Origin of the sequence: Geminicoccus sp., assembly GCF_036263595.1 — a bacterium.
Taxonomy (GTDB): Bacteria; Pseudomonadota; Alphaproteobacteria; order Geminicoccales; family Geminicoccaceae; genus Geminicoccus.
Window position 1 is genome coordinate 1 of the sequence record NZ_DATAGQ010000052.1, and the last position, 57,671, is coordinate 57,671.

52 protein-coding genes and 3 pseudogenes (1 of these 55 running past the window's edge) are annotated in these 57,671 nt (G+C 65.2%); 28 read left to right on the forward strand and 27 right to left on the reverse strand.

Translation table 11 applies throughout. From position 1 onward, the window contains the following. The 5 genes from ribB to glyA form a co-directional block, all read right to left on the reverse strand. Positions 1-1,109: 3,4-dihydroxy-2-butanone-4-phosphate synthase (gene ribB, locus VHL31_RS04180; RefSeq protein WP_329659952.1), on the reverse strand; the 1,109-nt coding region annotated here is incomplete at its 3' end. Then, positions 1,109-1,696: a riboflavin synthase gene (locus tag VHL31_RS04185; RefSeq protein WP_329659953.1), complete on the reverse strand. Its 588-nt coding sequence runs from the start codon at positions 1,694-1,696 to the stop codon at positions 1,109-1,111. The genes ribB and VHL31_RS04185, both read right to left, overlap by 1 nt. A 10-nt stretch (positions 1,697-1,706) precedes the next feature. Beyond that, positions 1,707-2,828 carry a bifunctional diaminohydroxyphosphoribosylaminopyrimidine deaminase/5-amino-6-(5-phosphoribosylamino)uracil reductase RibD gene (gene ribD / locus VHL31_RS04190; RefSeq protein ID WP_329659954.1) on the reverse strand — a complete coding sequence of 374 codons (1,122 nt, stop codon included), beginning with the start codon at positions 2,826-2,828 and terminating at the stop codon, positions 1,707-1,709. A gap of 3 nt (positions 2,829-2,831) precedes the next feature. Beyond that, positions 2,832-3,290 carry a transcriptional regulator NrdR gene (gene nrdR / locus VHL31_RS04195; RefSeq protein ID WP_329659955.1) on the reverse strand — a complete coding sequence of 153 codons (459 nt, stop codon included), beginning with the start codon at positions 3,288-3,290 and terminating at the stop codon, positions 2,832-2,834. Between the two features lie 129 nt (positions 3,291-3,419). After that, a complete protein-coding gene (glyA, locus tag VHL31_RS04200; protein WP_349262357.1) occupies positions 3,420-4,706 on the reverse strand; it encodes a serine hydroxymethyltransferase in 1,287 nt (428 codons plus the stop codon). A gap of 258 nt (positions 4,707-4,964) precedes the next feature. On the opposite strand from glyA, the gene VHL31_RS04205 reads away from it, so the two are divergent. The 5 genes from VHL31_RS04205 (at position 4,965) to VHL31_RS04225 (ending at position 10,739) form a co-directional block, all read left to right on the forward strand. Beyond that, positions 4,965-5,966 carry an LLM class flavin-dependent oxidoreductase gene (locus VHL31_RS04205; RefSeq protein WP_329659957.1) on the forward strand — a complete coding sequence of 334 codons (1,002 nt, stop codon included), beginning with the start codon at positions 4,965-4,967 and terminating at the stop codon, positions 5,964-5,966. Next, positions 5,963-6,676: a sulfite oxidase-like oxidoreductase gene (locus VHL31_RS04210; protein WP_329659958.1), complete on the forward strand. Its 714-nt coding sequence runs from the start codon at positions 5,963-5,965 to the stop codon at positions 6,674-6,676. Before VHL31_RS04205 ends, VHL31_RS04210 begins: the two co-directional genes overlap by 4 nt. 151 nt (positions 6,677-6,827) lie before the next feature. Further along, positions 6,828-7,562, forward strand: a complete 735-nt coding sequence (otsB, locus tag VHL31_RS04215; protein WP_329659959.1) for a trehalose-phosphatase — start codon at positions 6,828-6,830, stop codon at positions 7,560-7,562. Positions 7,563-7,569: 7 nt separating this feature from the next. Further along, positions 7,570-9,354 carry a glycoside hydrolase family 15 protein gene (locus VHL31_RS04220; protein ID WP_329659960.1) on the forward strand — a complete coding sequence of 595 codons (1,785 nt, stop codon included), beginning with the start codon at positions 7,570-7,572 and terminating at the stop codon, positions 9,352-9,354. After that, positions 9,339-10,739, forward strand: a complete 1,401-nt coding sequence (locus tag VHL31_RS04225; protein WP_329659961.1) for an alpha,alpha-trehalose-phosphate synthase (UDP-forming) — start codon at positions 9,339-9,341, stop codon at positions 10,737-10,739. The genes VHL31_RS04220 and VHL31_RS04225 overlap by 16 nt, the downstream gene beginning before the upstream one ends. 114 nt (positions 10,740-10,853) lie before the next feature. Here VHL31_RS04225 and VHL31_RS04230 read toward each other — a convergent pair. Beyond that, positions 10,854-11,129 (reverse strand): annotated as a pseudogene (locus tag VHL31_RS04230) (integrase core domain-containing protein); the annotation flags it as partial. 145 nt (positions 11,130-11,274) lie between these two features. Here VHL31_RS04230 and VHL31_RS04235 point away from each other — a divergent pair. Further along, a pseudogene (locus VHL31_RS04235) lies at positions 11,275-12,614 on the forward strand (IS110 family transposase). A 240-nt stretch (positions 12,615-12,854) separates the two neighbouring features. Here VHL31_RS04235 and VHL31_RS04240 read toward each other — a convergent pair. Further along, a pseudogene (locus tag VHL31_RS04240) lies at positions 12,855-13,612 on the reverse strand (IS3 family transposase); the annotation flags it as partial. 73 nt (positions 13,613-13,685) lie between these two features. Here VHL31_RS04240 and VHL31_RS04245 point away from each other — a divergent pair. Both VHL31_RS04245 and VHL31_RS04250 read left to right on the forward strand, forming a co-directional pair. Further along, on the forward strand, positions 13,686-13,883 hold the full coding sequence (locus VHL31_RS04245) for a hypothetical protein (protein WP_329659962.1): 198 nt from the start codon (positions 13,686-13,688) through the stop codon (positions 13,881-13,883). Positions 13,884-13,926: 43 nt separating this feature from the next. Next, positions 13,927-14,100, forward strand: coding sequence for a hypothetical protein (locus VHL31_RS04250; RefSeq protein ID WP_329659963.1), 174 nt, complete (start codon positions 13,927-13,929; stop codon positions 14,098-14,100). A 384-nt stretch (positions 14,101-14,484) separates the two neighbouring features. Here VHL31_RS04250 and VHL31_RS04255 read toward each other — a convergent pair whose 3' ends face one another. The 12 genes from VHL31_RS04255 to purD form a co-directional block, all read right to left on the reverse strand. Continuing rightward, a complete protein-coding gene (locus tag VHL31_RS04255; RefSeq protein ID WP_329659964.1) occupies positions 14,485-15,384 on the reverse strand; it encodes a dihydrodipicolinate synthase family protein in 900 nt (299 codons plus the stop codon). A 28-nt stretch (positions 15,385-15,412) separates the two neighbouring features. Further along, positions 15,413-16,516 carry a cis-3-hydroxy-L-proline dehydratase gene (locus VHL31_RS04260; protein ID WP_329659965.1) on the reverse strand — a complete coding sequence of 368 codons (1,104 nt, stop codon included), beginning with the start codon at positions 16,514-16,516 and terminating at the stop codon, positions 15,413-15,415. Further along, positions 16,513-17,175 carry a GntR family transcriptional regulator gene (locus VHL31_RS04265; RefSeq protein WP_329659966.1) on the reverse strand — a complete coding sequence of 221 codons (663 nt, stop codon included), beginning with the start codon at positions 17,173-17,175 and terminating at the stop codon, positions 16,513-16,515. The genes VHL31_RS04260 and VHL31_RS04265 overlap by 4 nt, the downstream gene beginning before the upstream one ends. A gap of 419 nt (positions 17,176-17,594) precedes the next feature. Then, a complete protein-coding gene (locus VHL31_RS04270; RefSeq protein WP_329659967.1) occupies positions 17,595-18,824 on the reverse strand; it encodes an adenylate/guanylate cyclase domain-containing protein in 1,230 nt (409 codons plus the stop codon). Between the two features lie 180 nt (positions 18,825-19,004). After that, the gene (locus VHL31_RS04275; protein ID WP_329659968.1) at positions 19,005-19,979 is read right to left on the reverse strand and encodes an ABC transporter permease; all 975 of its coding nucleotides are present in this window, start codon (positions 19,977-19,979) and stop codon (positions 19,005-19,007) included. Continuing rightward, on the reverse strand, positions 19,976-21,085 hold the full coding sequence (locus VHL31_RS04280) for an ABC transporter permease (protein ID WP_329659969.1): 1,110 nt from the start codon (positions 21,083-21,085) through the stop codon (positions 19,976-19,978). Before VHL31_RS04280 ends, VHL31_RS04275 begins: the two co-directional genes overlap by 4 nt. Next, positions 21,085-22,620, reverse strand: coding sequence for an ABC transporter ATP-binding protein (locus tag VHL31_RS04285; protein WP_329659970.1), 1,536 nt, complete (start codon positions 22,618-22,620; stop codon positions 21,085-21,087). Before VHL31_RS04285 ends, VHL31_RS04280 begins: the two co-directional genes overlap by 1 nt. Before the next feature lie 36 nt (positions 22,621-22,656). Beyond that, entirely contained in the window at positions 22,657-23,643 is a 987-nt protein-coding gene (locus VHL31_RS04290; protein ID WP_329659971.1) for a BMP family ABC transporter substrate-binding protein, read from the reverse strand. Between the two features lie 100 nt (positions 23,644-23,743). Continuing rightward, positions 23,744-24,235: a hypothetical protein gene (locus VHL31_RS04295; protein WP_329659972.1), complete on the reverse strand. Its 492-nt coding sequence runs from the start codon at positions 24,233-24,235 to the stop codon at positions 23,744-23,746. A gap of 18 nt (positions 24,236-24,253) precedes the next feature. Beyond that, positions 24,254-25,210 (reverse strand): L-threonylcarbamoyladenylate synthase, encoded by a 957-nt coding sequence (locus VHL31_RS04300; protein WP_329659973.1) that lies wholly within the window; start codon positions 25,208-25,210, stop codon positions 24,254-24,256. Next, complete coding sequence (locus VHL31_RS04305; protein WP_329659974.1) at positions 25,207-25,779, reverse strand: biotin transporter BioY; 573 nt, start codon at positions 25,777-25,779, stop codon at positions 25,207-25,209. The genes VHL31_RS04300 and VHL31_RS04305 overlap by 4 nt, the downstream gene beginning before the upstream one ends. A 63-nt stretch (positions 25,780-25,842) precedes the next feature. Then, positions 25,843-27,123 carry a phosphoribosylamine--glycine ligase gene (gene purD / locus VHL31_RS04310; RefSeq protein WP_329659975.1) on the reverse strand — a complete coding sequence of 427 codons (1,281 nt, stop codon included), beginning with the start codon at positions 27,121-27,123 and terminating at the stop codon, positions 25,843-25,845. 354 nt (positions 27,124-27,477) lie between these two features. Between purD and argC the strand changes: the two genes are divergently transcribed. The 14 genes from argC to phoB all read left to right on the forward strand — a co-directional run bounded on the left by argC (position 27,478) and on the right by phoB (position 43,612). Further along, positions 27,478-28,524, forward strand: coding sequence for an N-acetyl-gamma-glutamyl-phosphate reductase (gene argC, locus VHL31_RS04315; RefSeq protein WP_329659976.1), 1,047 nt, complete (start codon positions 27,478-27,480; stop codon positions 28,522-28,524). Then, positions 28,521-29,750, forward strand: a complete 1,230-nt coding sequence (locus VHL31_RS04320; protein WP_329659977.1) for a threonine ammonia-lyase — start codon at positions 28,521-28,523, stop codon at positions 29,748-29,750. The genes argC and VHL31_RS04320 overlap by 4 nt, the downstream gene beginning before the upstream one ends. Before the next feature lie 77 nt (positions 29,751-29,827). Then, positions 29,828-30,412: a hypothetical protein gene (locus tag VHL31_RS04325; protein ID WP_329659978.1), complete on the forward strand. Its 585-nt coding sequence runs from the start codon at positions 29,828-29,830 to the stop codon at positions 30,410-30,412. A gap of 254 nt (positions 30,413-30,666) precedes the next feature. Next, positions 30,667-31,878: a purine-nucleoside phosphorylase gene (locus tag VHL31_RS04330; RefSeq protein WP_329659979.1), complete on the forward strand. Its 1,212-nt coding sequence runs from the start codon at positions 30,667-30,669 to the stop codon at positions 31,876-31,878. Beyond that, positions 31,875-32,678 carry a deoxyribose-phosphate aldolase gene (gene deoC, locus VHL31_RS04335; RefSeq protein ID WP_329659980.1) on the forward strand — a complete coding sequence of 268 codons (804 nt, stop codon included), beginning with the start codon at positions 31,875-31,877 and terminating at the stop codon, positions 32,676-32,678. Before VHL31_RS04330 ends, deoC begins: the two co-directional genes overlap by 4 nt. Next, positions 32,678-33,976, forward strand: coding sequence for a thymidine phosphorylase (deoA, locus tag VHL31_RS04340; RefSeq protein ID WP_329659981.1), 1,299 nt, complete (start codon positions 32,678-32,680; stop codon positions 33,974-33,976). Before deoC ends, deoA begins: the two co-directional genes overlap by 1 nt. A 122-nt stretch (positions 33,977-34,098) precedes the next feature. After that, the gene (locus VHL31_RS04345) at positions 34,099-36,042 is read left to right on the forward strand and encodes an acetoacetate--CoA ligase (RefSeq protein WP_329659982.1); all 1,944 of its coding nucleotides are present in this window, start codon (positions 34,099-34,101) and stop codon (positions 36,040-36,042) included. After that, positions 36,039-37,430 (forward strand): sensor histidine kinase, encoded by a 1,392-nt coding sequence (locus tag VHL31_RS04350; protein ID WP_329659983.1) that lies wholly within the window; start codon positions 36,039-36,041, stop codon positions 37,428-37,430. The genes VHL31_RS04345 and VHL31_RS04350 overlap by 4 nt, the downstream gene beginning before the upstream one ends. Before the next feature lie 95 nt (positions 37,431-37,525). After that, positions 37,526-38,554: a PstS family phosphate ABC transporter substrate-binding protein gene (locus VHL31_RS04355; RefSeq protein ID WP_414653634.1), complete on the forward strand. Its 1,029-nt coding sequence runs from the start codon at positions 37,526-37,528 to the stop codon at positions 38,552-38,554. 108 nt (positions 38,555-38,662) lie between these two features. Continuing rightward, entirely contained in the window at positions 38,663-40,036 is a 1,374-nt protein-coding gene (gene pstC / locus VHL31_RS04360; protein WP_329659985.1) for a phosphate ABC transporter permease subunit PstC, read from the forward strand. Further along, on the forward strand, positions 40,029-41,357 hold the full coding sequence (pstA, locus tag VHL31_RS04365; protein ID WP_329659986.1) for a phosphate ABC transporter permease PstA: 1,329 nt from the start codon (positions 40,029-40,031) through the stop codon (positions 41,355-41,357). The genes pstC and pstA overlap by 8 nt, the downstream gene beginning before the upstream one ends. A gap of 44 nt (positions 41,358-41,401) precedes the next feature. Continuing rightward, a complete protein-coding gene (pstB, locus tag VHL31_RS04370) occupies positions 41,402-42,178 on the forward strand; it encodes a phosphate ABC transporter ATP-binding protein PstB (protein ID WP_329660006.1) in 777 nt (258 codons plus the stop codon). Positions 42,179-42,197: 19 nt separating this feature from the next. Beyond that, the gene (gene phoU / locus VHL31_RS04375; RefSeq protein ID WP_329659987.1) at positions 42,198-42,887 is read left to right on the forward strand and encodes a phosphate signaling complex protein PhoU; all 690 of its coding nucleotides are present in this window, start codon (positions 42,198-42,200) and stop codon (positions 42,885-42,887) included. A 2-nt stretch (positions 42,888-42,889) separates the two neighbouring features. After that, on the forward strand, positions 42,890-43,612 hold the full coding sequence (gene phoB, locus VHL31_RS04380) for a phosphate regulon transcriptional regulator PhoB (protein WP_329659988.1): 723 nt from the start codon (positions 42,890-42,892) through the stop codon (positions 43,610-43,612). A 30-nt stretch (positions 43,613-43,642) separates the two neighbouring features. Here phoB and flgH read toward each other — a convergent pair whose 3' ends face one another. The 7 genes from flgH to VHL31_RS04415 all read right to left on the reverse strand — a co-directional run bounded on the left by flgH (position 43,643) and on the right by VHL31_RS04415 (position 50,976). Beyond that, entirely contained in the window at positions 43,643-44,440 is a 798-nt protein-coding gene (gene flgH, locus VHL31_RS04385; RefSeq protein WP_329659989.1) for a flagellar basal body L-ring protein FlgH, read from the reverse strand. 2 nt (positions 44,441-44,442) lie between these two features. Continuing rightward, positions 44,443-45,195 (reverse strand): flagellar basal body P-ring formation chaperone FlgA, encoded by a 753-nt coding sequence (gene flgA / locus VHL31_RS04390; protein WP_329659990.1) that lies wholly within the window; start codon positions 45,193-45,195, stop codon positions 44,443-44,445. An 11-nt stretch (positions 45,196-45,206) separates the two neighbouring features. Then, complete coding sequence (gene flgG / locus VHL31_RS04395) at positions 45,207-45,995, reverse strand: flagellar basal-body rod protein FlgG (RefSeq protein WP_329659991.1); 789 nt, start codon at positions 45,993-45,995, stop codon at positions 45,207-45,209. 45 nt (positions 45,996-46,040) lie between these two features. Next, entirely contained in the window at positions 46,041-46,757 is a 717-nt protein-coding gene (locus tag VHL31_RS04400) for a flagellar hook-basal body complex protein (protein WP_329659992.1), read from the reverse strand. Between the two features lie 664 nt (positions 46,758-47,421). Next, positions 47,422-48,774: a phosphoglucosamine mutase gene (gene glmM / locus VHL31_RS04405; protein ID WP_329659993.1), complete on the reverse strand. Its 1,353-nt coding sequence runs from the start codon at positions 48,772-48,774 to the stop codon at positions 47,422-47,424. A 469-nt stretch (positions 48,775-49,243) separates the two neighbouring features. After that, complete coding sequence (locus VHL31_RS04410; RefSeq protein ID WP_329659994.1) at positions 49,244-49,939, reverse strand: RlmE family RNA methyltransferase; 696 nt, start codon at positions 49,937-49,939, stop codon at positions 49,244-49,246. Beyond that, positions 49,936-50,976, reverse strand: coding sequence for a Ppx/GppA phosphatase family protein (locus VHL31_RS04415; protein WP_329659995.1), 1,041 nt, complete (start codon positions 50,974-50,976; stop codon positions 49,936-49,938). The genes VHL31_RS04410 and VHL31_RS04415 overlap by 4 nt, the downstream gene beginning before the upstream one ends. Positions 50,977-51,165: 189 nt before the next feature. Between VHL31_RS04415 and VHL31_RS04420 the strand changes: the two genes are divergently transcribed. Both VHL31_RS04420 and VHL31_RS04425 read left to right on the forward strand, forming a co-directional pair. Beyond that, positions 51,166-51,726 (forward strand): hypothetical protein, encoded by a 561-nt coding sequence (locus VHL31_RS04420; RefSeq protein WP_329659996.1) that lies wholly within the window; start codon positions 51,166-51,168, stop codon positions 51,724-51,726. A 135-nt stretch (positions 51,727-51,861) separates the two neighbouring features. Then, the gene (locus VHL31_RS04425) at positions 51,862-53,967 is read left to right on the forward strand and encodes a sodium-translocating pyrophosphatase (protein WP_329659997.1); all 2,106 of its coding nucleotides are present in this window, start codon (positions 51,862-51,864) and stop codon (positions 53,965-53,967) included. A gap of 87 nt (positions 53,968-54,054) precedes the next feature. Here the strand turns inward: VHL31_RS04425 and VHL31_RS04430 are convergent, their stop codons facing one another. Continuing rightward, positions 54,055-54,549 (reverse strand): outer membrane protein assembly factor BamE, encoded by a 495-nt coding sequence (locus VHL31_RS04430; protein WP_329659998.1) that lies wholly within the window; start codon positions 54,547-54,549, stop codon positions 54,055-54,057. A gap of 72 nt (positions 54,550-54,621) precedes the next feature. Between VHL31_RS04430 and VHL31_RS04435 the strand changes: the two genes are divergently transcribed. The 4 genes from VHL31_RS04435 to VHL31_RS04450 form a co-directional block, all read left to right on the forward strand. Next, entirely contained in the window at positions 54,622-55,185 is a 564-nt protein-coding gene (locus VHL31_RS04435; protein ID WP_329659999.1) for a ubiquinol-cytochrome C chaperone family protein, read from the forward strand. A 163-nt stretch (positions 55,186-55,348) separates the two neighbouring features. Continuing rightward, positions 55,349-55,864, forward strand: coding sequence for a DUF177 domain-containing protein (locus VHL31_RS04440; protein ID WP_329660000.1), 516 nt, complete (start codon positions 55,349-55,351; stop codon positions 55,862-55,864). Then, a complete protein-coding gene (gene plsX, locus VHL31_RS04445) occupies positions 55,861-56,901 on the forward strand; it encodes a phosphate acyltransferase PlsX (RefSeq protein ID WP_329660001.1) in 1,041 nt (346 codons plus the stop codon). The genes VHL31_RS04440 and plsX overlap by 4 nt, the downstream gene beginning before the upstream one ends. Before the next feature lie 11 nt (positions 56,902-56,912). Then, positions 56,913-57,671: the 5' portion of a beta-ketoacyl-ACP synthase III gene (locus VHL31_RS04450; protein ID WP_329660002.1), read on the forward strand. Its footprint extends 210 nt past the window's final position; 759 of the gene's 969 nt are visible here — the first part of the coding sequence; it begins with the start codon at positions 56,913-56,915; the stop codon falls past the right edge of the window.

The following is a 57,671-nucleotide window of genomic DNA, read 5'->3' on the forward strand; positions in this document are numbered from 1 at the left end:
CGCGTCTCGACGACGCGCAAACCCCAACCATCCAATGCGATAATCGACCTGCCTGTATTGGAAAGGAGCACCATGTCCTGCACGCCCAGGTCGACCAGGATCTGTGCGCCGATCCCGTAGACACGAAGGTCGCCGGGCGGGCGTGCCTTCTGGCCCAGGCTGACCAGCACCCGCTCCGAAATCGCGTTCGGTGTCGGCTCGCGCAGCAGGACCACCACGCCACGCCCGACGCGCCCGATCTGCTCCATGGCCCGGTGGAGCTGGTCACCCCGGCCGCTTTCGCCCTCACCCAGGAGGTCCTCCAGCATGTTGACCGAGTGCATGCGGACCAGGACCGGCTCCTGGGTGGTGACGTCTCCCTTCACCAGCGCCACATGTTCCACCATGTCGACCGCTGACTTGTAGACCTGCAGGCGCCACTGCCCGCCATAGCGGCTCTCGAAGCTGGTGGCGACGTCCCGCTCCACCAAGCGATCGTAGCGCAGCCGGTGACTGACCAGATCCGCGATCTTGCCGATCTTCAGGCCGTGAAGCTGAGCGAACGCCACCAGGTCCGGCAGGCGGGCCATCGTGCCATCGTCGTTCATGATCTCGCAGATCACGCCCGCGGGATACAGGCCCGCAAGCCTGGCGATGTCGACCGCCGCCTCCGTGTGCCCGGTGCGAACGAGCACGCCGCCCTCGCGGGCCATCAACGGAAAGATGTGACCTGGAGCCACCAAGTCGTGGCGGGTGGCCTTCGGGTCGATGCAGACCGCGATGGTCCGCGCACGGTCGGCTGCGGAGATCCCTGTCGTGACGCCCTCGCGCGCCTCCACGCTCACGGTGAAGGCGGTGCTGATCCTGGCTTCGTTGCCCTGGGCCATCAGCGGCAGCCCAAGCTCTTCGCAGCGCTTGCGCTGCATGGCGAGGCAGATCAGGCCACGACCGTGCTTGGCCATGAAGTTGACTGCCTCGGCTCCGCAGAACTCCGCGGGGATCACGAGGTCGCCCTCGTTCTCGCGGTCCTCGTCGTCGACCAGGATGAACATCCGGCCGCTGCGGGCGTCCTCGAGGACATCGTCGATCGACGAGAGATAGTCTGCGTAGCTGTGCAGCGGGTCGGCCATCAATGCTGTCCCAACTGACGGGCCACGTAACGGGCCAGCATGTCCGCCTCCAGGTTAACCACGTCGCCGGACTGGCGATCCCCCAACGTGGTGTGGCCCCAGGTGTGGGGAATGATCGTGACGTGAAAGGAGTTGTCCGTCACGCCGTTCACGGTGAGCGAGATGCCGTCGACTGCAATGGAACCCTTGACCGCGACCATGCGGGCTAGGTCGGCCGGCAACGAGAACGTCAGCCGATAGCCGTCGCCCTCAGGCTCGATCGAGCGGATCGTTCCGAGGCCGTCGACATGACCGAAGACCAGATGGCCGCCCAGTTCGTCACCCATGCGCAAGGAGCGCTCGAGGTTGATCCTGGTACCTTGCCTCCAGCGGCTGACCGTGGTCAGCGCCAGCGTCTCCGGGGACGCATGGACGCGCCAGCCGTCCGCGGTGTGCTCGGTCACGGTCAGGCATACCCCGGAATGAGCGATCGAGGCACCGAGCGGCACGCTCGCGGGATCGTAGGAACTCTGGATGAGCAGGTCGCGCCCATCGGTGTCGATCACGTCCACGACCTTGCCGATGTCGGTGATGATGCCGGTGAACATCGGCTTTTCCTCAGTGATGGCCAAGAGCGTCGAGTTCGACCAGCCGGTCGCCGTCGAGCCTGCGCTCCCCGACGATCTGCCAACGGCCCGCATCTTCCAGTCGCCTGACGCCGAAAGGCGCCAGTCCCGCGACACCGTCGCCGCCGATCAGCAGGGGTGCCCGGAAGAAGTAGAGGCGATCGACCAGATGCTCACGCATCAGGCTGGCCGCAAGAACCGCTCCTCCTTCGACCAGCAGTCGCGTGATACCCCGCTCGGCCAGCCGCGCCAAGACAGGCACCAGGGCCACGCCGCCGCTGGCTGCCGCCGGCACCTGCTCGATTCGCACGCCCTGGTTGATCAGCACCCTTGCCTTGGCCCGATCGTGGTCGGGCGCGGTGAACAGCCAGGTCGGGGTCTGCCAGGCGGTCTGCGCCAGCGTGCTCGCCACTGCCAGGCGCAGCCGCGCGTCCAGAACCACCCTGACCGGCGAGCGGTCCTGCAGGCCAGGAAGCCGGCAGGTCAATGCCGGGTCGTCGGCCAGCCCTGTCCCGCTTCCGACCATGATCGCGTCGTGTGTGGCACGCATGCGATGCCCGAAAGAACGTGCATCCGGCCCTGTGATCCACTGGCTGGCGCCGGTCGACGTGGCGATCCTGCCGTCCATGGAGGTGGCGAGTTTCAGCGACACCAGCGGCCTGCCACGGCGAACCTTCGAAAAGAATCCGGCATGATCGCGTTCGGCCTCCCGGCGCAGCACCCCTTCGACCACCTCGATGCCGGCCGCACGAAGCCTTTGGATGCCCCGCCCGGATACACGGGGGTCCGGGTCCGGGCATGCCACCACCACCCGTGTGACGCCGGCCGCGATCAGCGCATCGGCACAAGGCGGAGTCCGGCCCACATGAGCACACGGTTCCAGGCTGACATAGGCAGTGCTGGCGTGCGCTGCCGGGCCGGCGAGCCGGATCGCTTCGGTTTCCGCATGAGGGCGCCCCCCGCTCGCCGTCACCGCGCGCGCGATCATGCGGCCGTGCTTGACGAGCACACAGCCGACCGACGGATTGGGCCAGGTGGCACCTAGCCCATGCGCGGCCAAGTCGATGGCCGTGCGCATCCAGCGCTGATCGATTTCCGGGATCGCAGACGACACGGATCAGTCCGAGGAGCGGTTCAGTTGGCCGATGAAGGTCTGAAAATCCTCCGGTCCCGCGAAGTCGCGGTACACGGAGGCGAACCGCACATACGCCACCGGATCGAGGTCGGCGAGGCTCTCCATCGTCATCTCACCGATGCGCGTGGAAGGGATCTCGGCTTCGCCCGATGCTTCAAGGCGTCGGATGATGCCGGCGACGATCCGGTCGATGCGCTCCTCGTCGATGCCACGCTTGCGTGTCGCGATGCGAATGGAACGGGCGAGCTTCTCGCGGTCGAAGGAGACGCGGCGCCCGTCCTTCTTCACCACTACCAGCTCCCGGAGCTGCACCCGCTCGATCGTCGAGAACCGTGCACCGCAGCCGGGACACGACCGGCGGCGGCGGATGGCGGCACCATCCTCGACAGGGCGACTGTCCTTTACCGAACTGTCCTCGTAACCGCAGAACGGGCAGCGCATCGCTGGATCGCCTCGACGACGTGCACCTGATGCTACCCGACGGCGGGGCCAGGAGCAGGGTCGTGGACAGGGTGGAGCCATATTTCCTGATGGCGGCTGCGCCCCTGCATCAGGAGTTCGCCAGCTAGCTCAGCGGCGATAGATCGGGAAGCGTGCGCACAGTTCCTGCACCTTGCGCCGGGTCGCCTGCTCCACCTGCGCGTCTCCTTCGGGATGACGCGCCAGTCCATCCAGGACGTCGGAGATCAGGTGCCCGATCATCTCGAACTCCAGGGCTCCGAAACCGCGGGTCGTGCCGGCAGGGGTTCCAAGCCGTACGCCGGAGGTAATGGCCGGCTTCTCGGTATCGAACGGGATCCCGTTCTTGTTGCAGGTGATGCCCGCACGCTCGAGCGCCTTTTCCGCCACGTTGCCCTTCACCCCCTTGGGCCGCATGTCCACCAGCATGAGGTGGGTGTCCGTGCCTCCGGATACGACGGCGCAGCCACGAGCCATCATCACCTCCGCCAGTGACCGTGCGTTGTCGACGACCTGCCTGGTGTAGGCCTTGAACGACGGTGTCAGTGCCTCGCCAAATGCCACGGCCTTGCCGGCGACCACGTGCATCAGCGGCCCGCCCTGCGAGCCCGGGAACACCGCGCTGTTGAACTTCTTGGCCAGGGCCTCGTCGTTGGTGAGGATCAGGCCACCGCGCGGGCCGCGCAGGGTCTTGTGCGTGGTCGAGGTGACCACGTGGGCGTGCGGGAAGGGTGATGGATGTGCTCCGCCGGCCACCAATCCTGCGAAGTGGGCCATGTCGACCATCAGGACGGCGCCGACGCTGTCGGCGATCTGCCGGAAGCGGGCGAAGTCGATGATGCGCGGGTAGGCCGAGCCGCCGGTGATAATGAGCTTTGGCCGGCTTTCCTCGGCCAGCTTCTGTACGGCGTCGTAGTCGATCAGGTGGTCGTCCTCGCGCACACCATATGGCACGACCTTGAACCACTTGCCCGAAACGGCGGCCGATGCGCCATGGGTGAGGTGGCCGCCGGCCGCCAGCGACAGCCCCATGATGGTGTCACCCGGCTGCAGCAGGGCGAGAAACACCGCGAAGTTCGCCTGGGCCCCGCTATGAGGTTGCACGTTGGCGAAGCTGCAGCCGAACAGTTCCTTCACCCGGTCGATCGCCAGTTGCTCGACCACGTCGGCAAACTCGCATCCGCCATAATAGCGCTTCCCCGGGTACCCTTCCGCGTACTTGTTGGTCAGCACCGAGCCCTGCGCGTCGAGCACCGCCTGGGAAACGATGTTCTCCGAGGCGATCAGCTCGATCTGGTCCTGCTGACGATGCAGCTCGTTCTGGATCGCAGCGAACAATGCCGGGTCAGCCTGTTGCAGGCTGGTGCTGAAGAAGCCGTCGTGACGGGCCTTGGACAGGTCGAACGCTGCTGCCATGGGGGAATCCTTTCCGACGGACGGCAGAACTGGATGCAGAGCACGTCGCTGGCGCTTCCAAAAAAGGAAGCCGGGCTGCTTGTCGAGAGGCTGGCGCGCCGCTGGCCCGTCCGCCCCCGGCACGGTCGGTTCAATAGCACGCCTTGACGACCAGCGCATACGTGCTCACCGCCATCCGCGTTGGCGGCAGCGACGTCCGGCCACATATGAGATGGGCTACAGCGAATCGGAGCGCGTCAATTGCCAGCTATCTCCGTCCTCGACCTCGCCCATATTGTGGAGGGGTCCACCGCGGCCGATGCGTTCCGGCACACCCTGGAACTTGCCCGCCACGCGGAAAAGCTCGGCTACAAGCGCTACTGGCTGGCCGAGCACCATAACATGATCGGCATCGCCAGTGCCGCCACCGCCGTCGTGATCGGCTACGTGGCCGGCGGCACCAGCACGATCCGGGTCGGATCTGGCGGTGTCATGCTGCCCAACCACTCGCCCATGGTGATAGCCGAGCAGTTCGGCACGCTGGCTACCCTCTACCCTGGCCGGATCGACCTGGGCCTTGGACGTGCACCGGGCTCGGACATGCGCACCGCCCGCGCACTGCGCCGGGACCCGGAAAGTGCCGACCGGTTTCCGCAGGACGTGCTCGAACTGCAGGCGCTGCTGGGACCCGAGCAGCCGGGGCAATCGATCCGGGCCGTGCCGGGCGTCGAGACCAACGTGCCGCTCTGGATCCTGGGCTCCAGCCTGTTCGGTGCCCAGCTGGCCGCGGCACTCGGGCTGCCGTTTGCGTTCGCCTCGCACTTCGCGCCTGATGCCCTGATGCAGGCCCTCGAGATCTATCGCAGCCGTTTCGAGCCCTCGGCGCAACTCGACCGGCCTCATGCCATGGTCGCTGCCAACGTCGTGGTCGCCCCTACCGACGGTGAGGCCCGCCGCCTGTTCACCAGCATCCAGCAGCAGTTCGCTCACCTGCAGCGCGGCGACCCGGGACGGTTGCGGCCTCCTGTCGACGACATCGACAGCTACTGGTCACGCTTCGAGCGGGCCCGGGCGGAACAGATGCTGGCCTGTTCGTTCGTCGGCAATCCCGATACCGTGCGTGAGGGCTTGTCAGGATTTCTCGATCAGACGCGCGCGGACGAGTTGATCGTCGCCGCGCCGCTCTACGATCATGCTGCACGCCTGCGCTCGTTCGAACTGCTCGCAGGAATCGCCGCCACGTTGCCTGGACCTCCTCGATGAATGACGAACCCGTCGATGACCCCACGCCGCAGCCCCAGGTGCGCGGAAGGCTCGCCGAGACCAAGCAGAAGTGGGCCGAGAGCGGTCGCTTCCTGACCGGGATTGATCATTCGCCCGAAGAGCGGCTGCCGCCGGGTCAGAAGCTGGTGACCAACTGGCCGATCCTGGACCTCGGGACGCGCCCGCAAATCTCCCTGGATCGCTGGGAGCTCAGGATCTTCGGGGCGGTGGAGGAGTCGGTGACCTGGAACTGGCCCACGCTGCTGGAACAACCTCAGGTGAAGTCGGTCTCGGACATCCACTGCGTCACCACTTGGTCGCGCTACGACAATCACTGGGAAGGGGTGTCGACGGCACACATCCTGGCGACCGTCCGGCCGAAGCCCGAAGCACGCTTCGTGCTGCTCCACAGCTATGACGACTATACCACCAACCTGCCATTGGCCGACTTCGCCGCGGAAGATGCGCTGCTGGCCCATAGCTGGGAAGGTAAGCCGCTTCCGATCGAGCATGGTGGCCCCGTGCGCTTGGTCGTGCCGAAGCTTTACTTCTGGAAGAGCGCCAAGTGGATCCGGCGGATCGAATTCGTTCTGGAGGATCGTCGGGGCTTTTGGGAAGACCGAGGTTATCACGACCGAGGCGATCCGTGGAAGGAACAGCGCTATCACGAGGATGACGACGAGGCGGATGGAAGTCCGCGAATTGCATGAATGAGGTTGTTCGAGGGAGCCTCCGCCCGCTTGGGCCGTTTGTACGGCTGTCCAGTGCTAAAAGCCACTCGACGAGGCATTCCGTCTAGCGGCGGCGCGTCGTCAAATCTCTGGTCACAAGCCAAGGCGGTCTTTCCCGATGTCCTCCGACATGCTTCATCAAGACCTGCCTTCGCTTCCCTTGAGCCAGATGGCGCTCTTCCTGGATGTGGACGGGACGCTGCTAGATATTGCTCCGACCCCTTCGGAGGTGGTCGTCGGTGACGGTTTGAAGGAATTGCTGGCGAACCTCTACCGGCAGAACGGCGGGGCCGTGGCCCTGGTGAGTGGCCGGGCGATCGCTGACCTCGATCACTTGTTCGCTCCCCTGCGCCTACCGGCGGCGGGTCAACACGGTGCGGAATGGCGGATCGGCCCGAACGATGCGCCAGAGCGGCTGACGGTTCTGCCCGAACCATTGCGCCAGCAGGCTGTCGCCCTGGCGCAGCGGCATCCAGGCATGCTGGTCGAGGACAAGGGCGGCGCTGTCGCCCTCCATGTCCGGGCCCGGCCGGAACTCACCGAGGAGATCGCGGAAGCCTTGGCCGACATGGTCCGCTTCCACCCTGAATTCGAGGTACTTGGCGGCAAGGCGGTCTTCGAGGTGCGGCGCCGCGGCGTGCACAAGGGTGCGGCGGTGGCGAACCTGCTGGAGCATCCACCCTTCGCCGGCCGGACTCCTGTCTATCTGGGGGACGACACGACGGATCTGGATGCGATCGAGCTGGTGAACGCCCGGCATGGCCATGGGCTGCTGATCGCGCCGTCGGGACCCCTGCGATGCCCGGCCGATGTCCATCGATGGCTCGGCGCACTCCTGGACGACAGGCCCGCTGGATGTGCATAACCGGCGCATGAGCGACCTCGACGTAGCCGTCATCGGGAACGGGACCATCGCGTCGCTGATCGATCGGGATGGCCGCCATGTCTGGACGTGCTGGCCACGTCTGGACGGTGACCCAGTGTTTCACGCCCTGCTCGGCGGGGAGGGCGGCTACTGGGCGATCGAGCCGCACTACCCGGCGACGGTTCGCCGGCGCTACCTGGGCAATACGGCCATCCTCGAAACGGAGATCGAGGATGAGACTGGAGCTGCCATCCGCATCACGGATTTCGCGCCGCGCTCGCACCGCTTCGGCCGCATCTTCCGGCCGGCCATGCTGGTACGCAGGATCGAGCCGATCCGCGGCCGGCTCCGCGCCACCGTGCGCCTTCGCGCGAATGGGCGCTACGGTGCCGAGACGCTGCGCAAGGTTCCGACCAGCAACAGCCTGCGCTTCGTGGGCGAGGATCAGACGATCCGGCTGACCACCGACATGTCGGTGGCCTGCATCGCCGAGGAATTGCCGATCCTCGTTCATGCACCGATCCACATGCTGCTGGGTCCAGACGAATCGGTACCGGCTGCCCCGAGCCAGATGGTCAACGAGCTGCTCGAGGAGACCCTCTTCTATTGGGAGGAATGGTCGCGCTACCTGTCGATCCCATTCGAGTACCAGGAAGTGGTCTTGCGCGCGGCGATCACGCTGAAGCTCTGTGCGTTCGAGGAAACCGGCGCAGTCGTCGCGGCACTCACGACCTCGATCCCGGAAGCACCCGGTAGCCAACGGAACTGGGACTATCGCTTCTGCTGGCTGCGCGACACCTACTTCACGGTCCATGCGCTCAACCGTCTGGGCGCCACGCGGACGATGGAGGACCATCTCCGCTACATCACGACGATAGTGGCACTGTCCGAAGATGGCACGCTGCTGCCGCTTTACCCGGTTCTACCTGGAACCGATCCCGACGAGCGAACGGCACCGGCCCTCACAGGCTATCTCGGCATGGGTCCCGTTCGGATCGGCAATGCCGCTTGGTTCCAGCGCCAGCACGACGTCTACGGAAGCGTGGTCATGGCGGCAGCGCAGATGTTCTACGACCACCGCCTGCCGCGGCGGGGCGACATCGAGCTGTTCCGCCTTCTCGAGCGGTTGGGCGAGCAGGCGGCACGCCTTGCCCTGGAGCCGGATGCCGGCATCTGGGAATATCGCGGCCGCGAGCGCGTCCATACTCACTCAGCACTGATGTGCTGGGTCGCCTGCTCGCGGCTGGCCAAGATCGCCGGCGTGCTGGAATTGACCGAGCGGGGCGACTACTGGCGGATGCATGCAGCATCTATCCGCAGGGCCATCTTAGAACAGGCCTGGGATCCGGAGCGGCGGACTTTTGTCGAGAGCTTCGGCGGCAAAGACCTCGACGCGGCCTTGTTGCTGATGCACGAGGTGGGATTCCTCGCCGCGGATGATCCTCGCTTCATCGGCACAGTGGAGGCGATCGAAAAGGAGCTTCGGCGTGGCAATCACATGTTCCGCTATGCGGCGGCCGATGATTTCGGTGCGCCCGAGAATGCTTTTACCGTATGTACGTTCTGGTTCGTCGATGCGCTCGCTGCCATCGGGCGGAGGGACGAAGCGCGCCAGATCTATGAAGAGTTGATCTCTTGCCGAAATTCGATGGGTATTCTGTCGGAGGACGTCGATCCCGCCACGAGGGAGCTTTGGGGTAATGTTCCCCAGACCTACTCGATGGTCGGCTTGATTGTTTCGGGCATGCGGCTGTCCAAGACCTGGGAGGAAGCATTTTGGCGCGACTCGTGATCGTGTCTAACCGCGTGAGCGTGCCGTCCAGCCGCCGTGTCGAGGCGGGCGGGCTGACCGTTGTGCTGCGTGATGGGCTTCGTCGAGCGGAAGGACTGTGGTTCGGCTGGAGCGGAGAGCTAACTGATCATCCTGGGCCGGCGAAGGTCACGACCCGCGGCAAGATGAGCTATGCCCTGCTCGATCTGAAGTCGGCCGACTACAGGGGCTACTATTTCGGGTTTGCCAACGGATCACTGTGGCCGCTGTTCCACTACCGGCTGGGCCTGATGGAGTGGAAGTCCGAGCATTATCGGGCCTATCGCGCGGTCAACCGCCACTTTGCTGAGGAGCTGATCAAGCTGCTCCGTCCAGGCGACCAAGTCTGGGTGCATGACTACCAGTTGATCCCTCTGGGGGAAGAGCTCCGCAAGCTGGGCTACAAGGGCACGATCGGCTTCTACCTTCATATCCCATTCCCGTCGGGCGATGTGGTCGAAGTACTTCCCGCGCATGCCGAGCTGGGAAAGGCGCTGCTGGCCTACGACCTGATCGGCGTACAGACCGACCGCGATCATCATGCCATGCTCGACTTCCTGGAGCGTTGGGGGGGAGCCAAGCGCGAGGGTGCCGACCTTCGGTATGCCGGGCATGTCATCCGAACGGGTGTTTATCGTGCCGCCATCGACACGGTCGGGTTCGGCAAGGAAGCGGCGACTGCGATCGGCAGCCAGGATGTGCGCAGTCTGGAATCGTCGCTTGGTGGCCGCATGCTGCTGCTGGGGATCGAGCGCCTGGACTACAGCAAGGGTCTGCCGCTGCGCTTTGCCGCCTACGAGCAACTGCTCGCTGGCCATCAGGACTGGCTGCGTAAGGTCATCATGCTGCAGATCGCCCCTGTCAGCCGGGGCGAGCTTGCACAGTACCGCACGCTCCGTTCGGACCTGGAGCGTGCCACGGGCCGCATTGCAGGACGTTTCGCAGCTCCGGACTGGAACCCGATCCGCTACGTCAACCAGCCAGTGCCGCGCAAGGTGGTCTCGGGCTATCTTCGCCTTGCCCAGGTCGGGCTTGTCACGCCGCTGCGCGACGGCATGAACCTCGTCGCCAAGGAGTTCGTCGCTGCTCAGGATCCGGACGATCCGGGCGTTCTGGTCCTGTCACGCTTCGCAGGTGCCTGCGAGGAACTCGGCGAGGGAGCTTTGCTGGTCAATCCATTGGACATCGAGCGCACTGCCGATGCTATGCACGAGGCCTTGAGCATGCCCAAGGACGAGAGGATCGACCGCTGGCAGCGCTGCATGGAGCCGCTTCGTGCCTGGACTGCGCGTACCTGGTACGACGCTTTCGTCCATCGGCTGGACGAGATCAGCGCGGCCAAGGGCAGTTTGCCATCCGCCGCATGAAAGCCGGCCACGACCAGAGGCGACCCTGGACCACCAGCTGTACGATCCCAGCTGAGATGGTTCGGGTCGAACTTGGCGATGGCTGGAAGAGCTTTTCGAGCATCGCGGGGCTGGGGTGGCCTGCCAGAGCACGACCTCAGGTGCCGGCGGGTGGTAGCCGAGTGAGGAGTGCGGGCGGACGGTGTTGTAGTGCCGGCGCCAGCCCTCGATCACGATCCTTGCCTCCTTCAGCGTGGTGAAGATCTCCCCGTTGAGCCGCTCGTCCCGGAGCTTGGCGTCGAAGCTCTCGCAGTAGCCATTCTCCCAGGGGCTGCCGGGCTCGATACAGGCGGTCTTCGCCCCGACCGCCAAGATCCAGCCCCGCACCGCCTTGGCCACGAACTCCGGCCCGTAGCACATCAGGAAGATGGCTTGGCGGTTCTTGCTTGGTGCGTGGAGCCCTGCAGGACGTAGTGCACTGCCGGAGCGGCCATGGCCGGTCAGCAGGTCTCTGGAGTGACGTTGTTCGAAGCCTCATTCCGGAGACGGACCGACCATGACCCATCGCCAGCTTACGCCCATCACAGGCGTTCTCGTAGCCATCGACGTCGCCAAGACCCGCAACGAGGTTCTTATCGAGGTGCCAGGCCAGCCACATCGGCGCCGTTTGACGGTGCTGAACACAAGGCCTGAACACGACCGCCTCGTGGCGCTGCTCACAGGTCTTGGCCAACCTGTCACCTGCGCCTTCGAGGCCACCGGCAACGATCACCGCCCGCTCGCTTGGCGACTGCTCGAAGCCGGCTTTGGGGTACGGCTGATCTCCTTCCTGGCGCTCGCCCGCACCCGCGAGGCCCTGCACAATGGCCCTCGGCGGCCTGCTGGCCGCCGGCATTGCATGCGCGGATCACGCCAACTGCTGTAGCGTGATGGGATAAGAACGACCCGAAGGACGCCCAGGTCATCTTGCACATGCTCAGGATCGGCGCTGTCCAGCGCTATCATGATCCCCTCGCGGCCGGCATCCATGACGTGCAGGAGCTCTCCAAGACCCACGAGGCGGTCTCGAGGGCCAAGACTGACGTGCTCCACCGCATCCTCACTCATTACCTCCCCTTGTACTTCCCCGAGATTGATCGCTTCCGACACAACAGCCGCTCAGACTGGTTCTTTGCCTTCCTCGACCGCTTTCCGACGCCAGGCAGCATCACTGCACTCGGCAAGGAGGCATTCGTTGCGGCGGCTTGGGACGTGGTTGGGCGCAAGGTCGCCAAGGTGGGATTGCTGGGCGACGTCTACGAGACCGCGCGCACCTCGATTGGCCTGCCCATCCCACCCGACGCGCCGGCCGTACGCATGTTTCGCCTCGTTATCGATGAGGCACGCAGCCTGATCCGGCAGCGCAACGCGATCGAGCGGGAGGCTGACGCGCTGCTGGCCTCCAGCACCGACTATCAGCTGCTGCGCCGCATTCTTAGGCTCGGCCCCATCACTGCGCTGACCATCCTGGCCGAGGGCGGAGACCTGCGCCGCTTCGGTCATCACCGGCAGTTCCTGAAGTTTTGCGGGCTGGATCTCTCGACCCAGCAGTCGGGCACCTTTCGTGGCCAGACCAGGCTGTCGAAGTACGGCAATGCGCGTCTGCGCCGCGCTCTGTGGATGGCTGGCCAGGTCACCATCCGGCAAAAGGAGAACAGCTTCCGTGACAAGTTCGAGCGCTACACCTCACGGGACCGGCACAACGCTGACCTCAGGCGCAAAGCGCTGACCGCGATCACCGCCAAGATGGCACGCGTGGTGCACGCCATCATCAAGAGCGGTGGCGATTACCGGCCCTTCATCGAAGGACCGGTGCCAGGTGGGAGAACCCCTCTCAGTCGAGCCGTGAGGGCGTGAGGATCACGACCCTGTAGACAATGCTCGGGTCTCCTGCCTGGATTGGCATCTCGTGTTGAGGACGGTGAGGACCACGACGCATGGTGTGCTCGCTGGATCCCGGGGTTCGCTATGGCCGAGAGCTTTTCCCTCACCCGCAGGAGCCGCCTGGCTCGATATTGACGACCCTCACGCTGCGAGCGCATCCTCGCGGACAGAGACCTGCTGCCCAGTCCGCCATCCTCCTTCGCTACGTAGGACGTTGTCGGACCGGACATAGCCGGACACGCCATGCAGGATGAACAGGTCGGACAGGACGTCGATGACGTCGCTCGAGTTGAGCTTGCGGTCGATCCGGATTGCCAGGCACTCGCGGGTGAACTCGTCGATGACGTTGAGCATCCGGAACCTGCGCCCGTCGTGGGTGCGATCCTCGACAAAGTCGTAGGACCATCATCCGTCAGTAGACGGATAATTCTTTCTTCAGCGGAGCAGCGGCCAGCAGGCCGCTGAGGGACATGGTTGGGATGCTCTGGCCGCAGGCGAAGGCAGGATCCCTCGTTTAGCCAGAGCCGGCCCTTCTTCGGCTGCTTGTGCGGCACTCTCAGCCCATCAACCGGCAGGGTTGAGCCGCGCAGCAGATCGACGATGATCCGACATCCGCAGGATTGGCGTCAGCAGACCGTCGAGGCCCGCCGCCAGATCCGCTCGACACGCTTGACGTTCACCACCCACCCCTGGCCGTGCAGCATCGCCGTGATCCGGCGGTAGCCGTAGCGGCCATACTGGCTGGCGAGCGTGATGATGTCGGCGGTCAATGCCGCCTCGTCCGGACGCGCTCTTAGGATTTTGCGCTGCGTCGAGTGCTTGAGCAACGCTCCCAAGGCTCAACACCTGACAAGCCAGACGCTCGGACACGTCGAACCTGGCCATGACATGCTTGATGTAGCGGCGACGGCGGGCGGGGCTCAGAAGTTTCCCGCGGCAGCCTATTTCAGGATCAGCTCCTCCAGCGTGAGCCTGCCCTTGGGCAATGATTCGGGAGGCCACATCGACGCCTGCGGGGTGCGCCAAGGCCCAGGAAAGCTGTTCATGTTGCTCGCGATCAGCCGTCAGCCGACGGCTGATCCGATCTCCACGGGAAACCGGGCCAGCAGGCCCGGGAGGCGACGGGGCTTCGTCCACGTTGCCTTCCTGGACGCCAGCACCGAAGCCAATGGCGCTGCCTTCCTGCCTGAGGTCGTCGTCATCTTCCCCTGCCAGATCCATACCGTGCTCACCGACCATTGATCGCTAGCAGGCCGTCGACGGTGTGCATGGCCAGGCTGAGCGGATGAACCGGACCAGCAAGGACGCCACCATCAGGTCCTTCCACGATCCGGACCTCGAGGCACTCCAGGTCTACGTCTCGGCGTTCGTCACCGCCTATCACGTCGCGAAGCACCTCAAGGCCTTTGCTGGCGGACACCCTTCCAGGTCGTCTGCGACGCCCGAAAAGGCGGTCTAACCATCATCAAGATCGATCCGCACCACGTCATCTTGGGAGCATACACCCAGTGGGCCGCTCCGATGGCCACCTCAAAACCGCAAGAATGTCCACCACGTCAGCAGACGCGACCGTCTGGGCAATGGTCGCCGCTGGCCACGACCCGATGGAGTCGCCAAACAGCGCCCACCCCAACGCGGTCTTCGGGCGTAGCCACCGGCATCCATGAATGGCCGATGCTACACAGCCGACGGTAGTGTTCGACCCGCCGCGAGGCGATCTCGTCAGTCTTTTGCTGGCCATCCGGCCGGCCACCGCGACGCCACCGCCAAAATCCCGATTGCGCTTCTCTGCATGACCGGTGTCTGGCGAGCGGGCGCTCGCTGTGGCCGCTAGCCGCTCGCCTCATCCGAACGTCGGGCGATGGTCCAGGGCGTGCTTCACCATCGCCTCGACCCAGGCCCTTTCCTCGCCCGCGATCGTCAGCCTTGGGGCGCGAACCATCTCGCTGCCGCGGCCGACCAGATGCTGGACCAGCTTGATGTACTGGACGAGCTTCGGGCTGGTGTCGAGGTGGTACATCGGCGTCGCCCAGCGGTAGAGCGTGCGTGCCTCGGCCCAGCGCCCCTCTTCCATCAGCTTCCAAAGCTGCACGGTCTCAGCGGGAAAGGCGTTCGCAATGCCATGGACGCAGCCGGTCGCACCCAGCAGCCCGCTCTCCAGCATCAGGTCGTCGACGCCGCAGAAGAGGGTGAAGCGATCGCCGGTCAGGTTGACGATGTCCGTCAGACGGCGGACGTCGTCCGAGCTCTCCTTGATGGCCACCAGCGTCTTCTGGTCGGCGAGTTCGGCAAAGGTCTCCGGCTTGATGTCGACGCCGTAGACCATCGGATTGTTGTAGGCGAGGACCGGCAGGTCAGTCGCATTCAGCACCGTGCGGAAGTGCTGGACGTTCTCGCGGGTGTCCGCCTTGTAGATCATGCCGGGCAGCACCATCAGCCCGTCCAGGCCGAGGGCAGCGCAATCTTCGGCGTAGCGGCAGGCATCAGCCGTACGGTTCTCGGCGACCCCGGCAATCACCGGTACCCGGCCCGCGACCAGTTCCTTTGCAGCCTTCAGCACGTCGCGCTTTTCCGAAGCGGACAGCGAACCGTTTTCGCCGACAGTGCCCAGCATGATCAGCCCATGAACACCGCTCTCGAGCAGCCATTCGACATGCTTGGCATTGGCTGCGAAGTCGATGCTCTCGTCGTCCTTGAACAAGGTGGTGACGGCGGGAAACACGCCGCGCCAGTTGATGCTCATCGATCGTCTCCTCGGATGGTCGGCGGAATCAGGCAATGGTGAAAGCGGGCGGACCAAGCTCGTCGCGGCGCGGGGTCACGCCCAGGCCAGGGCCGTCCGGCAAACACATGGTCCCGCCCATGCGTCGCGGTGCCCCGTCGGCGAAGGAGTGGGTGACATAGCCGTTGAAGTCGGTCGCGGCGAAGAGGTTGCGGACAGGCGTACTCGCGGCTGCATGCGCGATGGCAGCGGTCGCTACGTCCCCGCCCCAGCTATCCTCGACGATCATCAGCATGCCGAGCCTTGCGCACAAGTCGCGGACCAGACGGGCCTGGGTCAGGCCGCCAAGCTTGCTGAGTTTGATGTTGACCATGTCCATGGCGCGATCGTGTGCTGCTCGCAGCAGAGGTTCCAGGCCGTCGATGTTCTCGTCCAGCACGAAGGGAAGAGTGGTGCGTGCGCGGATCGACAGGCATTCGTCATAGCTGAGGCAGGGCTGCTCGATGAAGACATCGAGGTCCCGCACCGCGTTCACGACCCGCATCGCGTCGGCGGGCAGCCAACCGGTGTTGGCGTCCGCCACCAGCTTGTCCGAAGGTTCCAGAATCGCGCGGCAGGCTCGGATGCGGCGGATGTCCTCGTCTGGATCACCGCCGACCTTCAGCTGGAACCGCCGGTAGCCGTCGTCGCGATAGCTGCGCAGATTCGCTGCCATCTCTTCGGCAGGGCGCTGGCTGATTGCACGGTAGAGAGGGATCTCCCGACTTGTGATCCCGCCGAGCAGGGTGGCCACGGGCAAGCCTGTGACCTTGCCAAGGATATCCCAGGCGGCCATGTCGAGGCCGGACTTCACGAACGGATGCCCCTTGAGCTGGTCATCCATGACCTGCCAAAGGACTGCGTGTTCACGCGGATCCAGACCGAGGAGATGCGGCCCCAGCTTCTGGATACCGCCGCGGACGCCTTCGGCATAGGCCGGGAGATATACTGGGCCCAGCGGGCAGACCTCGCCCCAGCCAGTGATGCCCTCATCTGTGTCGATTGCCAGCAGCGTGCTGTCAAACACGTCCACAGATTTGCCGCCGGCCCAACGGTAGCTACCCTCGTTCAGCGGAAGCGAGACCTGCCAGACATGGACCGCATTGATCTTCATGACGTGTCGCCTCCTCTGGCGATCCAACCCGTGAGCTCGTCGCGTGTGCGTTCCAGATGCTCACGGAGCACATGGACGGCCCGTTCCCCATCACGATCGCGCACGGCCTCCACAAGCTGTCGGTGCTCGGTGACTGCCCGGGGCGCGATCCCCGCCAAGGCAAGATGAGCGCCCACATAGGCTTCGACGCGTTCGTCGAAACTCTGCGTCAAGGCCATGATGCGAGGCCGTACCGCCGGCAGGTAGAGCTGCTGGTGGAACAGGCGGTTCGCGGCCCCCCAGCCATGTCGGTCGGTTCGATCGAGTGCCGCTTCAAAGGCATCGGCGGCCGCCTCAAGTGTCTGGAGTGCCGGCGCATCGAAGCATGGCACCGCCCGCGCCAATAGATGAGGCTCAAGGAGCAGGCGCAGCTCGAACAGCTCGGTCACCTCCGTGGCCGACAGACCTGAAACGAAGGCACCGCGATGCGGTGCAAACGTCACCCATCCCTCCGCGTCCAGCCGCTGCAGGGCCTCGCGCACAGGGATCCGACTCAACCCGAACATCTCGGCCACGGCTTCCTGACGCAGATGAGCGCCCACAGGCAGTTCCCCTGTCAGGATCCTGCGGCGCAACTCGACTGCAACCTGATCGGCAGCGGTTTGGTGGATGCGCTGCATAACGCTCCTTCTACCAGCGATTATTGGATACATTATCCAATCTGTTGCTGCAAGCTGCTGATTCGGGCTTCCCGGATCGTGCCGTGCCCCATCACAGGGCAGGACCCGCCTCGACGTTACGCCGGCCGACCGTGCGGAGCTTCAGGGATGTAGAGCGATGGTGAGAGGGTCGGCTCGTTATGGGTGGGAGTACCGGCCGATCATGCATCCTCCGGATGCTGTGTGCCCTCTAGCTGGAGTCCGAAGCTGAAGATCATCCTGGCTCACAGCCGATGTTCAAGGGCGCGCGGACCCTGGTCCGGAACACAGGCGGACTGTTCGCGCGGCTCACCGCATAGGATCCACCGTCAGTGCGGGGGCCGCACTTCAGCCCATTTTTTGGGTCAGGATGCCGCGGCTCACGCAGACAGGCTTCTGGTTCAGCTTTCCAGGCGGTAGCCAGCGGGACCGCCATCCAATGTCAGAACCTCGAGTTCCTCGTCGATCCCACGAAGTCGGAAGCAGCCGAGGCTGAGGACCGGCTGCCTGCATCGCGCGGCAAAGGAGGCGGAAAACAGCAGGGACCGGCCCAGGCGTTCGCATAAGCCTTCGATCCGGCTGGCTTCGTTCACCGCACGTCCGATCACGGTGAAGTCGAGCCGCCGGGCCGCTCCAACATTGCCATAGACCACTTCGCCCCGATGCAGCGCGATATCGAGTGCCAGCGCGGGCAAGGCTTCCTTGCGTCGGGCAGCGTTGAGAGCGGCCGTGCGCGCCAGCGTCTCCTGTGCTGCCGCCAGGGCATGAACGCAGGCCTGCTCCCCATCGGGCCCGTCCTCAGGGAAGACGGCCAACAACCCGTCACCCAGGAACTTGAGGACCTCGCCGCCATGGTCGGACAGCGAGCCGCCGATGGCCTCGAGGTACTGGTCGAGCCAGCGCACCACGCATAACGGATCTTCCCGGCTGGCCAGGGCAGTGAAGCCGCGAAGATCCGCGATCAGGATCGCCGCGTCGATCGCACGGCCGGTGCCGCGATGGACTTCCCCCGCCAGCACGCGTTGGGCCGTCATCGGGCCGAGATAGACGCTCAGCAACTCCGATGCGGTCCTGGTCAGGGCGAACCGGCAGGCGGCCAGCCCGATCGTGGGCAGCAGCGCGTCGAGCGCAGCGAGTTCGTGGCCACCAAATCCGCCCAGCCGATCGGTCGCGACGCCGAGCGCCATGCCAGGCAGGGCGGGCGTCGTCGGCCCGCCGAAGCGAACCAACCACATCACGTAATGTGTCGCCCCTTGCTGACGCAGTTCCGCCAGGATCGGGATGACGTCGCAACCCTCGCCACGTTCGAGCTGCCAGCAATGAACCTGCAGGTCGTGGGACAGCATGTAGACGATGGGGCTGCGCCCGTAGGCGGCCTCGTCCTCGTCGGCGGCCATGTAGGGAGTCTCGTCGGTCGCTACATCAGTGCCAGGCCGCCAGACGAAGGAAAGCGCCCGGACAGTAGGATCGATCGCGCGCATGCTCAGGCTGACCCGCCAGAGCGGGATGCCATGACCCAAGAGCTGCTCGCAGGCCTGCGCCAGCAGATCGCGCAGATCGTCATTGGCAACGGCGCCCCGCAGGACCAGGTCGCTTACCTCCATGATCCATGAGGGAACGTCTTTATGCACCGATCGGCCTCACGATTCGGAAGTTGGACGTGGCCGGCACCCAATGAGCCAGCCTCAGGCGCCATGGCCGGCATGCTTGATGCTGCTCAAGTGCCGCCGAGCTCAATCTACCGCGCTACCGCGGCAGCAACCGACACGAATCCTGACCAGCCAGAGCCTTGCCTTACCCGCCGGGGACGTTCAACGATCCTTGGCATAGGGAACGCCGATCGCCTTGGGTGCCACGGCCTTGCCGACGAAACCAGCCAGGAGCAGAACGGTGACGACGTAGGGAATGGCCTGCACAAACTGGCTGGGGATCTGACCGATCCCCGGAATTGCATTGCCCTGGAGGCGGATCTGCAGCGCGTCGGTGAAGGCGAACAGCAGGCATGCCAACATGGTCGGACCCGGCCGCCATTTGCCGAAGATGAGCGCGGCCAGGGCCAGGTATCCCTTGCCGGCGCTCATGTCGCGGAGATAGCCGGCATTCTGCGCGATCGAAAGATAAGCGCCGGCGATGCCGCAGACGGCGCCTGACACCATGAGCGCGCGGTAGCGCATCCAGGGCACGGAGATGCCGGCGGTGTCGACAGCGGCCGGATTCTCGCCGACGGCGCGCAGGCGCAGCCCGAAGCGGGTCTTCCAGACGACCCACCAGGTCAGCGGGACCGCCAGTGCCGCGAGGTAGACGAGGAGATTGTGGCCGGAAATCAGCTCGCCATACAGCCCGCCGACGATCGGTACGCTGCGCATTGCTTCCACGAAGGGCAGGTCAATCGGTGTGAAGCGGGCCTCGTCGGCACTGACCGGAATGCGGCCGGCCTGCTGGAACCAGGCATTGGCCAGCACCGGTCCCAGGCCCGCCACCAGAATGTTCAGGGCCATGCCCGACACGACTTGGTCACCACGATGGGTGATGGTAGCGAATCCGTGCACCAGGGCCAGCCCGGTACCGAACAGCATGGCAGCCAGAAGGCCAGCCCAGGCATTGCCGGACAGCTCGGCCACGGCGGCAGCGGCGAACGCCCCACCCAGCATCTTGCCTTCCAGCGCGATGTTGACCACGCCTGCGCGTTCACTGAACAGGCCGGCCAGTGCGGCCAGCACCAGCGGAGCCGCCAGGCGCAGCGTGCTGTCGAGCAGGAGGAGGGCAGGGATCCACCACTCGCTCATGCCGCCACCATCATGCTGCGGCGGAACAGGCGCTCGAGGGTCGGGCGGAAGAAGTGCTCGAGGGCGCCCGCGAACAGGATCACCAGACCCTGAACCACTACCACCATGTCCTTGGTAATTGCGGGCATGTCGAAGGCCAGTTCCGAGCCACCCTGGTAGAGGGCGCCGAACAGGATGGCGGCCAGGATGATGCCGATCGGATGGTTGCGGCCCATCAGGGCCACTGCGATGCCGACGAAGCCGTAGCCACCGGTGAAGTTCAGGAGGAGCCGATGCTGGCTGCCCATGATCTCGTTCAGGGTGATGAACGAGGCGAGTGCGCCCGACAGCGCCATGGCCATCATCTGCCATTTGGCCGGTGAGATGCCGGCATACACGGCCGCTTGGTCGTTGCGGCCGACCACGCGCAGTTCGAACCCGGCCCTGGTCCTGGTGAGGAACAGCCAGAACAGGAACGCGCAGATCAGCGCCCAGAGGAAGGAGAGGTTGAGCGGGGTCTCAGGCAGCGACAGGCCGAACCGCTCGGCGATCTGCCAGAGCTCGGGTAGCCAGGTGTTCTCGGGAAACATCGCCGACTCGGGAGACGAACTGCCCGGCCGGATCAGCACGTAGACCAGCAGGTAGGTCATGATCGACGCGGCGATGAAGTTGAACATGATGGTGGTGATGACGATATGGCTGCCCCGCCTGGCCTGCAGCCAGCCCGGAACGAAGCCCCACGCCGCGCCGAACAGGGCCGAGCCGATCATTGCCAGCGGCAGCACGAGGAAGAAGGGCAGATCGCCCAGATAGAGGCAGACCAGGGTAAGCCCCAGGCCGCCGATATAGGCTTGGCCCTCCGCGCCGATGTTGAACAGGCCGGCATGGAAGGCGATGGCCACTGCCAGGCCCGTGAACACGAAGTTGGTGGCATAGAACAGTGTCCAGCTCAGCATCTCGGCATTGCCGAATGCACCGCGAACGAGATAGCCGGATGCTTCCAGCGGACTCTCGCCGAGCGCCACCACCACGAGGCCGGCGATCAGGAAGGCGACAGCCAGGTTCAGGAGCGGCAGAAGGCCATAGTCGGCCCAGGCTGGCAGGCGCCGGACGCCCGATGCGGCCATCACGCCGCCTCCTTTCGGATGCCTGCCATGAGTAAGCCGATCTTCTTCTCATCGGCCTGACCGCCAGCGAGTTCACCGGTCATCGTGCCGTCGAACATGACCAGGATCCGATCGGCCAGAGACATGATCTCGTCGAGCTCCACCGAGACCAGCAGGACGGCTTTGCCTGCATCCCGCATCTCGATCAGCCGCCGGTGGATGAACTCGATGGCGCCGATGTCCACGCCCCGGGTCGGCTGGCCAACCACCAGGAGGATCGGGTCGTGCTCGATCTCCCGGGCCAGCACCAGTTTCTGCTGGTTGCCGCCGGAGAAGGCCGTGGCGTCGTAATTGGGGTCTGGCGGACGGACGTCAAAGATTCTCATCCATTCGGCGCAGCGCTCGACCAGCTTGCGACGATCGAGGAACAAGCCATCCGTGCAGTCAGGCCGGTCCTGATAGCCCAGGAAGGCATTTTCCCAGGCGGGAAAGCCGCGGACCAGGCCCATCCGCAGTCGGTCCTCCGGCACGTGGCCAAGTCCTTCTGGCCGGTGGCCGCTTGCGTCGACTGGCCGCCCATCGAGTTCGACAGAACCCGACGCCGCCTTGCGGATGCCAGTGATCGCTTCGAGGAGTTCGGTCTGGCCATTGCCCGCCACGCCGGCAATGCCGAGGATCTCGCCACGCCGGACGTCGAACGAGACTCCCTTGACCCTCTCGACCCCCTGCCGATCGGTCACCACGAGATCGTGCACACGCAAGGCCAGCGTGGTCGGCTTGGCCAGCCCCTTGTCGACCCGCAGGAGCACCTTGCGGCCGACCATCAATTCGGCCAGCTCCTCGCGCGACGTCTGGGCCGTCGGCCGGTGGGCGACCATGGCGCCCTGGCGCATGACGCTGACATGGTCGGTCACCGCCATGATCTCGCGGAGCTTGTGGGTGATCAGGACCACCGTACGCCCTTGTGCCTTCAGGCTGCGCAGGATGCGGAACAGATGGTCAGCCTCCTGCGGCGTCAGCACGCCCGTGGGTTCATCCAGGATCAGGACCTTGGCGCCTCGGTAGAGAGCCTTGAGGATCTCGACCCGCTGCTGCACGCCGACGGGCAGGTCGGCTACGACCGCATCGAGGGGGACGTCCAGCCGGTACTCGCGCTCCAGCCGCAGCACTTCCGCCCGTGCCTTGGCCGCCCCAGCGGCCAGCAGGGGTCCGCCCTCTGCGCCCAGCAGCATGTTCTCCAGCACGGTGAAGGTGTCGATCAGCATGAAGTGCTGGAACACCATCCCGATACAGGCACGGATCGCGTCCTGCGGACCCTGGATCCGCACAGGCTGCCCATCGATCAGGATCTGCCCTGCATCGGCCTGATAATAGCCATAGAGGATATTCATCAGGGTCGACTTGCCGGCACCATTCTCCCCGATGATCCCGTGGACGGTGCCGGTCTGGATGTCCAGGTCGACGGAGCGGTTGGCATGAACCGCGCCGAACCGCTTGTCGACGCCGCGCAGGCTGATGGCTAGCGGCGCCGAGGAAGGCTGCTGGCGCTGGAACATGGTACTCCGGTCGAAGTGCAGGACCGCCGGCTGGGCTTACTGCTGCTTGGAGTAGTAGTCCTGCACGGTGATCTCCCCTGAGATGATCTTGGCCTTGGCCTCGTCGAGCTTGGCTACGACGTCCGGCGTGAGGACCTCCTTGTTGTTCTCGTCCAGCGCATAGCCCACGCCCTCCTCCTTGAGGCCGAGGTTGAGCATGCCTGCCTGCCAAGTCCCAGCCTGTGCTGCCTTGAACGCCTCGTATACCGCTACGTCCACGCGCTTGAGCATCGAGGTCAGCACGTTGCCGGGGTAGAGGTGGTTCTGGTTGCTGTCGACGCCGATCGAGAACTTGTCCTTGTCCTTGGAAGCTTCGAGCACACCCAGCCCTGCCGCACCTGCTGCGGCGTACACGACATCCGCGCCATTGTCGTAGTGGCTGAAGGCAAGTTCCTTCGCACGGGTCGCATCGGTCCAGGCGGCCGGAGTCGTGCCGACATAGTTGGCGGTGAGCTGGACCTGCGGATTGGCCGCCTTGGCTCCCTGCTCATAGCCCCACTCAAAATTGTGAATCAGCGGGATGTCCATGCCGCCCACGAAGCCGATCTTGCCGGTCTTGCTGGTCAGCGCCGCCGCCATGCCGACAAGGTAGCTGCCCTCGTGCTCCTTGAAGAGGATCGACTGGACGTTGGGCTTGTCGACGCTGGCGTCGATGATGGTGAACTTGCCATCCGGGTACTTCGTCGCGATCGCCTCGAGCGAGGTGCCGAAGGCAAAGCCGACGACGACGACGACGCTCGCCCGCCGCGCCATGCGCTCCAGCGCCTGATCGCGCTGGCTTTCGTTGGTCACCTCGAACTCGAGATAGTCGATGCCGGTCTCGGCCTTGAACTTCTCGGCGCCGTTGTAGGCCGCCTCGTTGAACGACTTGTCGAACTTGCCGCCCATGTCGAAGATCAGGGCCGGCTGGAAGTCCTGCGCCTGCGCCGCGACCGACAAGCTGAGCAAGCTCGCTGCTGCGAGAAGAACCGAACGGCGGATCATCGCTGTCTCCCACGTGACAAGATCGGGCGGGTCGACCGCCGCACGCATGACTGGAGCCTAAGCAAGGCGTAGCACTTGGCAAGCGCTGTTCACTGCCGGATCAAGACGACCGGATCCAGCGGCGCGCCAGCAGGACCATGCCATTGCACACGCCGAGCCCAAGGAGCGCCGGAATCAGGTGGGCGAAGGCACCTTCGGCCGGGGCATAGGCGAACGTCCAGGCGATCTTGGTGACGGTCATAAGGTTGAGGACGACGAGGCCCCACAGGAACGACCGCACCCAGAACGCCATCGCCAGTGCCGTCAGCATCAACGGCACGAGCAGGGCCAGTGCCAGCTTGGCAACCGTCCATTCGCCAAGCAGGTAGTCGCGCTCCGCATCCAGCATCGCCTGGACGCCTGGCGAGACTGTCGTCGGAGCTGGAAACCAGAACATGCTGGTTGCCAGGGCCAGGAGCGTGCCCACGATCCCCACCAGACTGCGCTGATAGGCGAAGTAGCAGAACGGCAGCAGGAACAACGGCCGGATGTACCAGCTGAGCAGATTGTGGTGCCTGGCCCAAGCCCACTGCACGACGTCAGCGAGTTCCATCGTTCCACGGCCATGACGTCACCGAGGTGCCGCCGCCCGCTGCAAGCGGTCTCGGATCGCTTCCGCCAAGCCGTCACCAGGGATGGGCATCACCGCGATGCGCGCCGCACCCGAGCGGTCAGCCCGACGCAGCATCGCGAACAAGTTGGCAGCGGCTTCCTGCAGGTCACCGGATGGGCTGAGGTTGAGGGTCACGCAGGCGCCCGCCGGCACGTCGTTGCCGAACGCCAGGAGTGCCTCATCCGCCGACACCGTCAGGGCATCGAGGCGCACCGCTGCCAACGGTGCGTAGTGGGAGGACAGCATCCCAGGTGAAGCGGGACGATCGGGATCCGGACCAGCCTGCCCAAGCTTGCCCAGGACGGCCTCCAACTCGGCTCTTGGCAGACCGCCCGGCCGCAGCATCACCGCGCGATCCGGCCGGGACAGGTCGATCACCGTGCTTTCCAGCCCAACCGGGCATTCGCCGCCATCCAGCACCATGGCGACGGCCGCGCCCAGGTCATCCGCCACGTGCCGGGCAATGGTGGGGCTGATCCGTCCTGACGGATTGGCCGAGGGTGCCACGATTGGCAGGGCCACTTCCGCCAGCAGGGTACGTGCCACCGGATGCGCAGGGACCCTGATCGCGATCGTGTTGAGCCCCGCCGTCGCGTACCGGGAGATCGGAGCATCTGCGCTGGCAGGCAGGACCAGCGTCAGTGGTCCGGGCCAGAACCGTTTGCCCAGCCGGAGGGCGCGCTCGTCGAAGCGTACCAGTGCTGCGGCGGCGGCCACGTCCGGTACATGGACGATCAATGGGTTGTGAGACGGACGGCCCTTGGCCTGGTAGACGCCCCGCACCGCCGCATCGTCCGTTGCGTTGGCGCCCAGGCCATAGACCGTCTCGGTTGGAAACGCGACGAGGCGGCCGGAGCGTAGAAGCTCGGCCGCCTCGCGGATCGAAACTGGGTCCGGTGGGACGATCCGGTTCACGCCTGCCGGCGCAGCCGGAACATGCCGACGCCCACGGCGATCGCAAACAGGATCTTGGCGATCTCGCTGGGGAGGAACGGCAGGACGCCATGCACGATGGCATTGTCAAAGCCAATCAGGACCGAAAGCCAGGCAACACCCACGACGAAGATCGCGAGAATTCCGCCCGTGACCGCCAGGGCCATACGGGCAAGGCCATGGCCGCCCTGGACGATCCAGCCGGCAATCGCGGCGGCGGCGACGAATCCGAGCAGATAGCCACCCGTGGGGCCGACCATATAGGCGAGGCCAATGCCACGCTCCGGCGTTCCCACGAACACTGGCAGGCCGACCGCACCCTCGGCCAGATAGGCCACGACTGTGGCAGCGCCCAGCCGCCACCCATAGGCCATTCCGATCAGCACCACGACGGCCGTCTGCATGGTCATCGGCACCGGCCAGAAAGGCACCTGCACCTTCGCGGATGCATAGAGCAGCAGCGTGCCGAACAGGACCAGCGCCACGTTGCGCAGCATCGGCCGCTCGGTCGGCCAGAGCTTGTCGATGGGAGAGACGAACGTGGTGGACATGACGATTCCCGGACGGCTTGTGGCAGGGCACAAGCTTAGGTCGGTCACACGTGAGCGCAAGTGTCAGGAATGCGCGGCCGCGAGTGCTCGCCAGCCGATGTCCCGGCGGCAGAAGCCATCGGGCCAGTCGATCCGGTCGACCGCCTGATAGGCCCGGTCACGTGCTTCCTGGAGTGACGCACCCAGCCCGGTCACGTTCAGCACGCGCCCGCCATTGGCGAGCAGGCGTTCGCCGTCGCTTACCGTGCCTGCATGAAAGAGAAGCAGGTCGTCGCCTTCCAGCCCTGCCGTACCGCGGATCTCGGTGCCCTTGCGATAGGGGCCCGGGTATCCCTTGGCTGCCAGCACGACGCTCAAGGCATGCGCATCGAACCAGCGCAGATTCATGTGGCCCAGCTGTCCGTCGATGGCGCCCAGGATGAGTTGGCACAGGTCGGTCATCAGGCGGGGCAGGACGACCTGGCACTCGGGATCGCCGAACCGGACATTGTACTCGATCAGCTTCGGCCCATCTGCGGTCAGCATCAGGCCGGCATAAAGGAAGCCCTTGAAGGGCTGCCCCTCCGCCGCCATGCCTCCTAGCGTCGGGCGGATGATCTCCTGCATCACGCGCTCGACCAACTCCGGCGTCAGGATTGGGGCGGGCGAATAGGCGCCCATCCCGCCGGTGTTCGGCCCGGCATCGCCATCGAACGCGCGCTTGTGGTCCTGGGCGGTGCCGATCTCCAGGGCATGGGTGCCATCGCACAAGGCGAAGAGGGATGCTTCCTCGCCCTGGAGGCATTCTTCGATCACCAGCGTTGCACCCGCCTCGCCGAAGCCACCGCTGAACGCATCGTCGACGGCCGCCAGCGCCTCCTCGATGGTGCCCGCCACCACCACGCCCTTGCCCGCGGCCAAACCATCGGCCTTGACTACGATCGGCGCACCTTCCGCCCGCACATAGGTGCGAGCGTCCTCCTCCTGTCCGCGGGTGAACGTCCGGTAGCGGGCGGTCGGGATACCGTGCCGCGTACAAAAATCCTTGGTGAACGCCTTCGAGCTCTCGAGCCGCGCCGCTGCGGCGGACGGACCGAAGGCACGGACTCCAGCCTCCGAAAGGCGGTCGACCAGGCCAAGGGTCAGCGGCAGCTCAGGCCCGACCACGACCAGCCCGACGCCCTCGTCCAGTGCCAGCCGCAGCAGCCCCTCCACATCGTCGACCGGCACCGGCACGCAGCGGGCCACGTTGGCAATACCGGCATTGCCAGGCGCGCATAGCACCTCGCTGACCAGCGGCGAGGCCGCCAGCGACCAGCAGAGCGCGTGCTCGCGCCCGCCGCTGCCGATGACCAGGGTCTTCATGCAGGATTTCCCCTAGAGCCAGTAGATCAGACGATCAGGATCACGATCGCATGGCCGGCCAACAGCCGGTTTGTTCGCACCGAACGGGGACAGCATTGGCAGCTGTCGGCCAGTGGCCGCAAGATGGCCGTGCGCCGCCGCATGCCTAAGTCAGGCCATACGGATGCCGACTGATCCGGCCGCCAGCCGGCTTGCGGCAATAGCGGTGGCACGAGCATGGATAGTGCTTGTCAGGCCGCGGCACCGACAAGGCGCTCTTCGGGCTGGCCGAGCATGCTCCCACCGTTCGCGTCCGCCGCGTTGCAGGCAGGCCGTTCCGGTTCTATCTGCTGCCCGTCGGAAGGAGTGAAGGACATGGCGGCTTCGAAACTGGCGGTGGGGGTGCTGGGCGCGTCGGGCTACACCGGTGCCGAGCTTTTGCGCCTCTTGGGTCAGCATGACGGGCTTCGTGTCGAGGCGCTGACTGGAGACCGGATGGCGGGCAAGGAGATCGCCGAGGTCTTCCCCCACCTGGCTCCCCAGAAGCTGCCGCGCCTGGTCAAGATCGAGGATGTGGACTTCGCCACCCTGGATATCGTGTTCTGCTGCCTTCCGCACGGGACGACCCAGGAAGTGCTGCGCGACCTTCCACACAACGTGAAGATCGTCGATCTGTCCGCAGATTTCCGCCTCTACGATCCGAAGGCGTATCAGCAGGTCTATGGGCACCCCCATAAGGCGATCGAACTCCAGCGTGAGGCCGTCTACGGCTTGACCGAGCACTACCGCGAGAAGGTGAAGTCCACCCGGCTGGTTGCCAATCCCGGTTGCTACACCACGACTAGCGAGCTGCCGTTGATCCCGCTGCTGGCAGAGGAGTTGATCGAGCGGGACCCGATCGTGATCGACGCCAAGTCGGGCGTGTCCGGTGCCGGCCGGTCGGTGCGGGAGAACCTGCTCTTCACCGAGATCGCCGACAGCTTCGCAGCCTATGGCGTCGGCAATCACCGGCATGCCCCCGAAATCGACCAGTGCCTGGGCGACTTCGCCGGTGGCACCGTCAAGGTCAGCTTCACGCCGCACTTGGTACCCATGGTCCGCGGCATTTTTGCTACGACCTATGTGCGGATGAAGCAGGGCGTGCTGGTCCAAGACCTCCAGGAGCGGCTGGAGGAGGCCTACCAGGACGAGCCGTTTGTCCATGTGCTGCCGATGAGGTCGCTGCCGGCGACCAAGCAGGTGCGTGGCTCCAACCACTGCCTGATCGCCGTGCACCCGGATCGGATCGAGGGGCGCGCCATCCTCCTGTCCGTCAGCGACAACCTGATCAAGGGCGCATCCGGACAAGCGCTCCAGAACATGAACGTGATGGTGGGGCTGCCGGAAACGGCGGGCCTTACCATCGGCCCGCTCTTTCCGTGACCGTCACGTTCGACGATGTCCGTGCAGCACAAGGGCGCATCGCCGGTGCGGTCCTCCGAACGCCCTGTCTGCCCTCCCGCACTCTTTCCGAGATCACCGGCGCGCAGGTCCGCCTGAAGTTCGAGAACTTCCAGTATACCGCCTCGTTCAAGGAACGGGGCGCCCTGAACCGGCTCTTGCAGATCAGCGACGCGGAGAGGCGGCAGGGGGTCATCGCCATGTCGGCGGGCAACCATGCCCAGGGCGTAGCCTATCACGCCAGCCGGCTGGGCATCCCGTCAGTCATCGTGATGCCGGCTTTCACTCCGATCGTGAAGGTCGAGAACACCCGCAAGCTGGGGGCTCGGGTCGAGTTGTTCGGGGCCAGCGTCGAGGAGGCCGGCGGCCATGCGCGGGAGATCGCTGCGCGCGAGGGTCTCCTGTTCGTGCATCCGTTCGACGATGCCGAGGTGATCGCCGGCCAGGGCAGCATCGCCTGTGAGATGCTGGACGAGCATCCCGACCTCGAGGTGCTGGTCGTTCCGATCGGGGGCGGTGGGCTGATTGCCGGCATGGCGACGGCGGCCAAGGTCATCGCGCCAGACATCGAGATCATCGGGGTGGAGGCGGCACTCTATCCCTCGGTCTGGCGTCTGCGGCGCAACCTGCCGATCGAGGCGGGTGGTCCGACGATCGCCGAAGGCATTGCCGTCAAGAACCCCGGTGTCCTCACGTTACCGATCATCGAGAGGTTGGTCGACGACGTTGTCCTGGTCGACGAGGCGGCCCTCGAGACGGCCGTCCTGATGCTGCTGGAGATCGAGAAGACCGTGGTGGAAGGTGCGGGAGCCGCTGGATTGGCGGCTCTTCTTTCCCATGCGGACCGGTTCCGCGGCAGGAGGGTCGGCTTGGTGCTTTGCGGCGGCAACATCGACAGTCGCCTTTTGTCCGCCGTGATCCTGCGGGGCCTCGTCCGCACCGAGCGGCTGGTCCGCTTTCGGGTGAGCCTGCCCGACCGGCCCGGCAGCCTCACCCAGGTGACGGCGCTGATCGCCAAGTGCGGGGGCAATGTCGTGGACGTCGGCCACCAGCGCGCGTTTGCCCGCATCTCGGTAATGCAGACCGATGTCGACGTGACGATCGAGACCCGCAATGCAGCCCACGCCGCGCAGATCCGGAACATGCTGGCGGCGGAGGGCTATGCCGTCCGCAGCCTGGACGAAGCTCCATCATCCGGCGGCTTCTGATCCAGGATAGGATCAAAGTCTTTAACAATCTATCAACTCGTGGTAGAACTCCTCTCCAACCTTCTTGGAGTGGTGCGGTGCGTGTCCTGATCCTGGAACAGACGTCCCGCATCCTTTCAGGCCTGCTGCGCGAGCCGGGCGAACGACTGGACCTGCGCGGCATGGCCAGCTTGGCCGAGGCGATGCTGCTGCGGGAACGGCCGGGATGGCAGCCCGACGCGATCCTGGCGGAACTTACCTTGCCCGATGGCGAGGGAGCGGAGATCGTGGATGCCCTGCAGGCCGCTTTTCCGGGCACACCCTTGCTGTTCATCACGGGCGACTGCGGCCAGCTGCGCCGCCAGCTTCATGCGCTCACCGCTCGTCCGATCGGCGTCCAGCGGCAACTGGCCGACGACCGGCGCGAAATCCTGGGCGAGATTGAGGTGGTTGCGCGCCGTGCTGCCGAGCAGGCCGTGAGCCAAGCCGTCGATCGCCTGATGGCACGTCTGGGTCTGCAGGACGAAGACGGCGTCAAAACCGCCGTCCGCTTAGCCAGGGCCTACGAAAATGCCCGCTCTCAGTTCTGGTCCGCCATCACCTCCGGCCTCGCCGGCGGCTTCCTGATCGCCTTGGGACTGGGCCTGATCGCCTTGATCAAGGGCGGCCGGCTGGCTCCCTGATCGAAAGCGTAACCAGCTACTCCGCCTTCTCGGCATAGGCGCGCGTAGACCGCTTGAAGTGCATCCTCGTTCACTCGCCTAGCATCGCTGATACCACTCCGTGTCAGCCTCCTTTCCCAGACCTTGGTGCAACGGCCTCTGTCGCCGGCCGAAATCGTCCGTCGAAGCGGCCGCAGCGTCCTGACCAGACGTATCGGCGTGTGTATGCTTTTGGCCGCGGACGCGAGGGGTCCGCGGCATCCCAGAGGCATAGCTTGAGCGTTCCACTCGATCTCCTGGCCGCAGCCACGGCAGTACGGGCGAATGCGTTCGTCCCCTACTCGCACTTCGCCGTGGCCGCTGCCTTGCGCACCCGATCCGGGCGGATCCATGCCGGCGTGAACGTCGAGAACGTCGCCTATCCGCAGAGCCAGTGCGCGGAGGCTTCGACAATCGGCATCATGGTCGCTGCGGGAGACCGCGAGATCACGGAGTCGCTGGTGCTGGCTGGCGGAGAACGGCTGATCGCCCCTTGCGGCGGCTGCCGGCAGCGACTGGCGGAGTTCGCGACGGACGACACACCGGTCCACCTCTGCCACCCCGATGGCCGCCACCTCCTGACCAGCATGGGCGAACTTCTGCCGCATGCATTCAGCCCCGGCCATCTCAGCGACGATGCCATTGGCCCTGTTTCGAAGACCGCAGCTGGCCGGGTGCGGCTGCGTCTGCCTGAAGCGGCGCCATCGGTTGCAATCGTTCTGGGGTCCGGCCTGGGAAGCCTTGTCGAGGACCTTGAGGACGCCGATGGCTTCGCCTATGCGGATCTGCCTGGCTTCCCCGTCTCGACCGTGCCGGGTCATGCTGGAAGGCTCGTGATCGGCCGCCTGTCGGGCGTGTCCGTAATGTGCTTCCAGGGGCGCGTGCATCTCTACGAAGGCAAGCCTGCAGCCTCGGTTCTGCCGCTGCTGCAGCTGATCCACGATCTCGGCTGCCGGCGCGTGATCCTGACCAATGCGGCGGGTTCACTGAAGCGCGAAGTGCCTGAGGGCGGGATCAGCCTGATCGCCGACCACATCAATTTCCTGGGCACGAGCCCGCTGGTCGGAGGGCCCAACTTCGTCGGGCTCGCCCAGGTCTACGATGCAGGCCTGCGCGACGTATTCCGGCGAAAGGCGGGCGAACTGGGCATGGCACTGCCTGAAGGGGTCTATCTAGCAACACTCGGACCCCAATTCGAGACACCTGCCGAAATACAGGCATTTCGGGCGCTCGGGGCGGACCTGGTCGGAATGAGCACCGTGCCCGAGGCGATCGCAGCGCGCTACTTGGGTCTCCGCGTTGCAGCACTTTCCGCCGTGACCAACCTCGCCGCCGGCATGGCCGAGCACGAGCTTAGTCATGACCACACCTTGTCTACCGCGAAGGTTGCCGGAGAGAAGCTCCGCCGCCTGATCGTCGGCTCGATCCAGGACATAGCCAGCGCATGATCGACAGAAACACCCAAGACCTCCTGGCCCAGGCTGCCGAGGCGTCGCCAACGCCGGAACTGGCCAGGCGGGCCATCCGGCTCGTGGACCTGACGTCGCTGAGCGGCCAGGAAACCGAGGCCGAGATCGACGCCTTGTGTCACAAGGCGGTCGCGAACCACGTGGCAGCGGTCTGCCTTTACCCCGTCTTTCTGCGGCAAGCGCGCCCGCTCCTGGCAGGCAGCGAAGTGCGCCTCGCGGCGGTTGCGAATTTCCCTGACGGGTCCGACGACATTGCGCGGGCAGCCGACGAGGCAGCGGCAGCAGTGGCCGACGGAGCCGACGAGGTCGACGTCGTGGCCCCTGTCAATGCGATCATGGAAGGTGATGTCGGTATCGTCGGCGAGTTGATCGAGGCCGTGCGCGTGGCGATCGGACCGTCAACGACGTTGAAGCTCATTCTGGAGACGGGGATCCTAGCCGATCCAGACCGGATCACCGCCGCGGCCCGTGCGGGGGTCATGGCCGGCGTCAACTTCCTGAAGACCTCGACGGGCAAGGTGCCGGTCGGTGCCACGCCGGAAGCCGCCGCGGTCCTGATGCAGGTCTGCGAGGATGCTGGCCTTCGGGTGGGCTTCAAGGCGTCAGGCGGGATCCGGACGGCCCGTGATGCCGCCCAATATCTGGCGCTGGGCGATGCCATCATGGGGAAAGACCGGATCACCGCCAGAACCTTCCGCTTCGGCGCGTCCTCCCTCCTGGACGATCTGCTGCGCGTCGCGGGCGGCGGATCCTCCGCGGAAGGCGGCAGCGGCTACTGATGCTCCCTCAGGAAGTCATCCGTGCCAAGCGGGACGGCCTCAGACTTTCCGACGAGGCGATCGACGCCTTTGCTCACGGACTCGTCGACGACAGCTGGAGCGAGGGCCAGATCGCGGCGCTGGCAATGGCGATCCTGTTGCGCGGGATGGACCGCCATGAAACCGCACGGCTGACACGCGCCATGGCCGATTCCGGTGATCGGCTTGTCTGGACTGATCTGCCGGGGCCAGTCGTGGACAAGCACTCGACCGGAGGGATTGGCGACAAGGTCAGCCTGATCCTGGCGCCGATCCTTGCAGCCTGCGGTTGCTTCGTGCCGATGCTGTCGGGCCGTGGTCTGGGCCATACCGGCGGCACGCTGGACAAGCTCGATGCTATCCCAGGCTATCGCAGCGCGGCGGCGCTGGAGCAGGTACGTCGGGCGGTACGGGAGGCGGGTTGCGCCATTGTCGGCCAGACCGGCGAACTGGCACCGGCCGACCGGCGCCTCTATGCGATCCGCGACGTGACCGCGACGGTCGAGAGCATCCCACTCGTCACCGCGTCGATCCTCTCCAAGAAGCTGGCGGCCGGACCGGAATGGCTGGTCATGGACGTGAAGGTCGGCTCCGGTGCCTTCATGACCGACTACGACGCCGCCCGCAGTCTCGCGCAGTCGATCGTCGAGGTCGCGAACGAGGCGGGCCTGCCCACGCGAGCGCTCGTGACCGACATGAATATGTGCCTGGGCCACAGCGCGGGCAATGCGCTGGAGGTCATGGAGGCCGTCGACATCCTGCGGGGCAAGAGAACCGCCGACCGGCTGGTCGAACTCAGTCTGGCATTAGCGACAGAACTCCTGGACATGGCCGGGACCGGCCATGGCAGAGCGACGGCCCTGGCCGCCCTGGAAGGTGGGGCTGCCGCCGAACATTTCGCGCGCATGGTGGCCGCATTGGGAGGACCCACCGACCTGATCGACCGGCCACACGCTCATCTGCCCATCGCGCCGGTTGTGCGACCAGTGAGGGCAGGGGAGCGCGGCCACGTCCAGGCAATGGATGCCCGAGCGCTCGGCATCGCGATCATCCACCTTGGTGGCGGACGACGTCACCCCGGCAGCATGATCCGTCATGATGTCGGCCTGACCGATCTCTGCGAGGTCGGCGCTCCCGTCGAGGCCGATACGCTGCTCGGAGTAGTTCATGCGGGGGACGAGGCGGCTGCGGACAGGGCAGTCGCCGACGTGCGGATGGCCTTCAGCATCGGGCCGGACCGTCCGGTCCGGCAGCCGCTGATCGTCGACCGGCTCGCTTGAGGGACAAAGACGACGCTGTGCGGGACCAGGAAAGTGAATGGGATGCCGACAGGTCATAGCGAAGCCGCCCGGCGCCGCGTATCCAGGCACGCGATGTACGGCAAGGGATTGGGAGTCTTTCTATGAGCGCGGTCCTGTTTGCGCCGTCGTCAGAGCGGATCGCGGCCAGCAACTGGACGGCCTTTGCCGCTGGCTGGCGTGAGCGTGAGCCTGGCCTGCCGGATGAACCGCATGCCTTCTGGCGCCACACGGTGGAGCATGCGCCGGCCTTCTGGCAGGAACTGCGCCGTTTCGCGTCGGTGATCGATGAGGGAGAACCCGAGCCTGCCCTGGTGGGCGACCGCATGCCCGGTGCCGCCTGGTTTCCCAACCTCCGCCTGTCCTTCGCGGAGAACCTGCTGCGGCGCGCCGATGACGGGATCGCCCTGATCGGGCACGATGAACGGGGACGTCGTCGCGACGTGACGTTCGCCGAGTTGAACCGGCAGACCGCGGGACTGGCAACATTCTTCGGCACGGTCGGGGTCGAGGTCGGTGATCGCGTAGCCGGGTTGCTGCCCAACGTTCCGGAGGCGATCATCGGGCTGCTTGCCGCGAATGCACGTGGCGCGTTCTGGTCGTCCTGCTCGCCAGACTTCGGCCTGCAGGGGGTGCTGGATCGGTTCGGGCAGATCGAACCGACCGTGCTCTTGACCGTGGATGGCTACCAGTACGGCGGCAAGCGGTTCGACATCCGCAGCAAGCTGGCGGAGATCGTGGCGGCGCTGCCATCGCTGCGAGCCGTCATCGTGGTTCCGTTCCTGGATGAGGCGCCGGACCTGGCGTCCATTCCCTACGCCGTCTCCTACCATGAGGCGATCCAGGATGGACCTGAGCGGCCGGCGTTCCGCCGGCTTCCGTTCGAGCATCCGCTCCTGGTGCTCTACAGCTCCGGCACCACCGGCAAGCCCAAGGCCATCGTCCATGGCCAGGGCGGCACGCTCTTCCAGCACCTCAAGGAACACCTGCTGCACGGCGACCTGAAGCCCGGTGACCGGCTGTTCTACTTCACCACGACCTCATGGATGATGTGGAACTGGCTGGTGAGCGGGCTTGCCGTTGGTGCCACGCTGGTGCTTTGGGAGGGCTCGCCGTTCCATCCAGATGGGAACGTGCTCTGGCGGATCGCCGCCGAGGAGCGCTTCACTCAGTTCGGGACATCTGCGAAATACATCGACGCTTGCAAGAAGGCCGGTGTGCGCCCGGCAGACTTCGATCTGTCGGCGCTCCGCACGCTGTTCTCGACGGGCTCGCCGCTGCTGCCGGAAAGCTTCACCTGGATCTATCAGGCGGTGAAGCAGGACCTGCAGGTGGCCTCGATCTCGGGCGGCACTGACATCGTGTCCTGCTTCGTGCTGGGATACCCGACGCTGCCGGTGCGCACGGGCGAGATCCAGGGGCCGGGGCTAGGCTTGGCGGTCGACGTGTGGAACGATGATGGCCATCCCGTGCGGGGCGAGAAGGGCGAACTGGTCTGCACGAAGCCGTTCCCCTGCATGCCGGTATCGTTCTGGAACGATCCGGACGGGAGCCGCTACCGAGCCGCCTATTTCGAGCGCTTCCCCGGTGTCTGGCATCATGGCGATTATGCCGAGATCACCGAGAGCGGCGGCTTCGTGATCCATGGCCGGTCCGATGCCGTCCTGAACCCGGGAGGCGTGAGGATCGGGACGGCGGAAATCTACCGGCAGGTCGAGCAGGTCGAGGAAGTGCTGGAGGCTATCTGCGTCGGCCAGGACTGGGAGGGCGACGTGCGGGTGGTGCTGTTCGTCAGGCTCCGGCCTGGGATCGTCCTTGACGAGGAACTGCGGGCGCGGATCAGGAAGCAGGTCCGCGACAACGCCACGCCCCGCCACGTGCCAGCGAAGATCGTCCAGGTGGCCGACATACCGCGCACGATGAGCGGCAAGATCACCGAGATTGCGGTGCGCGACATTATCCACGGCCGGACGGTCAAGAACACCGAGGCGCTTGCCAACCCGCGGGCCCTCGACCTGTACCGCGACCTGGACGAGCTGCGCCGTTGACGGAGGAGCCTCTTCTCCTGACGACCAGGGGCACCTGGATCGAAGCAATGGTCTGGAGCCTGCCAGGCATCGTTCCGTCCATCGCCCTCTGGGCAACTGGACTGGCGTCGGCCACGGAAGCTTTCGTTGGCATGCTCGGCGCCCTGGTAATCGCCGGGCTGCTCGCCTGGTGGCGCCATCGCCAGCTCGTCCCCCTTGTCGCCTGGCTCGAACGGTTGCGGATCGGCAGGAGCGTCACCGGTGCCGTGCCCGACAGCTTCCTGTACCGGCAGCTCCCGCATCCCCTGCTGGCGATCGAGCGGGAAACGCAGAATCTTCGTCGCCAGGTCGCTGCGTCCGACCAGCTGCAGCGTGCCCTGGTGGATGCCATCACGGATCCGGTCCTGGTCGTGGATGGCCGTGGCTATGTCCGCCTGGCCAACCCCGCGGCCGAACGCCACTTCGCCGATAAGCTCACCGACCAGCCGCTCGGCCGCTTCCTGCGGGACCCGGCGATCCTGGCGGCCATCGATTCGGCGATTCGGGCCAACGTGTCGTCGACCGTGAGCTTCAGCCCGCCGCTTGACCGGACCCGTCGCTACACCTGCGGCATCCAGCCGATGCTGACGCGGGAGGGCGATGCGGCCGCAGTCTTGTCCTTGCGGGAAACGTCGGAGCAGGTCGCGATCGAACGGATGCGCTCGGACTTCATCGCGAATGCCAGCCATGAATTGCGGACTCCGCTGACCGCTTTGGCGGGTTTCGTCGAGACATTGAAGGGGCCGGCCAAGAACGATCCGGATGCGCAGGCAATGTTCCTCGATACGATGGATGCCGAGGCGTCCCGGATGACCAGGCTGATCGACGACCTGCTGTCCCTGTCCAAGCTGGAAGCCGACGTGCATCGGCCACCTTCCGAGGATGTCGATCTAGCCGACGTGGTGGCGCTGGCGATCAGCGGGCTGGAACCCCAGCTGCGCAAGAACGCGACGGTCGTGGAAGCGCGGATGGAGGATGGACCGCTGCAAGTACGGGGCGATGCCGACCAGCTCCAGCAGCTGGTAGCGAACCTGATCGACAATGCCTCCAAGTATGGACGGCCCGGTGCGCCCGTGGTGGTGGACGTGGCACGTCTCAGCCCTGCCGGCGACGAGGCAGGTCCCCTGTCCGGCCGTACCGCCATTCGCCTGACCGTGATCGACCAGGGCGATGGGATTGCACCTGAGCATCTGCCGCGCCTGACCGAGCGTTTTTATCGGGTCGACAAGAGCCGATCACGCCGGGCCGGCGGAACCGGTCTCGGCCTCGCAATCTCGAAGCACATCATCAGGCGCCATGGCGGGCATCTGAATGTCGAGAGCGACCTCGGCATTGGCTCGAGGTTCAGCGTGTTCATTCCCGCACGCTGAGCGGGCATCGTCATCGAGTTGTCACCAAGACGCCATAAAAGGGGCACCGCGCTGAGCGATCAGTCGGCGCATCGCACGCCACCTATGGAATCCATCTGATGAAGCATCTGGCCTTTGCCGCGGCCGGCCTGGCCCTGGCCGCCTTCGCCACGGACGCGCAAGCCCGCGACCAGATCCGCATTGTCGGCAGCTCGACTGTGTTTCCGTTCTCCACCGCCGTTGCCGAGAACTTCGGTGCGAAGTCCGGCATGAAGACCCCCGTCGTTGAAAGCACCGGCACGGGCGGTGGCATGAAGCTGTTCTGCAGCGGCGTAGGCGAAAGCTTTCCGGACATCACCAACGCATCCCGCCGGATCAAGTCAACGGAGCTCGAGGCCTGTGCCAAGGCCGGTGTCGCCGAGGTGACCGAGGTCCAGATCGGCTTCGACGGGATCGTTCTCGCTTCCGACAAGTCGGCGGAGGACGTCAATCTGACCATCCCGGAGGTCTTCAAGGCGCTTGCCAAGGAGGTTCCGGTCGACGGGAAGATGGCGCCCAATCCCTACACGATGTGGAACGAGATCAACCCCGATCTGCCTGCCGTCAAGATCGAGGTCCTCGGCCCGCCCCCGACTTCCGGCACGCGTGACGCGTTCGTCGAACTGGTCATGGACCATGGCTGTGCCACCTTCCCCGAGATCGAGGCGCTGGAGAAGGACGCGAAGACCGCAGCCTGCCAGACGATCCGTGAGGATGGCGTGTATGTTGAGGCTGGCGAGAACGACAACCTGATCGTGCAGAAGCTCAAGGCCAATCAGAATGCCGTCGGCATCTTCGGCTACAGCTTCCTCGAGCAGAACATGGACAGCCTGAACGGTCACCCGATCGACGGCAACGAGCCGACGTTCGAGAACATCGCCGACGGCAAGTATCCGATCTCTCGCTCGATCTACTTCTACGTCAAGAACGCCCATGTCGGCGTGGTGCCCGGCATCAAGGAGTTCGTCGAGGAGTTCACGAGCGAAGCCGCCTTCGGCGAGGACGGCTACCTGGTCGACAAGGGGCTGATCCCGCTCCCCGAGGAGAAGCGCGAGGCAGTGCGCAGCAGTGCCATGGCGCTGACCCCCGTCAACCTGGGCTCCTGATCGTTCTTGAACCTAGGCGGCCGCGTGCCGCCTGATCCTTGAAGGCCTCAGGAGCTGCAGTCCGCTCCTGAGGCCTGCATTCATGGTCCGCGATCGGGCGGCTGACACATGTATACTCTGGCGATCATTCTCGTGATGGCAGCGGGCGCATTTATGCTCTCGCGCCAGCGGGCATGGGCACTGGCAGGCGGGCGTTCCAGCGCGCTGCACAGCCGTCCCGGCCATTATGGCTGGTACGCTGCCATGCTCTCGGGCGGCCCGGCGATCCTGGTTGTGCTGCTCTGGTTCCTTGTCTCCTCGTCCATCGTCGGCTCGTTCATCGTGGCCGGGCTGCCGGACACGGTCCGTGACCAGGGGCCGGATGCCGTGCAGTTCTTCATGCAGGATGTGCGCCGCATCGCTGCCGGTCTGTCGCCGACGGGAACGTCGACGCCGGAACTGCTGGACGCGGGCAACAGCTACATGACGGCCATGCTCGCCGGGAACTGGGTGTTCGGGCTGGTCGGCATCATCCTGGCTGGTTGGCTTGGGCTCGTGGCCTACCGGACCGTCCACCCCGACTTCCGCGCGCGCAACAAGGTCGAGCGTTGGCTGGACTATGCCCTGCTGACGGCAGCGGCGATTTCTGTGCTGATCACGGCAGGCATCGTGTTCTCGGTGCTCTTCGAAACGCTGCGCTTCTTCACGATGGTATCGCCGATCGAGTTCTTCTTCGGCCTGAACTGGAGCCCGCAGACGGCGATCCGCGCCGACCAGGTCGGATCGAGCGGAGCGTTCGGTGCTGTCCCGCTGATCGCAGGCACGCTGTTGATCACCGCCATCGCAATGTTCGTCGCCGGTCCCATCGGCATCATGGCGGCGATCTGGCTGTCCCAGTATGCGCCCAAGAACGTGCGCGACGTCGCCAAGCCGCTGATGGAGATCCTCGCGGGCATACCGACCGTGGTCTACGGCTTCTTCGCCGCGCTGACGGTGGCGCCGTTCCTCCGGCGCATCGGCGAGGCGATCGGCCTGAACGTCGCCTCGGAAAGCGCGCTTGCCGCCGGCGTGGTCATGGGGATCATGATCATCCCGTTCGTGTCGTCGCTGTCCGACGACGCCATCAATGCCGTGCCCAAGTCATTGCGGGACGGCTCATTCGGTCTCGGTGCCACGAAGGCGGAAACGATCCAGCGCGTTATCGTGCCGGCGGCGCTGCCAGGTATCATCGCCGGCTTCCTGCTGGCGATCAGCCGGGCGATCGGCGAGACAATGATTGTCGTGATGGCCGCAGGCTTGGCCGCCAACCTCACGGCCAATCCATTTGCCGCGGTAACGACCGTTACGGTGCAGATCGTGACTCTGCTGGTGGGCGATCAGGAGTTCGACAGCGCCAAAACATTGGCTGCATTCGCCCTGGGCCTGTTCCTTTTCGGGATCACCCTCGTCCTCAACATCGTCGCTCTGTACATCCTCCAGCGGTTCCGGGAACGCTATGACTGAGATGGTACCGACCGCGGGCCGGTTCGCTGCGATCACGCAGCGCCCGCCCCGCCCGGCTGCCGACGTGGCGGCTCATATCCGGCGTCGCTACGCCAGAGAGCGTCGATTCAAGATGATCGGGCTGGGCGCGGTGGCCACCGCCGTGGCTCTGCTGTTCATCCTGCTTGCCACTGTGTTGGTGCAGGGGGCGGGTGCGTTCTCGCAGAGCTATGTGACTCTGGACGTCACGCTCGACGCCCAGGAGATCGACCCATCCGGGGACCGGGACCCGGACACCCTCGGCAACGCCAACTATCAGGGTCTGATCAACGACGCTCTCTATGCCCTGTTTCCCGAGGTGACCGATCGCTCCGGCCGGCGGAGCCTGCGGGCGATCCTGAGCAGTGCCAGCGCGCTGCAGCTGCGTCAGATGGTGCTGGACGATCCGTCGCTGATCGGTTCGACGGTGCCGGTGCGGTTTCTGCTCGACGACGAGCGCGACCAGTACGTGAAGGGCCAGGTGGACAAGACCGCGAGCGAAGACAATCGTCGCCTGAAGGACAGTGATATTGCGGCGGTCGACCGGCTCAGCGAGCAGGGACGGATTGACCAGGGCTTCAACTGGTCCTTGTTCACCAATGCGGACAGTCGCGAACCGGAGCAGGCGGGCCTGCGTGCCGCCCTGGTAGGCTCCTTCTGGATGATGCTGATCTGCTTCCTGTTGGCCGTGCCGACTGGCGTGGCGGCAGCGGTCTATCTGGAGGAGTTCGCGCCGAGGTCACGCTGGGTCGATCTCATCGAGGTCAACGTCAACAATCTGGCGGCTGTCCCCTCGATCGTATTCGGGCTCCTGGGGCTGGCGATCTTCCTGAACCTGTTCGGGATTCCGCGCTCGGCTTCGCTGGCGGGAGGCCTGACGCTGTCATTGATGACCCTGCCTGTCATCATCGTGGTGACCCGGGCGGCACTTCGCTCGGTTCCACCTTCGATCCGGGCGGCCGCCCTTGGCGTTGGGGCATCGCCACTGCAGGTGGTCGGGCATCACGTGCTGCCGCTGGCACTTCCCGGGATCATGACCGGCACGATCATCGGGATGGCCCGGGCACTGGGCGAAACGGCCCCGTTGCTCATGATCGGCATGATCGCCTTTATTGCGAACGCACCCAGCGGTCCCCTTGATCCGGCGACGGCCCTGCCCGTGCAGGTCTATCTCTGGTCGGACAGTCCGGAGCGGGCGTTTACGGAGCGGATGGCCGCAGCGATCATCGTCCTGCTGGCCTTCCTGATCGTGATGAACCTGATCGCGGTCCTGCTGCGCAGAAAATTCGAACGGACGTGGTGAGCAACATGGCGACTGCAGTCAAGCTGGACGATCTACCCAAGACCATGGCGGTGCCGCAGGCGGCCACGTCCAAGATGGCCGCCAGGAAGGTCAAGCTCTGGTACGGGGCCAAGCAGGCGCTGTTCGATGTCGATCTGGACATCGCAGCCAACTCGGTCGTCGCCCTGATCGGGCCATCAGGCTGCGGCAAGTCGACCTTCCTGCGCTGCCTGAATCGCATGAACGATACGATCGACGGCTGTCGGATCGAAGGTGACATCCGCCTGGACGGCACCGACATCTACGACCCGAATGTCGACGTGGTGCAGCTGCGTCAGCGGGTGGGCATGGTCTTCCAGAAGCCGAACCCGTTCCCGAAGTCGATCTACGAGAACGTGGCTTATGGACCTCGCATCCATGGGCTCGCATCCAACAAGGCCGAGTTCGACGAGATCGTCGAGACCAGCCTGAAGGGGGCGGGCCTGTGGAACGAGGTCGCCGATCGGCTCCAGCAGCCCGGCAACAGCCTGTCGGGCGGTCAGCAGCAGCGCCTCTGCATCGCCCGTGCCATTGCGGTGGCGCCCGAGGTGATCCTGATGGACGAGCCGTGCTCAGCGCTGGATCCGATCGCGACGGCAAAGATCGAAGAACTGATCGACGAACTGCGTCAGCATTTCACCATCTGCATCGTCACCCACAACATGCAGCAGGCTGCTCGCGTCTCACAGAAGACTGCGTTCTTCCACCTGGGCAAGCTGATCGAGTTTGGTGGCACCGACGAGATCTTCACCAATCCCAAGCAGCAGATGACCCAGGATTACATTACCGGCCGGTTCGGCTGAGCGGAACGGGAACATGGCGATGACGGAAGGCAGTCACATCAAGAAGCATGTCGTCCGCTCGTATGACGAGGATATCGAGCAGATTACACGGTTGATCACCGAGATGGGTGCCATCGTCGAGCAGCAGGTGGCCTTTGCCGCCCAGGCCCTCGCGGATGGAGACGACCGCCTTGCGCGTACGGTGATCGACCGTGACTCCAGGGTCGACGGACTCGAGGAGAAGCTCGACCAGACCGCGATCAAGGTACTGGCGACCCGTCAGCCCATGGCGATCGACCTGCGCATCATCGCCATGGCGCTCAAGATCTCCAACGACCTGGAGCGGATGGGCGATTATGCGGTCAACATCGCCAAGCGCACGATCCGGCTGCAGAGCCATTCACCGATGCGGCCGATCCCGACCATGTCGCTGATGGCCGAGATGTGCCAGGAGATGGTCAAGGACATCCTGGACGCCTACATTACCCGCGACCCTGAAAAGGCTATGGCAGTGTGGCGGCGGGACCAGGAAGTCGATAACGCGCACAACAGCGTGTTTCGCGAGCTCCTGACCTACATGCTGGAAGATCCGCGCAAGATCACCCCGTGCATCGACCTGATCTTCATTGCAAAGAATCTGGAGCGGATCGGGGATCATGCGACCAACATCGCCGAGAAGATCCATTACATGATCCATGGCGACGAGATCAATCGCAGCCGGGACGACTGAGCATGAAGCCGATGATCCTGGTGGTGGAGGACGAGCCACCACTCCAGCAACTGCTGGCCTATAACCTGAAGGCTGCAGGGTTCGACGTCGCCCAGGCCTATGACGGCGAGGAAGCCCTGCAGCTGATCGACGAGCGCCTGCCGGACCTCGTCCTGCTCGACTGGATGCTGCCGGAGATCTCCGGCGTCGAGCTGTGCCGCCGTTTGCGCCGGCGCAGCGATACCGGGCGCGTACCGATCATCATGTTGACGGCCCGTACCGAAGAGCATGATCGCCTGCGTGGCCTGGAGACGGGAGCCGACGACTATGTCACCAAGCCGTTCTCGCCGGCGGAGCTCACCGCCCGGATCCGGGCGGTCCTCCGGCGGGTCCGCCCGGCCTTCTCAGAGCAGGCGCTGACGTTCCACGACCTGCGCATGGACCTGACGGCGCATCGCGTGTTCCGCAACGGCCGGGAGGTGCACCTGTCGCCCACCGAGTTCCGCCTCTTGCGCTACCTCCTGGAGAACCCCGGCCGCGTATTCAACCGCGCGCAACTGCTCGACCGGGTCTGGGGAACGGATCTGGAAATCGAACTTAGGACGGTCGACGCCACCGTGCGCCGCCTTCGCCGCTCCTTGAACCAGAATGGCGAGGCCGACCTCCTGCGCACCGTGCGGGCCGAGGGCTATTCCCTGGACCTGAAGCATGGAGTTCCCTCCGAGGGCATGGCAGAACTCTCCTGACCTGCTGATCGTCATGCCCGTGCCGCGGCATCAGAACGGCAGGAGGATGTCGAGCGCCTGCTGTCCGTAGCGGGGCTGCTGAACATCGGTGATCTGCCCGCGCCCGCCATAGGCAACGCGCAGCTCGGCGATCTTCTCGTGGCTGATCGTGTTGTCGGCCGTGATATCCTCCGGCCGGACAATTCCGGCCAGGAGGAGCTCCCGGACCTCGAAGTTGACCCGGATCTCCTGGCGGCCGCGGATGACGAGGTTGCCGTTGGGCAGCTTCTGCAGCACCACCGCCGCGACCGACACCTTGATCGCCTCGTCGCGGCTGACCGTGCCGTGGCCGCGATTGGCCGACCGGCTTTCCAGGCCCACGAAATCCTCGTCCTCTTCTTCCGGGAGAAGCTGGCGCACGGCATCGGCCACACCGAACAGGCTGTCGACACCCAGCTCCTCGCTGTTCTTGCGCGACCGTGTGCTCTCGTTGCTCAGCTCGGCACTGTCCGCCATGGTGACGCGTACCGTGAGCACGTCGCCGACCTCGCGGGCGCGCTGGTCCTTGAAGAAGGCGCGTGCCCCGCTTCGCCAGAGGCTGTTCGCACCGGCACTCGGCGCCTCCAACTCATGCTCTGGCATCGGCAGCGACACGGGCTGATAACCTGGGGCGGTCACTGGATTCTCGATCGGCGTCAGGGGTGGCGCCTTCCCGATCATTTCCAGCCGCTCGGAGATCCCGCACGCGCCGAGCAGGAGGGGCAGGGCCAGGGGCCATGGCCAGCGCCGTGCGTGTAGTCCCGAAGGCCGCTTCCGCCGCTCGACGGCTCCACAAGAAGACCTCTTCATCGTCATTCCACCGAACCTCCGAGCGCGACCTCGCCGGGTCCGCTCACGATGCCATGAACTTCCCGGTTGCTCGCAGGATTGGTGGCCCGAACCGTCTGGCCGATCGCCGCGTCCTCCAGGGCGCGACCCGCGATCGTGAGCCGCAGACCGCCACGAACAAAGGTGATCAGCACCGGTTCTCCCCTCCGGACAGCACTTGGCGGCCGCAAGGCGCTACGCGCCACCGGCTGGCCGGGCCGCAGCCTCTTGGCTACCTCCGACCGGCGCATTTCGGCCGGTGATCGGACCAGTTCGTCGTCGAGCCTGACCGCGGGCAGCCAGGCAGACCCCAGCATGTCGCCCGTCAGGATCGTGCCTGCCGGGACCGGCCGCAGCGGGACCGGCACCTCGACCATCGCCTGGACATCGGCCGCGAACGGCAGGTGGGCCGATCGACCGTCAGCGTCCTGGACGCGAAGCTGGCCTTCGATGCGTCCGTCTGCCGTGTCGGGGTCCAGAGGCGGCCCTTTCATCTCCTCCACGACAATCGCCATGTCGCCGCTGGTCGGATTGGTCATGGGTGAATCAGGCCGGACGATCCTGATCGACCAGATCCCTTCGGGAGGTGGTGGGAGTTCCTGCAAGACCAGGGCCTGGACTGCCGCCGCATCGAGTGCCTTGCCTGGGCCCACCATTACCGGCTCGCTGGCCGCCGCCCCATCTGCGCCAAGGGAAAGGCCCATCAGGATTCCGCCTGTGATCGAGCGGATGCGCATCCTAGCCCTCATCAGCCGCGCAGCTGGGTGACGGTGCCCATCATCGTGTCGGATGCCGTGATCACCCGCGAGTTCAGCTCGTAGGCCCGCTGCGCCGTAATGAGGCTCGTGATTTCGGATACAGGATTGACGTTGGAATTCTCCAGGTACCCTTGCAGCATGGTGCCGAAGCCTTCGCTCCCTGGCGTGCCGATGCTGGCCGGGCCGGAAGCCGCAGTCTCGCCGAACAGGTTGTTGCCGAGCGGCTTCAGGCCGACCTCGTTTGCGAAGCTGGCCAACTCGACCTGGCCCAGCGCCTGCGGTTCCACCTGGCCTGGGATGCGCGCGCTGACACCTCCCTCTGCGTTCACCGTCACTTCGAGCGCATTCGCCGGCACAGTGATGCCGGGTGAGACTGGATAGCCATCGGCGGTGACGATCTGTCCCTCCGGGCTGAGCTGCAGATTACCCGAGCGCGTATAGGCCTGCTCGCCGGTCGGCAGTTCTACAGTCAGGTAGCCACGTCCCTGGATCGCCAGATCGAGATCGTTCTCCGTACCCACCAGCGGGCCCTGTTCCAGCACGCGGTAAACGGCTGCAGTCTTGACGCCCAGACCGATGTCCACGCCGGCCGGCACGAGTGTTCCGCTTTCTGAAGAGGCAGAGCCGGTCTGACGCTGGCTCTGGTAGAGCAAGTCCTGGAACTCGGGCCTGGCCCGCTTGAAGCCGGTAGTGGCCATGTTGGCGATGTTGTTGGAGATCACGTCGACGTTCAGCTGCTGGGCCGACATCCCGGTGGCAGCGATGTTCAAAGAACGCATGGGCAGTACCCTTCAGGCAGGAGGATCGGGCCAGGGGGGGAGCGTCTAGGGCTCCAGGATGCGGTCGACCGCGCGGCGAGCCAGGTCGTGGTGGGTTTCAAGGAGCTTCTGGGTGCCTTCGAAGGCACGGACGACCTCGATGAGGCGCGTCATTTCGAGAACCGGCTGGACGTTGGAGCCTTCCAGGGAACTCTGGATGATCTTGGCGTCGCTTGCCGGGCCGAGAAGCCCCTCTGGACGGTAAAGCCCGGACCCTTCCGGCACGAGCGCAGCATCTTCGGACGGCTGCACCACTCCGATCCGCCCGATCACGACCGCATCAGCTGAGACCGTTCCGTCAGCGGCCACGGAAATGATTTGAGTGGTCGGCGGGACCGACAGCGGCGTCCCACCCTGATCCAGAACGAGCGCGTTTTGGGGCGTCACCAGCTGTCCCTGGTCATTGATGGAGAACCGGCCGCCGCGGGTCAGCCGCTCTCCTTCCTGGGTCTGCACTTGAAACCAGCCCTGACCTACCAGCGCCAGATCAAGCATGCCGCCAGTCGTGCGCAGGCTGCCTTCGCGGCGGTCGACCAATGTGCCCTGTTCCCGGCCGAACGTGACCGTTCCCGGATCGCCGGCCCGCTCCACGTCCTGCGCGAACAGGAGATCCTGGCGCCGGAAGCCGGTGCTGTCGACATTGGCGATGTTGTTCGACAAGACCGCCATGGTGCGCTGCAGGCCCAGCCCGCGCCCAAGGGCTAGATAGCCGGTGAGGTCCATCTAGCGCCCCCCGCATGAAAGGGTGCAGCAATGTACTGGTCCAGCGGCGAGAATGGGGAGAGGAGAACCGGCCGCTGCAGGCTGGATGATGGTCATGCGAGGCTCCGCCGTTCGACAAGCCGATCCTGGCAGAACCTGGTTAAATAATGCTTACCGGCGGAGCGACTTTGGCGGCTGACGATGCGCAGTGCGCAAGGCTGTCCGCCGGGCTCGCCTAGTGCCTCTGGCGACCGCCCTGAATGAACATCGCCGCCGCCCGATCATCGAGGCACCGTCGCCGACTCGCTTTGGACCGCCCGGCAGACGGTGCGCCATCCATGTTCATCCATGTCCAGGCCAGTCGCGGAGGCGATACGTCCACGCCTTGCCTCCTTCAGCCCCGAGGCATGCGAAGAAAGTGCTGCTGCGGCCGGAACCCATGCTCATCAACGTGCGCGGCACGGTTCTTCTGCCCAAGGACGCCGGGACTGAACGAGCTCCTGGCGGCGCCGACCTGCTGCGAGCTCGGCCGCCAGCATTTTGACGACCTGGAGTGTCGGGGGAAGGACTTCACCGGATGCAACCAGGTGAAGCCGCGGCCCGGGATGACGGGGGCGTCGCTGTTCCTGCCGACGGCCAAGAGCTGGTCCCAGGCTTCGTCCGCGTCAGGTTCGCCGTCTGTCCGTCAGCTGGAGGCTGCGTAGCTTTCGATCGCGCCGCTGACCGAGCCCAGGATGTCAGTCAGCAGCGCTTCGTCCTCGGCTTCCACCATCACGCGGATGAGTGGCTCGGTGCCGGAGGCACGGACCAACAGGCGGCCCTTGCGGCCAAGTCTCACCTGGCTTTCCTTGATCAGCCGCTCGATCGCCGGGGCAGCCAGATCGATGCGCTGCTTGATGCGGACGTTGGAGAGCTTCTGGGGCAGGGGGCGGAACGGACGGGCCACCTCGCTCACCGGGCGGTTCTTCTTCAGCAGCACTGCCAGTACCTGCAGCGCCGCCAGGAGGCCATCCCCGGTCGTGCCAAAGTCGGTCATGATGATGTGACCGGATTGCTCGCCACCGAGGTTGAACCCGCCGGTGCGCATCTTCTCGACCACATAGCGGTCGCCCACCTTCGTCCGATGCAGCGGCAGCCCGCGGTCGGCCAGATAGGTTTCCAGGCCGAGGTTCGACATGAGCGTCGCCACGACCCCGTCACCGGTCAGGCGGCTCTCTTCCTGCCACTGCGTCGCGATCAGGGCTAGCACTTGATCACCGTCGATGACCTGTCCGCGCTCGTCGACCAGCACGACCCGGTCGGCGTCGCCATCCAGGGCGATCCCGAGGTCCGCCCCATGCGACAGCACGGCGCGCGCCACGTTCTCCGGGTGGGTCGATCCACATTCATGGTTGATGTTGAAGCCGTTTGGCGACGTGGCGACGCGCACGACCTCGGCACCCAGCTCCCAGAACAGGTCAGGAGCGATGTGATAGGCGGCACCGTTCGCGCAATCGACCGCGATCTTCAGGCCCGACAGGGTCATGCCGCGCGGAAAGCTGCTCTTCAGGTACTCGATGTACCGTCCATGCGCATCGTCGATCCGCAGGGCCCGACCAAGCTCGGCAGGTCCCGCCAGGGTTTGGGCGCGTTCGGCGAGGATAGCCTGCTCGATCTCGATCTCAATCGCGTCGGAGAGCTTGTAGCCGTCCGGGCCGAAGAGCTTGATGCCGTTGTCCTGGTAGGGGTTGTGCGAGGCGGAGATGACGACACCGAGGTCGGCCCGCAGCGTCCTTGTCAGGAACGCAGCGGCGGGCGTCGGCAACGGCCCGGCGAGCATCACGTCCATGCCTGCCGACACGAAGCCGGCGGTGAGGGCCGGCTCGATCATGTACCCGGACAGGCGAGTGTCCTTCGCGATGACCACGCGGTGGCGGTGATCGCCGCGCACGAACACGCGACCAGCAGCCTGTCCGAGCCGCAATGCCATCTCTGCGGTCATGGGCCAGGTGTTGGCAGTGCCGCGTACCCCATCGGTTCCGAACAGCCGCCGTTCCATCCCTACCCGTCTCCCATGCGATTGCGCTGTCAGCGTCCAATTGCGGCTTCCGGACCCGTAAGTCTACCTCTGCCAGGACACTGCCGTTGAAGCTTTGTGGCAGCGAAGCAACGATGCCACAGTGACATGCATCACCTTCCGGATGAACCGCCGGCTCGTCATGGACGACATACAAGGGAACGCGCGGTTGCCTTTCGTCGTCGACGTCGAAGAATGCGAGCCATAGACTCATCGTCGACGCTGGATCGTTGCTCCCGGAAGGATGTGATCATGACAGCAAGGAGCGGCATCGAGATCATTCGGCCAGACGGGATGAGTGTTCAAGTGGACAGGAGGTCGCCGGCGGGACCTTCCCGCTTATGTGCGACCGTCGGGACGCAAGCAGGATGGAACTTGTGACGACCGGCGGCAGCGACGCCGTGTGCCTGAGGCGATCCTGCGCGGAAGGATCCTGGACATCCTTGAGTAGCTAGCGGAGGCTGCCCGGTTCCTGCGCTGGCGTTCCTTCCGCCGGCAGCCGATCGAGCGCCAGCAGGAAACACTCTGAACTGTCACTGCGCGTTGCTTCGGGACGCAGGATCCGCACGCTCCTGAATATGGTCTTGGCCTGCTGCTGCAAGACGGCCTCCGCACCGCGGACCAGCTTGATCAGGACGGCACCACCCTGGCCTACATGGGCTTCGGCAAATGTCAGCACGGCCTCGCCCAACTGTTCGGCGCGGAGCCGATCGACGAGCTTGCGGCCCGTGGACGAGGCGGCCATGTCGCTCAGCACCAGGTCGACCCGATCCTGACCCTCCAAGACCTGCACCAGGGCCTGCTCGGTCTCTGCCTCCAGGAAGTCACCCTCGATAATGGTCACGCCCGCGATCGGGTCCATCGGCTGGAGGTCGACAGCAACGACCCGCGCGCCCTTCTTGACGGCATACTGGCTCCAGGAACCTGGAGCGGCACCGAGGTCGACCACGATCCGGCCGCGCTTGATCAGGCCGAAGCGTTCGTCGATCTCCTCGAGCTTGAACACCGAACGGGCGCGGTACCCCATGGACTTGGCCCGCTGCACATAAGGATCGTTGAGCTGCCGGCTCAGCCATCGCTGGGACGAGGCCGTATGGGCTCGAGCATCCTTCAGCCGCACCTTGGTGCGTGGTCCATCGCCGCTCATACGAATGCCCCAAAGGGCGCGCGCAGCTGGTGCAGGTCCTTGCCGATCAGGCCGTTCAGGATGCCTTCGCGCACGCCGCGGTCGGCGACATGCAGGCGCTCGATCGGCCAGATCCGGCACACGGCATCCAGAATGGCGCAGCCGGCAACGACCAGGTCGGCCCGACCCTTGCCGATGCAGGGATGGGCGGCACGCTCGGCATTGGTGAGGGTGCGCAGGTGGCGGCCAACCGCGTCGAGCACCCCATACTCCAGCATCGTGCCGTCGACCCGCCGACGATCGTAGCGCCTCAGGCCCAGATGAATTGCCGCCATCGTCGTGACGGTACCGGAGGTTCCCAGCACCTGGGTGGTCCCATCCGTGCTCCGATTGGCGATGTGCTGCATCTGCTCGTACCCGGTCAGCCGGTGCGCGACGAACGCGACCATGCGGTCGTAACGTTCCGCATCCGGTTCGGATCCGAAGCTCTCCGACAGGGTCACGACACCGAGCGGCAGCGAGAGGGAGATCGTACCCCCGTCCTCCGCGGCGCGGCTGCGGTCCAGCCACATGACCTCGGTCGAGCCACCGCCAATGTCGATCATCACCAGATGCCGTGCTGCCAGATCGACCAGGGGCAGGCAGCCCAGCAGGGCCAGGGATGCCTCCTCCTCCTGGTCCAGGACCTCCAGGCGAATGCCGGTGAGGCGGAAGACGCGTTCCACAAAGGCTGGGCCATTCTCGGCACGACGGCAGGCTTCCGTCGCGACGCAACGTGCCTTCGTCACGCCACGCCGGACCATGATGCTGCGGCAGACCCGCAGTGCCGCGATGGTTCTGGCCATCGCACGGTCCGACAGGCGGCCCGTATATGCCAAGCCCTCGCCGAGCCGGACGATCCGGGAGAAGCTGTCGACGACCTCGAACCCGCCCGATTGTTCCCGCGCCACCAGCAGCCTGCAATTGTTTGTGCCCAAGTCGAGCGCCGCCAGCACGGGCGCACGCTCAGCAGGGGGCTCGCGGGTATCGATCTGTTCCTGGTCATCCTCTGCCAACATGGCGTGATCATAGGCCTCTGCAGCCCGGCGGTGCAACGGATCGGAGAACCAGCGCGATCGTCCGGCCCGCTTGCGACCTGTCGTTGGTCCCTGCTACCCGCTCTTGCCGGTCGAGCGGCGCGCCTTCGCGCGGCCGGCCGCGCGTCGTCGAAGCTGTGCCAGATGGCTGACTGCCGAAACCGGGTGAAGATGAGCACGTACCGATCGCTTCCTGCACTCGCCGTTCTGCTCGGGCTGGCAGCCTGTTCCAGCGATGAGCAGCAGTCCGTCGTCAGTCAGGGACCCTATTGCCCGAAGCCCAGCATCGTCGCGGACCTGAATCAGACCGAGATGAGGGCGGCAGATGGCCAGGTCGAGTGGACGGCAAGGCTGGCCAATCTTGCGTCGATCTGCGATGCGCGCGAGTTCGACTATACAGTCGAAATGGACGTTGTCGTCGACCTGCGGACAGGGCCAGCATTCAGGCCCGGGCCCGTCAACCTCGCCTATTTCGTCGCCGTAGCCACGCCCACCGGCGAGGTCATCGACAAGCAGTCCTTCGTCGTCATCCTGGAGCCGGGCCGCAACGAGCGCCGCGCATTGCGGCGCGAAACGCTGCGCCAGCGCCTGCCGCTCAGCTACCAGGGCGAGCGGACGACCTGGTCGGTTCTGGTCGGTTTCGAGCCCACCTCGCAGCAGGTCCGGGACCGCACCGAGGAAGCGCCAAGCGTGGACATCGTGCCGCCCTCCGCGCCCGGAAGTGGACAGTGACCGATTCGTCCCCCTAGAACTTGCTCGTCACCCGGCCGATGACGCTAGCCCGTCGATCGGCCGGCATGTGGCAAGGGCGAGGTGCACGACCTCTGTGGGCCGGGTCCAAGCTCTTGCCACCTAGGGGGGCAAGAAATGACGGGCTTCGAGATCTTCCTCTATTTCTTGGTGATCGCCTGCGGGGTGGTCGGGCTTGGCTACGGCGTGATGACGCGTGCCCAGGTCCTGGCTCTCCCCGCAGGCAATGAGCGCATGCAGGAGATCGCTGCCGCCATCCAGGAGGGCGCGCGAGCTTACCTGAACCGGCAGTATACGACCATTGCCATCGTCGGCGTGGTCATCCTGGTCGTGCTGGCGATCCTCCTGGGGATCTACCCGGCCATCGGTTTTGCGATCGGGGCTGTGCTGTCCGGTGCGGCCGGGTTCATCGGCATGAACGTCTCGGTCCGGGCCAATGTCCGTACCGCCGAGGCTGCCCGCCATGGGTTGGCTCGAGGACTGGACGTCTCGTTCAAGGCGGGTGCAGTCACGGGCATGCTGGTGGTGGCGCTGGGCCTGCTCGGCGTAGCGCTCTATTTCGGCCTCTTGAGCGCCATCGGGGTCGACGAGCGCAAGATTCTGGAAGCCCTGGTCGGGCTTTCCTTCGGCGCGTCCCTGATCTCGATCTTCGCGAGGCTTGGTGGCGGCATCTTCACCAAAGGTGCCGACGTGGGCGCCGATCTCGTGGGCAAGGTCGAGGCGGGTATTCCTGAGGACGATCCGCGCAACCCCGCCGTGATCGCGGACAATGTCGGAGACAATGTCGGCGACTGTGCCGGCATGGCGGCCGACCTGTTCGAGACTTACGCCGTAACCATGGTCGCCACCATGCTGCTCGGTGCCATCTTCTTCGATGGCGCGCAGCAGGCGACGCTGATGCTGTTCCCGCTGGTCGTAGGCGGTCTCTGCCTCCTTGCCTCGATCGGCGGAACCTATTTCGTGAAGCTGGGGCCCAGCAACAACATCATGGCCGCCCTTTACAAGGGCTTCATCTCGGCAGCGATCGCATCGGCTGTGCTCCTGCTGATCTTCTGCCTCATCATGTTGAGCGGCACGACGTTCACCCCGACAGTGGGTGCACCGTTCGGCTGGGGCCATGTTTTCGGCTGCACGCTGGTCGGCCTCGCCGTGACCGGGCTGTTGATGTGGATCACGGACTTCTACACCGGGACGGCGCATTCGCCCGTGCGCTCGATCGCCAAGGCCAGCGAGACCGGCCACGGCACGAATGTCATCCAGGGCCTTGCCGTGTCGATGGAAGGCACCGCTCTGCCGGTGCTGGTCATCTGCGCCGGTATCCTGGTCAGCTTCCTCCTGGCCGGCATCTACGGGATCGCCGTGGCGGCCACGACCATGCTGGCGCTGACTGGCGTAGTGGTCGGTCTCGATGCCTATGGTCCGGTGACCGACAATGCGGGCGGCATCGCGGAGATGGCGGATCTGCCAAAGGAAGTGCGTGTCACGACCGATGCGCTCGATGCCGTCGGCAATACCACCAAGGCGGTCACCAAGGGCTATGCGATCGGTTCGGCAGGCCTGGCGGCGGTGGTGCTGTTCGCAGCCTACGTGCAGGACCTCGGGCATTATTTCCCCGAGTATGCCAACCTCTCCTTCAACCTGTCCGACCCCTATGTCGTGATCGGGCTCTTTATCGGTGGCCTGCTGCCATACCTCTTCGGCGCCATGGGCATGAAGGCAGTCGGGCGGTCAGCAGGGGCGATCGTCGAGGAGGTGCGCCGGCAGTTCCGCGAGAACCCTGGGATCATGGCCGGTACGTCCAAGCCCGACTATAGCCGCGCGGTCGACATGCTCACCAAGGCGGCCATCAAGGAGATGATCGTCCCGTCACTCCTGCCGGTGCTGGCGCCGATCCTGCTCTACGTCGTGATCGCGGCTGTCGACAGCCAGGCCAAGGCGTTCATCGCCTTGGGCGCGATGCTGTTGGGCACCATCGTGACGGGCATCTTCGTGGCCATCTCGATGACGACCGGCGGCGGTGCCTGGGACAACGCCAAGAAGCTGATCGAGGAAGGCCACCATGGCGGCAAAGGATCCGATGCGCACAAGGCGGCGGTTACCGGCGACACGGTCGGCGATCCCTACAAGGACACAGCCGGCCCCGCCATCAACCCGATGATCAAGATCATCAACATCGTGGCCTTGCTCATCCTGGCCGCACTCGGTGGCATGGCTGCCTCCTGAGGCCAGCATCGAGCGGCTCTCTGCCCAATGAGAAGGCCCGGTCGGACAAGCCGACCGGGCCTTTTCGATGCGGCGCGGATGGCGAAATCACGTTCCGCCGCGGCGGCCGGTGCGCTGGTTCCAAAATGGTGGAGCGCGATCGCGGGTCGGTGCCTCCGAGTTGAAGCGACCGATATTGCCCAGCAGTTGCTGGGCCAGGCTCAGTTCGTTGCCGGCGGTCGGCGTGGCATCCTCCACGGGCGTGATGTTCTCGGCCTGCGCCAGGTCGGCCCGCTCCACCTCTTGCACCAGTTCGTCCTCGCCGAACCGGATCGCCAGCACCTGCTGATCGGTGATCTCGGCCTGGTAGAACGACTTGCGCTCAGTCTTCTGCGCAACGTAGTACCACTCGTTGTCCTCGAACGTCCCAAGCGCCGAAGGCGAGCCCATCAATCTTGCCACATCCTGCTTCGACGTGACACCCGGCACGATCGAACCCACCATATCGGTATCAAACCGGTGCCCATGGTTGTCGATTGTGGGTGAACAGGCGCCCAGGAGCAGGGCCAGCACGGGAAGCGGAAGCGTGCGTCGCACTGTCATCGGGACTGCTCGTTCCTTGACCATCCAGCAAGACGACCGCACATGCGGCCATCGTCATGGGTACTTAACCGCATGAACTCTCAGCAACAAGGCGGGATCGTCGCGCGGCTTCGCCGGCTGTTCGGCTCAAGGGACGTCGCCGCTGATCGTCAGGAGGCGGCGAAGATCTACCGTCGCGCGGTCGTTCGGGCCCGCCGACCGGAACTCTACATGCGGTACAAGGTCGCCGACACCCCGGCAGGACGCTACGAGATGATCGCCTGGCAGGTCATGGTCGAGCTGAATCTTCTGGGCGATCGAGGTGAAGATGGCCGGCGGATCGGTCAGGAGGTCGTAGACCTGATGTTCACCGACATGGACCGCTCCCTACGCGAGCTGGGTGTCGGCGATCCTTCGGTCGGCCGCCAGATGCGTGAGCTCGGTAACACCTGGAAAGCACGGGTCGCCCTGGCGCAGCGGGCGCTGCCGCCACCTGCGACGCAGTCCGACTCCCAAGGTGATCAGCAGGAGCTGGCTGTGTTCCTCGAGCGGAATGCGGGAGCGAGAGAAGCCCCGGCAGACGGGCAGGGACTGGCGGCGGATCTGCTGCAGATCCTGCAGCGGCTGCGGGCAGAGCAGCAAGGCGGCGCACCTTGACCCTATAAGGGGCTGCTCCTAACTCTTCGGCAAGTCGATGGGCAGCCGGGTGACTGGGGCCGAGCAGAAGTGCGTCGCGCGAAGACCTCCTGTCGTCGTCGTTGTGATAACCTGATAGTGTGGTTCTTGACTTCAAGGGCTATTGGCCTCGTGGGGGACTTGAGTGGACTGGTCGGTCGAGTTCGAGCGTCGGCAGAAGGTGGACCGGGTTACGGCAACCCCCCTGGTCGTACATCTTCATGCCGAGCCAGAGGAACGTCGCGCGATCGCCAAGCGCCTGGAGTTGCAGGATGTCGCCAAACTGGAAGCCGACTGCGAGCTGGATCGACCGGTGCATGGAGACAGCGTCCGGCTGAAGGGCAAGCTGACGGCCCAGGTAACACAGACTTGCGTTGTGACTCTTGAACCCATCCCGGTGGAACTGACGGCAGAGTTCGAGCGGCTCTACGTGCCCGGCTGGAAACCGGAAATGGAAGGGGACGAAGAGGCGGTCGACGCCGAGGCACCCGACATGGAGCCGCTCGAAGGCGACTCCATCGATCTTGGGGAAGCGGTGGTCGAGGAGCTTTCGCTTGCCCTCGACCCTTACCCCCGCTTGCCAGGAGTTGAGGTCGACGAGGACGGTGAAGCTGATCGGCCCAATCCGTTCCAGGCTCTATCGGCACTCCGCCGATCATGACCTTGGTAATCGCGCTCGACCTCATGGGTGGCGACAACGCGCCCGAGGTCGCGGTCGAAGGCGCCGCCATCGCGCGTGCGCGGTTTCCTGACCTGCGTTTCCTCCTGTTTGGCGACGAGGCGAAGGTAAGGCCCCATCTGGCCAAGCATCCCGACATCGCTGCGATGGAGTTCGTCCACACCAGCGAGTTCGTGGCCGGTGACGCCAAGCCTTCGCTCGCGCTTCGGCAAGGGCGTCAGTCGTCGATGCGGCTTGCCATCAACGCGGTGAAGGACGGATCGGCCGCCGCCGCCGTTTCTGCGGGTAATACCGGCGCATTGATGGCGATGGCGAAGTTCGTCCTGAAGACACTGCCTGGGATCGACCGCCCGGCAATCGCAGGACCGATGCCAACCAGCGACAAGACCGCCGTCGTGCTGGACCTTGGCGCCAATGTGGATTGCGGCGTCGAGCATCTCGTGCAGTTTGCAGTCATGGGCCATGTGTTCGCTCGGATCGTGACCGGCGTGGCAGATCCGAAGATCGGGCTGTTGAACATCGGTACCGAGGACCTCAAGGGCAGCGACGAGATCCGCTCGGCTGCCGCCATCTTGCGCAGCAGCTCGCTGGCGGGGGCCTTTTACGGCTTCGTGGAAGGGACCGATGTCACCAAGGGTGTGGTCGACGTCGTGGTGACTGACGGGTTCACCGGCAACGTCGCTCTCAAGATCGCCGAAGGTACCGCCAGCATGTACAGCTCGTTCCTCCGGACCGCATTCCGGTCCGACTGGAGAGCGAAGCTGGGCTATCTGCTGGCCAAGCCGGCGCTGGACCGCGTCCGCACCCGGCTCGATCCACGGCGATACAATGGCGCGATGCTGCTGGGGCTGAACGGCGTCGTGGTGAAGAGCCACGGCGGCACCGATGCAGTCGGCTTTGGCCATGCGATCGGTGCGGCGGTGGAACTGGTCCGGGCCGGTGCCAACGAGCGGATCATCGAGGAAATGACCAGGATGGCGGCCCAGGACAGCAGTGCTCCCGCCGCGGCGGTGGGCTGAAGGTGGCAACAATGCGCTCGATCGTGCTCGGGATAGGGTCTTACCTGCCCGAGCGAATGATCACGAACGACGATTTGGCGAAAACGGTCGACACATCGGACGAATGGATCCGCGAACGCACAGGAATCACGCGTCGCCACTTCGTAGCTCAGGGGGAGCAGACGTCCGATCTGGGCGTCGCCGCGGCGTTGCGAGCCATCGAGGATGCCGGGATCGAGCCGGCATCGATCGACCTTGTGATCGTAGCCACCTCGACGCCAGACAATACGTTTCCCGCCACAGCCACGGCCGTCCAGCGCAAATTGGGGCTGCCGATCGGCATAGCGTTCGATGTTCAGGCAGTCTGCGCCGGCTTCGTCTACGCACTCTCCGTGGCCGATGCGATGCTGGTGACTGGAAGGGCACGCCGCGCTCTGGTGGTCGGCGCGGAGTCGTTCTCCAAGATTCTGGACTTCAATGACCGCAGCACCTGTGTCTTGTTCGGTGATGGTGCTGGTGCCGTCGTTCTTGCGGCGACTGAGCAGCCCGGACACGTGACCGACCGTGGCATCCTGGCGACGGCGCTGGCCGCTGACGGGAGGCAGTACGACCATCTGTTCGTTGACGGCGGAGCGTCATCGACCGGCACGATCGGCGTGCTCCGCATGAACGGCCGCGAGGTGTTCCGTCACGCTGTACAGCGTCTGGCGGAAACGGCGATCGAAGTCGTGGCCAAGGCGGGCCTGCGGATGGCCGATATCGACTACCTCATCCCGCATCAGGCGAACCGG

Coding starts and splice junctions, on each gene's coding strand:
- VHL31_RS04210 (WP_329659958.1), top strand. CDS start 5,963: ATGAATGACGAACCCGTCGATGACCCCACGCCGCAGCCCCAGGTGCGC.
- VHL31_RS04250 (WP_329659963.1), top strand. CDS start 13,927: ATGAACCGGACCAGCAAGGACGCCACCATCAGGTCCTTCCACGATCCG.
- VHL31_RS04435 (WP_329659999.1), top strand. CDS start 54,622: ATGAACTCTCAGCAACAAGGCGGGATCGTCGCGCGGCTTCGCCGGCTG.
- glmM (WP_329659993.1), bottom strand. CDS start 48,774: ATGGAACGGCGGCTGTTCGGAACCGATGGGGTACGCGGCACTGCCAAC.
- VHL31_RS04400 (WP_329659992.1), bottom strand. CDS start 46,757: ATGGACCTCACCGGCTATCTAGCCCTTGGGCGCGGGCTGGGCCTGCAG.
- deoA (WP_329659981.1), top strand. CDS start 32,678: ATGCTCCCTCAGGAAGTCATCCGTGCCAAGCGGGACGGCCTCAGACTT.
- VHL31_RS04415 (WP_329659995.1), bottom strand. CDS start 50,976: ATGTTGGCAGAGGATGACCAGGAACAGATCGATACCCGCGAGCCCCCT.
- pstB (WP_329660006.1), top strand. CDS start 41,402: ATGGCGGTGCCGCAGGCGGCCACGTCCAAGATGGCCGCCAGGAAGGTC.
- VHL31_RS04290 (WP_329659971.1), bottom strand. CDS start 23,643: ATGATCCGCCGTTCGGTTCTTCTCGCAGCAGCGAGCTTGCTCAGCTTG.
- VHL31_RS04285 (WP_329659970.1), bottom strand. CDS start 22,620: ATGTTCCAGCGCCAGCAGCCTTCCTCGGCGCCGCTAGCCATCAGCCTG.
- pstC (WP_329659985.1), top strand. CDS start 38,663: ATGTATACTCTGGCGATCATTCTCGTGATGGCAGCGGGCGCATTTATG.
- VHL31_RS04275 (WP_329659968.1), bottom strand. CDS start 19,979: ATGAGCGAGTGGTGGATCCCTGCCCTCCTCCTGCTCGACAGCACGCTG.
- deoC (WP_329659980.1), top strand. CDS start 31,875: ATGATCGACAGAAACACCCAAGACCTCCTGGCCCAGGCTGCCGAGGCG.
- nrdR (WP_329659955.1), bottom strand. CDS start 3,290: ATGCGCTGCCCGTTCTGCGGTTACGAGGACAGTTCGGTAAAGGACAGT.
- argC (WP_329659976.1), top strand. CDS start 27,478: ATGGCGGCTTCGAAACTGGCGGTGGGGGTGCTGGGCGCGTCGGGCTAC.
- pstA (WP_329659986.1), top strand. CDS start 40,029: ATGACTGAGATGGTACCGACCGCGGGCCGGTTCGCTGCGATCACGCAG.
- otsB (WP_329659959.1), top strand. CDS start 6,828: ATGCTTCATCAAGACCTGCCTTCGCTTCCCTTGAGCCAGATGGCGCTC.
- VHL31_RS04255 (WP_329659964.1), bottom strand. CDS start 15,384: ATGAGCATCAACTGGCGCGGCGTGTTTCCCGCCGTCACCACCTTGTTC.
- flgA (WP_329659990.1), bottom strand. CDS start 45,195: ATGCGCATCCGCTCGATCACAGGCGGAATCCTGATGGGCCTTTCCCTT.
- VHL31_RS04430 (WP_329659998.1), bottom strand. CDS start 54,549: ATGACAGTGCGACGCACGCTTCCGCTTCCCGTGCTGGCCCTGCTCCTG.
- VHL31_RS04295 (WP_329659972.1), bottom strand. CDS start 24,235: ATGGAACTCGCTGACGTCGTGCAGTGGGCTTGGGCCAGGCACCACAAT.
- VHL31_RS04345 (WP_329659982.1), top strand. CDS start 34,099: ATGAGCGCGGTCCTGTTTGCGCCGTCGTCAGAGCGGATCGCGGCCAGC.
- VHL31_RS04425 (WP_329659997.1), top strand. CDS start 51,862: ATGACGGGCTTCGAGATCTTCCTCTATTTCTTGGTGATCGCCTGCGGG.
- VHL31_RS04305 (WP_329659974.1), bottom strand. CDS start 25,779: ATGTCCACCACGTTCGTCTCTCCCATCGACAAGCTCTGGCCGACCGAG.
- plsX (WP_329660001.1), top strand. CDS start 55,861: ATGACCTTGGTAATCGCGCTCGACCTCATGGGTGGCGACAACGCGCCC.
- phoU (WP_329659987.1), top strand. CDS start 42,198: ATGACGGAAGGCAGTCACATCAAGAAGCATGTCGTCCGCTCGTATGAC.
- VHL31_RS04220 (WP_329659960.1), top strand. CDS start 7,570: ATGAGCGACCTCGACGTAGCCGTCATCGGGAACGGGACCATCGCGTCG.
- VHL31_RS04265 (WP_329659966.1), bottom strand. CDS start 17,175: ATGCAGCGCATCCACCAAACCGCTGCCGATCAGGTTGCAGTCGAGTTG.
- VHL31_RS04420 (WP_329659996.1), top strand. CDS start 51,166: ATGAGCACGTACCGATCGCTTCCTGCACTCGCCGTTCTGCTCGGGCTG.
- VHL31_RS04260 (WP_329659965.1), bottom strand. CDS start 16,516: ATGAAGATCAATGCGGTCCATGTCTGGCAGGTCTCGCTTCCGCTGAAC.
- VHL31_RS04280 (WP_329659969.1), bottom strand. CDS start 21,085: ATGGCCGCATCGGGCGTCCGGCGCCTGCCAGCCTGGGCCGACTATGGC.
- VHL31_RS04245 (WP_329659962.1), top strand. CDS start 13,686: ATGTTGCTCGCGATCAGCCGTCAGCCGACGGCTGATCCGATCTCCACG.
- phoB (WP_329659988.1), top strand. CDS start 42,890: ATGAAGCCGATGATCCTGGTGGTGGAGGACGAGCCACCACTCCAGCAA.
- purD (WP_329659975.1), bottom strand. CDS start 27,123: ATGAAGACCCTGGTCATCGGCAGCGGCGGGCGCGAGCACGCGCTCTGC.
- flgH (WP_329659989.1), bottom strand. CDS start 44,440: ATGAAGAGGTCTTCTTGTGGAGCCGTCGAGCGGCGGAAGCGGCCTTCG.
- VHL31_RS04410 (WP_329659994.1), bottom strand. CDS start 49,939: ATGAGCGGCGATGGACCACGCACCAAGGTGCGGCTGAAGGATGCTCGA.
- VHL31_RS04185 (WP_329659953.1), bottom strand. CDS start 1,696: ATGTTCACCGGCATCATCACCGACATCGGCAAGGTCGTGGACGTGATC.
- flgG (WP_329659991.1), bottom strand. CDS start 45,995: ATGCGTTCTTTGAACATCGCTGCCACCGGGATGTCGGCCCAGCAGCTG.